Consider the following 57,671-nt stretch of genomic DNA (forward strand, 5'->3'; position numbering starts at 1 on the left):
GGGGATGACCTCGTAAGGGGCGCGGCCTTGGGTGAGTCCGGTGTGACGCGCCACCGCGTGGCTCACCGCGATGAAGCGGTCCACTACACGCCGAGCGGCGAAGCTCGACGCCCAGTTGCCCATGGTGGTCGCGGCTGCCTTCACGGCGCCGTAATGCCCTGTGGCGCAGGGCAGGCACTTGGCCGGCGTTGGGCCACTGCAGAGATGGGCGCCCAAGTGCATGAAGTTTTTCTTGGCGCAGACAAGGCCGTAATCGTGGAGCGTGACCACGAGGCGTGCCCCGCTCAGACTTTTGAGCGGCAGGAAGGACGCGTAGATCCAGTTATGGGCGTGGACGATGTCCGGCCTCTCCTGGGCGACCAGCCGCTTCAGGGCTAGCACCAGTTCGGGATCCGGGAAAGGTGGTGCGTGGCGGCGCTCGGGATCGGTGTGGAGGCCTGACAGACGCTGGAGCGTGCCGCGCAGGCGGTGCACGCGGACCGCGCCGTCCAGCTCGGTTTCGGGCGATCCGGGATGCGTCAAGGTCCCGACGCTGACATGATGGCCCCGCTGCGCCAACGCCGCGCCGAGGTTGCGGACGTGTCGCTCCTCTCCCCCGATCACCGGAGGATAGAACTGCGACAGTAGCAGGATGCGCATAGTCGAGCCTCGTTTTCAGATGCGCGGCACCAGCGTCGAAACGCTGCGATAGAGTCGGTTGTCTTCCGGCCGATAGAGCCGGGCCTCCGCCTTCTGCGGGGTAGCCAAAATGGACACCGGGATCTCCCGCGCCCACGTCTCGCCCGGCGCGATGGTGAGCAATCGGAAGACGGCGAACGGTTGCCCGTCGAGGGTGATTTCCAGGTCGAATCGCTGAGCTTGGGTCTCAGCGCTCCTGATGCCGACGGTGATCCGGCCGGACTCGCCACTGGCCGATGGCAACAACCAGAGCTCGGTGTATTTGAATTCCCGGTAGGTCGCTTCGTCCCGGACGGCCAACGCATAGGCTCCGGTCGCCACAAGCACCGCTAGGATGAGCGCGGCGCCCTGCCAGAGCCGCACCCGCACCGGAGCCGGCCAGGCTGGCAGATCGGGAGTGTCGCGGCGGCCGGCGGCCACCAACGCCGCGGTGGCCGTCACGGCCCAGAACCACAGCGCCCAGCCGAGCGGCGTAAGGAAGCCTGCGGCGTTCAGGGCAAAGCCCCCGGCAATGCCGGCGGCGAGGCTTGCTCCGACAGCGTAGACGAGGTGTTGCAACGCGGAGGTGGTCCTGATGCCAATGGCCCGCAGCACCGTGTGGCCCGAGACGAGGAACACCATGGGCGCGCCCAGGGCAGTACGGAGGAGCACGCTGTCGCTGACCGCAACGGCCGCCACCGCAGCCCCCGCCCACAGGCACGCGGCCAGAAGGTCCCGCTTGCTACAAATTCTCATGCAATCCCCTCACGTCATAGATGACAATCCAGCCGTTGTCGTAGATGCGGGCGACGCCCTTGACGTCATTGAACTTGAGCAGCGCTGCGCCCGAGAGCGGCGTTCCCTGCTGCCCTTGCCACGGCTGAAAGTAAAAGCCGAGCACCGGCGGAGCCGTGGTCAGGCGCAGGTCAATCAGCAGGAAATCGATGTCGCTTCCCGCCAGGGCCCAAAACTCGTCGGGCCCCAATGTCTCGGACTCGAATATGCGCGCGGGATCGATCCCTTCGACGATAGTGACCCTGACGTCCTGCCGGCCATAGCCCGCGAGCAAAAGGCGGTTGATGCGGTCGGTGGTGAAGCGGTTGCCCGCACCAAGCCATTCCTTGGCCCAGCGTGCCGTTTCGATCCCCATCGGCTCGATCGATTCCTGATCTGCGGAGACCCTGTAGCGCCCATGGATCGGACTAATTGAAGAGCTCGTGACGCCGCCCAGGACGATGACCGCCAGAGCAACGGCCGGTGCGATGCGGCGCCACCCGCGTGGCGTGCGGCCCTGCCAGAAGTTGACGATGCTCACCGCGACGACCAGCCCGACGGCGATGAACACGAACGTTCCCATGCGGTTGCCGATTTCCCATCCAGCGATGGTCAGTCGGAAGGCGACCGAGACTGGGAGCCCGAAGGCCAGCAAGCTGAGGAGCACGAGGCGGCTGTCGCGCCAGCGGCGTTTAAGAATGTCCTGGATCGGACGCCAACCGGAGCGCGGACCACTCGGCGCTGCCATGGCCAGCGACCGAAAGAATCCCGTTGCCAGTCCGAGTGCCACCAGCAGGAGCGCCAGCAAGGTGGTCAGCCGCATGTAGAGGGCCTTGTCCGGCGCTCCGAGGTGCTCCGACCGCGGGGTGGGCGCGCCCAGGATCTTCCCGAGCAATGTGTCGAAACCGGACTCGATCACCGGGCCGAGATAGCCTGTGAGAGGGATGCCACGGGCCTGCACCCACAGGGACGGCAGGGCTATGGCGAGGATCGCCGCGAGGCCGACGGCAATGCTGGTCTTGATCCGCAGGGGGTCGTGCCGGCGCAAGGCCTCGAGGGCCGCCAGCGCTCCGAAATAGATGGCGGCGAAGGCGGCCGAGAGGTGATGTGTGACCGCCAGGCTTGCCAACAGCAAGGCTATCAGCCCGAGCGACTTCAGCCTCGGTCGCCCGACGAGATCCTTGGACGCTGCTTCGACCGCGAAGGTCAGCACGCACAGCACGATGCCAAGGCTCTCGTAGGAGAACATCGAATCGAACAGGAAGAAGGTTGAGCAGCCCATATAGGCCAGACAGGCGATGGCCGAGATACGCGGCGATCCGGCGATGCTCTCGAGGAATAGAAACAGGGCACCGATGAACGTCCCCTTGAGGATGACCAACAAGAGCGTCCCCGACACAAACAAGGGAAGTCCCGTCAGATCGACGATCGCCGTTGTCAGGATTTCCAGGGCGGGATACGTTGGCCCGATCGGGAAAAGCGGGTTGGAAAGGAACAGCCGGCGGGCCGTGACGAGATCCTCGGCCGAGATCCAGTGCAAGACCTCGTCATAACCGCTGAAGCTCGTCGGGGAATAGACTATCTTGCAGTAGAACAGGGCTTCGGCAAGCAGGAAGAGCAGGAACAGGCGCTCACCACGGGCTGTCGTCGGCCAGGCGATGCGAAGGCAGGTCGGAGCGACCAGGAGGACGACACCGGACCAGAAGAGCGGCGGCGCCACGTCATAGCCCCGGCGTCCGGCCGCGTGCCCGGCCACGACCAGGAGCACAGCCGTGGCGACCGTCAGGCACAGAACCGCGATCCATCCGGAATTGGCGCGTTGCGGCGGGTCACCGGCGCTGCCGCCGCGAAGGTCGGGACCGATAACGGCCGAGACGAATCGTATCCCGGCCTGGAGCGGGTTGATCCTGGTTCCTGCGGTGAAATAAGCCGGCGTCATCAGCGTCATGCCCTCCGCACAGGAGGCCACGACGTCGCGCCGCCGGGGGGCAAGCGGACCGTGGATCGGCTGCCCAGGACATCACAATAAACGTTGCTCAGCGCTTGCGCGCAGGCATCCCAGTCCGGCAGCGCCAAATCCGGGACCTGCCGATGGGCCTTCAGTTCTTCGGCCATGGCGGCGGCCAGCTCTCCAGGACCGGCGTTGCGCGGAATCGCCCGGCACAGGCCATTGGCGGCCAGCTCCCCCAGACCGGACGTGTTGCTGACGAGGACCGGACGGCGCAGCGACAGGGCTTCCATCACGGCGATCGGATGGGCTTCGTATTCGCTGAACAGCACGAATAGCGCGGCGCTCGCCAGGAGGTCAGCCATTTTCTGCCGGTCGGATCCGGGGATGCTCGCGATAGTGACCCGCTTCTCGAGGCCGAGTGTCGCGACGAGGCGCCGCAATTCTCCCTCATACGGGCCTGTTCCGACGACATGCAGTCGCGCGTCTGGCACCCGGCGGATCAGTTCGGGCAAGGCCGCAATCGCCCGGTGGTGGCCCTTGTAGCGCTCCAGCCTGCCGCCCGAGACGATCAGGTGCGGATCGATCTTAACGCTGGGGCTCGCAGCGGGCATTGCGGCACCGTTCGGGATGACGACAAACCGCTCCCGCGGCAGGCGCATCCTAGCGCTGAAGAAGTTGGCCTCGAATTCGGAGACGCCGATCAGCCGCGCGGCCCGGGCCACCAGCGGCCGAAGCAGCGCGTGCTGGGTGCCGCGCACGGCGTTGCGCAGCCGGGAGGAATGTCCGCCGCTGTGGAAGGTCAGAATGAACGGCACCTCCCCGCGGACCGCCGCGAGCAGCCCGATCGGCACCACGAAGGTGCTGTAACCTTGGAAATGGATCATATCCCAAGCCCCGCGCCGGATCGCGGTATAGATGCCAGGTGCCACATAGAGGTCCAGCTCCCTCGGCCAGGCCGGCACGCGCTGCAGGTGCATGCCGCTCACCTCCTCCTCCACCGGCAATTCCCCCGAGGGATCGGTGGTGAGCACATCGACCGTGTGGCCACGCGCCGCCAAGCGAGGACCGACCTCCTGGATGTGAGTTTCGATACCGCCCATGAACGGATAGCAGCGAGCGGCAACCATCAGGATTCGCATTCGGGGCTTATCCACCGGCATCATAGGCTTTCGCATTTCGCCTGTGCTGTTCGTGCAGCCTCTCGCGCAGGATGGTCTTGAGAACGCGCCAGCCGTCCGGGATGGCGCGCAGATGGCTCACACCGCTAATGCGCGAAGCCTCGAAACTCGCCACCTCGACGATGATAAGGTGGTTCTTCAAAGCCCGCACGTTGATGAGGGTCTCGATCTCGAACCCATCGCAGTCACAGTTCAGCGTGGCGACGTGCTTGGTCCAGAAGGCTATATATCCGTAGCATAGATCGGAGAACAAACCGCCATAGAGCAGCCGCACCATCAGGGTCAGCCCCCAGTTGCCGAGCATTCGGAACAGCGACATGTCGTTGGTGCCGGCGCCTTGGAGGAAGCGTGAGCCCTTGACCAGATCCGCACCGGCCATCAGCGCACTGACAAAAACGATCGCCTCCTCCGGGACCATGGAGCCATCGGCGTCCAGCATGACGATGATGTCGCCTGTGGCGGCCAGGAATCCCGCTTGCAATGCGGCGCCCTTGCCCCGCCGGGGCTCCATGACAACCTTCACGTCCTCGCGCAGGCGGCGCGCGACCGCGACTGTGTCGTCCGTCGAACGACCGTCCACGATGATGATCTCGTGCGCCCAGTTGGGGATGCGCGGTAGAAGCCAAGGTAGGTTCTCGGCTTCGTTGAGCGTCGGGACGATAAAGCTGACTCGGGGCAGAGTCAGCGACCGCCGCAGCGCGACGCTGATTGGGTCAGGCGCCGACACGGCAGCGCCGCGGGCGACGATGCTGGAGACAGGGGCATTCATGGCAGCACGGTGCGGTCGAGCCGTCGGACCAGCGGCGAAGGTTGGAAGCGAGCCAGGACTGCCGACAAGTCTCGGGCGAGAGGACGGGTCCCGGACCGGAACCGGCACGTGGGACCGAAGCCGTTCGCGGCGGAGGGACCGATGAAATCCAAAATCCGGTGCTCCACACTGCGCGCACGCAAATGCGCCGCCAGCGACAAGCCGTAGGTGCCAGCTTCGATGGCAGCGACATCCCCGGATGTGCTTATTCTAAGCATATGCGGACTCCACGACATGATGAAACAAAGATGAGATGAAATAAAAATGAGCGATGGAAAGAGACTTCCCCTCTCTGGAAAGAGACTTCCCCTCTCTTCGTCTGAGCAATGCGAACATTACTAAGAACATTACTAATGAGGCTCCGCAATGGAAAGCACAATAGATGGTTAGAAAGCACAATAGGTGATTAGCTCTTTGTGGTTATCCCTTCAGGGTAGTTCCGGCCCAAACGCCAGCGCAGATGATACGGCAGCGGCACCGATCACCTTCAGCAGCTACGCTGGCAGGGCTGCCAAACCCGTAGGTCCGACCTCTGGAGCCGACAACATCGCAATGCCTTTAACGCCAGCGATGACAATCATCGACCCGCCGCCGGATCTCGAGCGACAGTCTCTACCAAGCGAGCGGTGCAGCATGCAGCGAAGGTCGCCGGCGCGATGAACCTCGCGCGCAACGCCGACATTGCCACTGGCCAGAAGCTGCGACGTGCAGGTTGGCTCGCTCCTTCACTCGGCCGTGATTTCCGAGCTACCACTTGTTCTGTGTCCGAGAAGGGTTGAGCGCGCCCGGCCCTTCGCAGGGGGTACCTTTCGCTAGGCCAGCTGGCTACGGGTAGCTAAACCGGACGCGAGACCGGCCAGGAGAGGTGCTGCCCGTGCGGTCCCGAGACCGGCGGATCGGATACAAGCAACCGATACGAGGTCGTGACCTCTCGTAGACCCCCGATATGACCGAACAAGTCGATCACCTCCAGGCCGGACCGCCGGTTGTAGGTGTGGCACCCGAACGCTCCGGACCGAATGCGACCGACCGGTGTCTGGGCAAATTCCGACTCGCCGAGCGCATCGATCCGGCAGAACGTCACCGCGCCGCCATAGCCGCGCGCGCAGTCTTGGACCGGGCGTAGCGTCCGTCCGCCGTGTCGGATGACGGCGCCTGCAGGGCGGCTGAGCGTGGCATCGAGCAGGACGGGGTTTGCGGCATGGGGCGTCCAGGACCCGGTCAGGCTCTCGGCACGGTAGAGGCTGAGGACATCCCAGGACGTGGACCTCCACAGCCTTGGGCTGACGAAAAACCAGAAGCCACCCTCGTGGCAGAGCGGCGTGGTGTCGTAGCCCTCGATGCCCTCGATGAGGCAGGCCTCCCGCGTCCACCGGTAAGGGAATTCCACGGCCCTGTAGAGGCTGATATTCTTGGCCGCCCCCGATTCGGGGATCATCCAGATCTGCCCATCCTGCTCGAACACGAACGGGTACGAGAGGTGATGCGGTTCCTCCAGGACGATCTGGGGTGCGCCGGCGGTCCCGTTCCGGTTCGCTGTCACGACTGCAATGCACCCCCGTTTCTTCGAGTAGAGGTACTGTTCGACAAAGATGAAATCCTGCCCCTGGTGCCGGAACGGGAACGGGTCGGCAAGGTAGCTGTCGGTGTCCCCGGTAAGCACCCGGAATGCTGCGTCGCCTTTGTCGAGCAAGCTCGCCGATTCGTCGAAGCGCCAGCCAATCCCCCACCTCCTGCCGCCTCTCGCCAGGATGTCCAAGAACCTGATTGCCTTCGATGTCACTGTGCGTGTCGCTCTTGCAAGGGCCGGAAGCGCGCCGAGCGAAGGCACGGCCGTGCGTGGGCCGGAGACACCGGACGCGGCTGAACCGGTTTCCTCGCGCAAGGCTTTTAGGATCAGCGCCACAGCGCAGGAGAGGACGCTATCGAGGCTGGCTGCGAACACTTCACGATCTACACGGGCCGGACGCGCCATCCACGGCTGCGACGGCCGCGCCGTGTCGTGCAGGTCGACGAGAGGGTCCTGATCATTCGCCAAGGCCGCCATGACTCCGATCTCGCCGGGTACGCCGTTGAAGAGCGGCGTCAGCACGCGCCGCCCCGACGGGAGGGGCTCCTCTCCGCTCAAATCGATCACCACGTCCACTTGGTCGGCCGGAGGCGGCGGCAGGGATCGCAGCGCCGCCTCGACGGGGTCGGTGGCGCCGTTGACACGTAAGCCATAGACTAGTCGTTCGAGTTCGAGCAGCAGGCGGAAGATCAACGGCAGCGGGCGGCAGCCGGTCGCGAAAGCGCAGGAGATATCGTTGCCGGGCACTTCAGCAAGCGCCTCTGCCAGCCACAGATGCCAGCGCAGCGGCCGCGACGGATCGAGACTCAAGCAAATGCGCATTGTGTTCTCACGGCGGCTTCAACAAGACGACAGCTTTGACGAGAACCACCTCGAGCGAGGCGCCTTGCCAGCTGTCGGCGGGCCCGCGAGCCAGGGAGGGAGATAAAAAGCCACAGCGCTCGCCACAGCGCGAGAATACTTCCCACCTGCTACTACCGCGGGGACTCGCCAATACGAGGAGCCGAACTCTTGGTTGGGAGCGATGTCTGACAGCACGGGTCCATACTCGAGCGACCGGAATCGGCTAAGCACCACTATGCCCGAACGACGACGGGCCGTGCGAGGTCAGAGGAGGTAATCCTTCGGGGCGGTTGCACTCGGCGCCCGGCGAGAGCCACATGCCGGGATGATTGTCGACTGGCAACGAGTGAAAAGTGAGCTGCGCAACGCCGGACTGCGCGTGCTGGTGTTCGCGTTGCTATCTGTTCCGGCAGCCGTGAGCGCCGCGGACAGCTTGTCGGCAACGTCCTTCATCAAGACCTCGGGCACGGAGTTTACCGTCGACGGCAGGCCGTTCTTCGTGACCGGCGTGAACAACCACTATTTGACCTACGGGTCGCAGGATGAGGTCACCCGCGTTCTCGAGGACGCGGTGGCGATGGGCGCCAATGTGGTTCGCATCTTCCTCCAGCCGGTGATCGGGTCGCCAGACGGAAGCATCGCGACGATCTGGAACTGGCGGCTCGAGGCCGAGGCTGGCGATCTCGCGAGCGCTGGCTGGACGAGTTGCTGATGCCCTACGCCGATCCGCGCGTGCTTGGTGCCGGGCGGCCGCCTCGAGGCTCTGTGGCGCAAACCTCGGCCCTGGTGGTCTTAATGCTGAAAACAGGTTTCCGGGTGGGCCGAATCCAGCGCGTGGAAGCCTGGCTTGTCAAAACCAAGACCATCGCACCGTTTATCGAAGAGTTTGGGCCGACATTGGCAGCTCAAGTCGGGAGAATTCGTGGATGCGTATCTTGATGCGTGCGCAATCCTATCTGCCGATTGGCGGTGGCCAAGAGGGCCACGTCCGGAAGCTAAGTATCGATGGCGCCCGCCGCGATCATGACGTTGCCGTTGCCACAACCGATCAGCCTGGATCGAAAACCGGGCAGACCGAGGATCACGTCTGCAGCGAACACCGGCAGGTCCCGCCCTCCCCCACGATCTCAGTGATCATTTGTGCCTACACCGTGGACAGATGGGAGCTGATGCTTCAGTCGGTGGCGTCGGTTCAGGAGCAGACCTTGCAACCCTGCGAGATCATCGTATGCATCGACCATAATGAGACCCTTTTCCACCATTGTGCCGCGTACTGGGCTGACTTCGCCGCATCCACCCCTCCGATACGGGTGATCCAGAACAAGTACGACGGGCACCTGGGGTCGGCCCGAAACACGGCAGCCGAGACAGCTGCCGGAGACATCGTGGCGTTCTTGGATGACGATGCAGCGGCCGACAAGGACTGGCTCGCGATTCTCACCGCCCCGTACCAGGATGAGCGCATCGGCGCCGTCGGCGGGCGTCCGATGCCGGTTTTCAAGGCTGGCCGCCCGGCCTGGTTCCCCGTGCAGTTCGACTGGGTGTTCGGATGCGCTTATGACGGCCTCCCGACGAGCCGAGGCCCTTTGGCTCATCTCATAGGAGCCAACATGTCGGTCCGGCGGACCCTCCTCGAGCAGGTGGGAGGGTTCCACTCCGACAATCACGACGACATGGACATGTGCCACCGCGTGGCGCACATCAAGGGCAGTGCGGCGGTCATTTACGAACCGGCGGCGACCGTCCGCCACTTCGTACCCGCCTCACGGGCGACTTGGAAGTACTTTTGGCGCCGCTGCTTCTTCGTCAACAAGGGGAAGGTCGAGGCCTTCGCCCAGATGGGCGACGCCGCCACACTGAGTGCAGAGGCCCGCTTCGTCTGGTACGCACTGACCAAGGGCGTACCGCGGGGGATTTCGCAAGCGGCCAAGGGTGATGCCCACGGGCTGGCCCGGTCCGCGGTGATAATCGCTGGCGTGGGGCTGGCCACGGCAGGCCACGTCGCCGGCCGGATCGAACTGGCGCGGCGAATGCGCCGGCAGCGCCAACAGGCAACCAAGCAGATGCTGGACACAGCCGCGCAAGCCGGTGGGCGAGGGAAATAAATGCCGTCTTCGATAATCATTGGTTCGGGTCCAGCTGCAGCCGCCGCCGTGTTGGCGCTGTCCGAGAAGCCGGATGAGAAGATAACCGTGTTCGATCCGGGCACAGTGCTGGACGCGGAGACGCAGGAGGTAATCTCCAGGCTGTCCAAGCTGCGTGTCGGCGACTGGGATGAGGAGGACGTCCGCCGGGTCAGCCTGCAACCCAAGCAGGTCCGGTCCGATTCGCTGCCGGAAAAGAGAAGCTATGGATCCGATTTCCCGTTTGTCAACAAGGGCCAGCTCGACGGCGTCCACTGCGAGGGTAGAGTCAACTCAGCTGTCATCTCAAGCGCCTACGGGGGGTTCAGCAATGTCTGGGGGGCCCAGATTATGCCCTTCAGCGCCGCCACGTTCAAAAGATGGCCGTTCGGCTTCTCGGATATGCAAGAGCACTATCGGACCATCCTGGGTCACATTCCTTTCGCTGGAGAGTCCGACGATCTCGAGGAGTGGTTCCCGCTCATCGGATCCCCGGACCCCCTTCCGCCCCTGGCACCGCGGACGCAGATGGTCCTGGCCAACTACGAACGGCACCGCGATCGTGTGCGCTCCACAGGAATAGCGATAGGCCGCGCCCGGCTCGCCTTCTCAGCGCCCGAATGCCAGCCCTGCGGCCTGTGCATGACCGGGTGCCCGCGGTCGCTAGTCTTTTCGGCCTCGCACAGCTTCGACCGCTTTAGGCGCAGCGGGAGGATCGACTACCACAGCGGGCTGCTCGCGGTGCGAGTCGACCAGGAGGCCGACACAGCCATCGTGGAGGCCCGGGATCTGTCCAGCGGCCGGATCCAGCGATTCACAGCCGACCGGATCTTTGTGGGCTGCGGAGCAATTGGGACCACTCGGCTGATCTTGGGCTCGCTCGGATCGGACCAGCCGGTACATCTTTCGGAATCGGCTCAGTTCATTCTTCCAATGATATCCGTGAAGCCGACCCCCGACCCACGTATAAGGCCCGAGTTCACGCTCAACCAGTTCAACATGGTCATCGCCCGGGACGATGAGGGCTTCGATGTCTCACAGATTCACTTCTATCCGTTCAACCAGGCGTACTACGATGCGCTACCCGGCTTCCTCCAACACCGCGCCGCCGCCTTCGCGACGCATCGGCTCCTGAGCCGGTTGACGGTAGGCCTGGGCTACTTGCCGTCCTGGGCATCACCCAAGATCCGGGTCACCGCCCGGGTGCCCGCAGCTCCTGACGAGCTTCCCCAGATCACGCTCACTTCGGAGGGCTTCAGCGGGGCCAAGGCCAGGGGCAAAGACGTGCCTCTGATGCTCTCTGACGTAATAAAGCGGATTTGGAGGGCGGCACCTTACCTTGACTTGTGGCCAATCACGCGGAAGATGCTGTGGTCGGGCGGGGCCAAGAGCTACCACTTTGGCGGCAGCTTTCCCCACGCCAGTGAGCCGGATACTGGAAATGCTACGACAGACCGCCTCGGGCGGCTGGCGCGCTGGGACCGGATCCATCTTATCGACGGGTCCGTTTTCCCAAATGTTCCAGCTACTACCTTTACCCTGACGGTGATGGCCAATTCTCATCGCATCGCCTGCGAAGCGATGGAACTGAAGGGTTGAGCGTTCAATGCGGATCGGCATCACGGGAGCTAACGGGTATGTCGGGACCATCCTGCGTGCCGCCTTCGCTGAAGAAGGGCATGAGGTCATCGCGTTCGCCCGTCCGAACCGGGTGACCTCCGAATCTGCCGCCGCAACGGTCGGCGTCGGCGAGTGGCGCCCATACGAGATCGAGCGCCCGCCGTCGGCGGCCGCATTCAGCGACCTAGATGTGCTCATCCACGGTGCATGGGACCTGACTCTCGTCAGCGCCGGCGATGTGTGGGGTGTCAATGTGTCCGGGTCGCAGCACCTCCTCCGCAATGCCGCCGACGCAGGGGTTCGCCGGGTCATTTTTATCTCCTCGATGTCCGCTTATAAGGGAACTCGACAGTTGTACGGTCAGGCCAAGCTAGCTTGCGAGCGCACCGCTAGCAGTCTGGGAGGTGTCTCCACCCGCCTCGGATTGGTGTACGGCCCCGGTTGGGGCGGGATGATAGGCGCGCTGCGCAAGCTCACCAACCTGCCGGTCACACCTCTCATCGGGGCACGCTCCCATCAGTTCACCGTGCATGAGGCGGACATGGCAGCTGCCATGGTGCGTATTGTCGAGTCGGACATGCCCCTGCCGGAACCGGTAGGGCTGGCCAACCCCGAACCGGTACCGTTCCGACGGCTCATGAAAGAAATCGCCGCGTCACAAGGCAGAACACTGCGCGCCGTCCCCGTGCCCTGGCAGCTTGTCAGTGGCGTCCTCAAGGCAGCTGAGGCCCTGCATCTCCCCCTACCCTTCCGATCCGATTCAATCCTTGGGCTCGTGCACCCGACGGCAGAGGTTCCCGGCGTAGAGCGGCTCAAGGAGCTCGGAATTGAGTTTCGGTGCTTCTCGCTGGACGGCGATCGACCTTAATCTAGGACATCGCTTGATAATCTAGGACGTTGCATCAACACTCCTGGTCGAAAACCGGCTCGATGCGCCAGAGATATTACCCGCACAGCGAAATGTGCCGTCGGCGCGATCGCAAGAAGAAAGCGGTTGCGCATGCCGTTTGCTGCGATCGCGTCACGCACAATCCCGGTCCAGCCCCCTTATGAAGGGCTTATGAAGGGGCGGGCGAGATACCGCTCCTGATCGTAAAGAGGGAAATGCCCCTTTTCCTTCGCGAGAGCAGCGCTCGCCTCACAGGCCGCCGGGGCAACCCGTGCCATCCCGGCAAGGCTGCGGCGTGCTTCTGTCCCATAATGCTTCCCGCAGAGCATGAGCGCATCGCACCCCGGAGCCAGAGGAGGTAATCCTTCGGGGCCGTTGCACTCGGCGCCCGGTGAGAGCCACATGCCGGGATGATTGTCGACTGGCAACGAGTGAAAAGTGAGCTGCGCAACGCCGGACTGCGCGTGCTGGTGTTCGCGTTGCTATCTGTTCCGGCAGCCGTGAGCGCCCCGGACAGCTTGTCGGCAACGTCCTTCATCAAGACCTCGGGCACGGAGTTTACCGTCGACGGCAGGCCGTTCTTCGTGACCGGCGTGAACAACCACTATTTGACCTACGGGTCGCAGGATGAGGTCACCCGCGTTCTCGAGGACGCGGTGGCGATGGGCGCCAATGTGGTTCGCATCTTCCTCCAGCCGGTGATCGGGTCGCCAGACGGAAGCATCGCGACGATCTGGAACTGGCGGCTCGAGGCCGATGCCAGCAATCTCGCGGTAAGAGGCACGTACCTGCTCTCCTGGGACCCTCGCACGAACGGGATGGCGATCAATGACGGCGCCAAGGGCATGCAGAAGGTTGATTTCCTCATCGCCGAGGCCGGCAAGCGACGCCTGAGGCTCATCATCGGCTTCCTGGATTTCTGGAACTACACGGGTGGCGCCCAGCAGATGCGGGCTTGGTATGGGAGCCGGGACGAGTCCACGTTTTTCTTCGAAGATCCGCGCACGAAGCGCGACTACAAGAGTTGGGTCAGCCACGTCGTGCAGAGGGTCAACCCGCTCACCGGGCTCGCCTACCGGGATGATCCAACCATCATGGCCTGGGAGCTGATGAACGAAGGCAATGCGCAGCCAGAGGCCTTGCGATTGGCCTGGACTGCCGAAATGTCGGCCTACGTGAAGTCCCTCGATTCCAATCACCTTGTCAGCTCAGGGAACGCCAACATTCTCAAAAAGCTCTCCGATTTGACGATCCCGTCCCTCGATTTCGGGACCTGGCACGGCTACCCGCTTTACTACGACCTCACGGTCCAGCAATTCAACGACATGATTACCGAGTTCTGCCAGCTGGCGGCCCGCGCCAAGAAGCCGGTCCTTCTGGAGGAATTCGGCTATGCCCGCTCCAATCGGGACTTCGCCGAGGCTTACGCCATGTGGCTCGACACGCTGACGCGCAATCGCAACTGCGCCGGCTGGATCGTGTGGCGGCTGGTCTCGCGGCAGGACAGCGGACACTTTCCCGTCGACGAATACGACCAGTTCGATGTCCACAATGACGGAAGCGCGCTCTGGAACATCCTCAAAGCCGCCACGGCTCGGGCGACGCAGACCCGCGAAACCAGCCGGGCCTTAGAACTCAGCCCGCAAGTCCCATGACTGAAGCCCTCCGTCATCATTTGTGCGCACACGCTCGACCGCTGGCACGAGTTGAACTGCGCGGTCGCGTCCGTCCGCACGCAACGGGCGCTCCGCGCGTGAAAGCGAGGCTGACTGTCAGAACGTTGTCGCCGGTCAGGACAAGCGATGCCGCATTCGTGTCTACGTTCTGGACGAACACGGCCAGCTTATGGGGGGTCAACCTTGCTTGCACAGACGACGATGCGGCGAAAGAGCACGCCAGGCGGTTAGCAGACGGCCACAAGGTGGAGCTTTGGCGACTGGTTGCGCGGTTCAAATTTGACAATCCGCGGGCCGTCCCGCGGCGACGAAGCGTCCGCGCGCCCTAGGGCCACGTTCCGCCATTTCGACAGGCCGCATCTCCTGTATTAGAAGGTGTTAATAAGTTTTCGCCCAGCCTCATTCTCGCCGCAAATGGCAGTAAAAGTCGCTTGGCTTGCGTACATTGTCCTTAATAATCACTTCACGTGTGGTACAAGACGGTGCGATGTAAGTCATGAAGCGAAAATGCCTGCGTTTTACTTAGGGCGCAGGTGGAATAAAAAATAAAAAGCGAAATGAACTAAGGATCTACTGTTGCTTCTACTAAACGGCAAGCGGGGCGGTGCGTCCGCCGGAAGTGCTGCGCTCGACTTCAACTCGGCTGCGGCTCGAACCGTTGAACACTTTGCGTGCGTCGGCAGCGCCACCGATTCAAGGGAGGGCCTGATGGGCATTCCCGCCGCCAAACCTCACTTTCGATGGCGAGTTCAACGTTAAGCTCGCTCGACAACAATGTCTGAGCGAGGACTTCCAAAGCTCTGCTACTTTGAAATCCGTTCGCGGTGCCTAGCTGCGAGCATGCGGCATGTCGCGCCTTCGGGGTGCGCGGTCGTCGAAATTCCCTGTTTTCAACCCCAAATAAGGATCACGGAATGGCTCTTTCCGCCCCCATAGGCTTTGCGTCTAGCGACTTGGTCTTCGAGGAAGACTTCTCCGGCACGGCGCTCGACAGCGATTGGCATACCTATACCACCAGCAATGCCGCCAACGGCTGGCCATGGAACAGCAATGGATCAGGAGGCAGCGGCGTCGGCGCGACGTATTATGCCGACTACGACATGCCGAGCCAAGTGTCCGTGAGCAACGGGCAGTTGAATCTCACGGCGATCAAACAGCCCGTCAGCGGCATAAACAATGGGACGGCACAGACATTCCCGGTCACGTCCGGCGCAGTCAGCAGCTACGGCAACTTCGAATTCAACGGCGGCTACCTTCAGGTCAGCATGAAGGCGCCGAGCGGCGACGGCGCGTGGCCAGCCCTCTGGCTGTTGCCCGGCCAAGGCGCCGGCAGCAGCGGCGACAATTTCGAGATCGATATGCACGAAGGCGGGTTTACCGAAAGCTCCGGCCCGGTTGACAATAACTTCAGTTGGCACCTTCACGGCCCATCTGGATGGGTCGGCGCGAGCATCGACAGCGGCGTCGACCTCACGGCCGGCTTCCACACCTACGGCATCAACTGGGATCCCGGTAAATCGATCACCTGGTATCTCGACGGGAAGCAGATGGCGCAGGTCACCAGCGCACAGGCGACGATCCCGAATGAGCCGATGGAATTGATCATGAACAATGGAGTCGCGAATTCGAACACGGCCGGATGGCACACGGCTCTCGACAGCTCGACCCCTTCGTCGATGCAGATGCAGGTCGATGAGATTCAGCTCTATCAAAAGGCCGGCAGCGGCGACACCGTCACGGGCGCGAACGTCGCTCCCCCAATCACTGGGACGACCGGGACCGAGACTGGGTCTATCCCAACTTCCGGCAGCACCAGCGATGGCACCTTGTACGGCACCAGCGGCGCGGATGTATTGCATGGAAACAGCGGCCACACGATGATCGGCTATGGCGGCAACGACACTTATTATGTCGATAATGCCAACGAGAAGGTGGTTGAGGCAGTGGGCGGCGGCAACGACAGTGTGATCGCCTCGGTGAGCTATGCGCTTTCGGCTGGCTCGGAGATCGAACATCTCGCCACCAGCAACCCGTCCGGCACGAAGGCGATATCCTTCACCGGCAACGAGTTCGCCCAGACCATCCAGGGCAATGCCGGCAACAATGTCATCAATGGCGGGCTCGGCCCCGACGTCTTGACCGGTTACGGAGGCCACGATGCCTTCTCGTTCAATACTGCTCTTGGAGCCGGCAATGTCGATAAGATCACCGACTTCAAGCGCTCCCAGGATACGTTCCATCTGAGCGATACCGTTTTTGCCGGGCTTCAGTCGGGAGGACTTCCATCCAAAGCTTTCTTTGTTGGTGCAGCCGCGCATGACAGTTCCGATCATATCATCTACAACAGTGAAACTGGGGCGCTCTCTTTCGACAGTGACGGGGCCGGCGGCGCATCTCAAATACAGTTCGCCACCCTTTCCCCACATCTCTCGCTCGGCGCAGCCTCATTCTATGTGACCTGAAGAAACGCGGGGCTGCCGTGGCCAAATAAGGACTGGATAAACAGCACCTCAGAGCCATGATCCCGAACCGAAGTCAGCGTAGCAAAAGGCGGGAGCCCCGTTTTCGGAGAAGATCTGCTCAAAAAAGAGATGGGGTTCCATCCCGATGCCATCGGGATGGAACAGGCTCTAGTTGTGAGCTTTCTGTAGGTTGTCCATTCGGACCGAACCGAGGAGACTGGGGTTACAAAGCTTCAGCACTCACCGGAGGATCCGAAATGAACATCCACAAGAATACCTGTCTGACGCCGTGGCGGCGAGAGGAACTGGTCTTTCGGTCATCGAGAGACATCTCTCCCAAGGCCTTGCGGCGCTGCCTATCGTGTGTCGGCCAAGATCATGGCGCGCGTTGGATGGAGCGGTCCGAGGGGCTCGCGAGACAGGCCTCGCGCTCCACATTGGATCCTATCCGCGGGGCAGATGTGGAGCAACATCGAACAACCCTGGTCTGCCACATCACGCAACCCTGGCGTGAACGGCCCCTTGTCGAACGCATAGGCGTGGTCGAGCTGATCGCAGTCACCGGCCTGAAGCTGGAAGCGCAGTCGATGCCGCGACCGACGAAAGGTATCAAGTGAGCGATGCCGAGATGGAGGCGTTCGACGATCTGAAGGCGACCCATTCCATCCGGAATGGAACTACACCATCCGTCCGAGATCAGTCGCAAGTCGGAGCGGTTGACGGTGTCGTAACCCGAGCTCCCTCCCGTGCGCAATCACACCAATGCTTGCAGGTGACGCCGATTTGGGAAACTATTCAGCCGCGAGGCCTCCAACAGGTTGATTTGGTCGGGCTGCCGCAGCTGAATTCGTGGCGATCTCTAAAACCGACCTCGTTGTGCTGGAAAATACAAATGCTAACGTCGCGGCGCTCATTCCTGAAGCTCTTTGGCGCCGTGTCGCTCGCGACATTCGGTCTGGCGAGTTATGCCCTCGCGATTGAACCTCGGTTTCGACTGCGTGTCACTCGCTACAAGGTCCTACCGCCGCGCTGGCCGACCACTGCCAAGCCCCTGCGCATCGTCGTGATCGCTGACATCCACGCCTGCGAGCCTTGGATGCCGGTTTCCAGGATCGACGAGATCGTCGCTGTTTCGAATAGCCTGCAGCCCGATATCATCCTTCTCCTTGGCGACTATGTGATGGGCGTACTGCCGCGCTATGCCACCGGGATCGTGCCCGACACTGTTTGGGGCAATTCCCTTTCGAAACTTTCCGCGCCACTCGGCTGCCACGCCATTCTCGGCAACCACGACTGGTGGCACGGTGTCGATAGCGTCCGCGCAGCCCTCGTCGACAATGGCATTCCGGTCCTCGAGAACACCGCCACGCTTATCCGGCAGCAGGATGGCCCATCATTCTGGCTCGCGGGTCTTGGCGACCAGTGGGCCATGCAGTTTTCTCGCGGCGTGTACAAGGGCGTCGACGATCTGCCTGGAACAATGGCCGCAATACCGGACGACGGCAATCCGATATTGCTCCTTGCGCATGAACCGGACATCTTCACTACTGTCCCTGACCGTGTCAGCCTGACGTTATGCGGCCATACACATGGCGGACAGGTGCGCTTGCCATTCATCGGACCCCCCATCATCAATTCAGCCTACGGACAGCGCTTCGCCTACGGGCATGTCGTCGAGGGTGGGCGGCACATGGTCGTATCCGGGGGTTTGGGCGTATCGTGGCTGCCGGTGCGCTTCGGCGTCTCGCCGGAGATCATGGTCGTCGATATCGGCCCGCCGAAAACGGGCTCTCGTCCTATCGAAGAATGACGTCTGCTGTTCCAGAGAGACCTGCCGTCCGCGGACCGTTCCGCGTGAGGTATTGATGGTCGTGTACATGCGGTCGGGGTTTCGCCGTGTTCCCATCGCGTCCAAGACGAACGCGGCGCAGTCCATCATCCTTTCTCCGGACAAACGGAGTTCCGCTGATCCCTCTCGATTTCCACTTGAATGCCCTTGAGAAGGCGAGCCAGGCGTCCGAAACGCCTTTCGTCGACATTCTCGCGCAACGGGAACTTGAATGCGGTCAGCGGCATCTAGCAGCCCACCCTTGTCGTCAGCGCCTGAGCAGGAAGCACCTCCAGAATACAAAACCCCACGCTTGGGCGAGAGATCCTTTCGGCCATCGGAAGGCCGACCTCTACCGCGATCTGCCGCTGACCTTCGGCACGCCGACCATGTCGCCCCACTGCGCCGACGAGCTCAAATACGACGTGGTCGCGAAAGTTGTCGGGGAATTCACCAAAATGAAGGCGGACGGGATCGAGTTCGCTGGCCAGCCGCTGGCCAATCTCGTCACCATGAATGGGGTGCGTGTCTTTGCCCAAGACGGCACGTGGGGTCTGGTCAGGGCCTCGTCGAACAAGGCGGAAATTGTTGTCGTCGTGGAAAGCCCTGTCTCGCCGGAACGACGTCGCGAGATGTTCGAGGCTGTCGATGCCGTGCTGCGCCGCAATCCAGAGGTCGGAGCCTACAACCAGACATTTTGAGAGGACTGGGCCATGCCGGAGCGGATCGTAAGTTTTGTCATGAGCGGGGGCGTCGGGTCACGGCTGTGGCCGCTCTCGCGCGAAGACAATCTCAAGCAATTCCACGACCTTTCGGGCGACGGCTCCATGCTCGCGAAGACTGTCCGACGCCCCAAGGCGCGGTCGGACGGCGAGACGCCGATCTATCTGATAGCCTCCGAACGGCATGCCGACCGCGTTATCTCGGACATCGGTCCGCTCGACCTGAACGGCGGCATCGCCAGAGACGGCCGCACCGATCGCGGTGGCTGGGTGCGCACCCTTAATTCCGACGGCAGCGTGGCTGACCCGACGGAGGACGCCTACGACCATTCCTGCCTGCTCCTGGCGCTTGCCCATGCTCACCGATGCGGCCATCAGGATGCCCTGCAGCTGGCACAAGAGACGTTCCATTTCATCGACACCCATCTCGAGGATGTCAGCCTGAACGGCTTCCTCGGGACCCCCGGCTGGAAGGGGGTGCGGTACTCGAACCCGCACATGCACATGCTGGAATCCTTCCTTGCCTGGCATGACGTCACCGGCGAGCGTGCATATCTCCGTCGGGCGGCACGTGTCGTCGATCTCTTCCGGTGCCATTTTTTCGACCAGGAGAGCTGGACGCTTGGGGAACATTTCGACGTCAATTGGCTACCGTTGCCGGGAGACGAGGGACAGTGGACCGAACCAGGGCTCGATTTCGAATGGGCTTCGCTCCTCGTCGAGTTCGCGCGGGCAAGCGGGCAGAAAGACTTGGCAGCCTACGCCAGGAAGCTCTATTCGTCGGCGATCGCCAGCGGATTGAAACCGGGCCACGGGCCTGGCTTATGCAGCTGTGTCGCGGCAGGGAATTCCCTTCGACCGGCTCTCCCGCAGCTGGCCGCAATGCGAAGCCGTCAAGGCGGCCGTCGCCCTGGACGGCATCGGCGGGCCTGATCTGAAAACCGAGATCGAAGCTCGTGTCGCCCGCCTCTTCAAATGGCATATCGTTCCCGCACCGCTTGGCTTGTGGATCGACAGGATTGACGAGCGCGGAAGGTCACTGGCAACGGAGGTCCCCGAGCATTTTCTACCACCTCGTGACGGCCTTAATGCAGTATTTGGACAAGACCGGAGGGCAGGTCGAACCTTTCCCGCTGCCAGCTTTGGATACGAGCAAGAGCGTTGCGATGCAGGGTTACGGCTGACCCAACCGTCCGCGTAGCTCCGTGTTGGTCAAACGATCAATAACGAAACTAGTACAAGATAGGGAGGAATACCCATGAAAGTGACAATCCTGGGAAACTATCCGCCCCATGCTTATAAGGGATTGATACAAGGCTCAGACCGAGAAGCTGCAATCAAGGCGATTTTGGAAAGCGTTGGTGGCAAGGTGTCCGGTATGATGTTTACTCGCGGCGCCTATGATATTGTCGTCAATGCTGAGGTTCCGGACCAGGCCGATGGGATGGACCTAGCACTGGCGGTGCGGGCAAGCGGCTGGGTAAACGACCTCGTTGTCCTCGAAGAACCCGACATGAAGGCGGTGCTCGCAGCTGCCAAAAGGCTGCCGGAGTTTACAAGCTCGCCGGCTGATGGGACTGGCTGTACATTGAAGGCAGCACGGTTCCGATTGAACGCGCCGTGCTGCCAAGTCTCAAGGAAAGACAAGGCGGGGTTTCGGAAAGCCGAAGCAGGCGCGGCATTGGTTCTGCTTCAATACCGCGCCGACAGCGAACGCGCCCGGCTCAGGCGGTCAGAAACGGAGGTCATGCCGAGTTAATTTTGGAATGTACACCCTAGAAGGTGCGCCCGACGGATCGGCTAGGTCCGGTTTTGTAGGGTTTCTTGTCGGAGCGCTTCTTTATCTAATCGGAGCGCGACAAGGCAACCGAGATCACATTGTCAGTATCTGTTTCAGGTAGCTCGAACAGCATTGGCAAAAATTGGCCGCTCGGGCGGCGTTCTCATGATCACCGTTCCTAAGCGAGCTCGGACTTTACGACTTTCCAGGATACCTATGGTCCTGACGCAGCGGGTGGAGCTAGCCGTCACTTCCCTACACCCTGTGCGCCGCCACCAATCTCGCGTAGAAGGGCCCTGGCCGAACCCGGCCCTGGGACGCGAGAACTCCATGCGAATAGTGTTGCCTGTCCTGTTGCTCGGCGCCGCCCTCGCCAGCCTGTCGCCCGCCCGGGCAGCGGCCGGCGATTGCGGCGATGCCGCCGCCCTGGTGCAGCAGGCCTATCCCAAGGCCCGAAAGAGCGCCGACGGCGCCTCGTTCACGCTTGTACCCCATACGAGCATCGCCTCAACGCTCCCGGAGAGCGATGCGCCATTCGGCCTGGCCTGCAAGATCTGGCCGGCTCATGACGACCTGCTTTTGGTCGCGGTACCGCTGATCGACAGCGCTAACAGCGACCACCTGCATGTTGGCGACATCGAGCTACTGGTCGTCGATAGAAAGAGCCTGCGGGTGCGCCAGCGCCTGCTTCAGCCTGGACTGATGACCGATGATGCCATCGCGATCCGTAAGGTGGAATTCGACACCGGCCGCTATGCACTGGCCCCTGACGCCACCGCCTTCGGCCTGCGCATCGAAGTGGCAAACCATTCGCAGGCTACTCCCTTCACTGAAACCGACCTGCGGCTCTATGCCGTCGCCACCGATGCGCTGCGCTTGGTGCTCGACGGCCTCGTGGTCGCCGGCCATGGCGGCGAAGGCGATGCCAGTTGCGCCGGATCGTTTCATTCCAGCCAGGTCAGCCTGGCGATGAGCCCGGCGAGCCATCACGGCTATCGTGACATCATTGCGGTCGAGCGGACGGATACCGACAATCCCTCCCCCGACAAAGATGGCGAATGCAAGTCCCATCCCGCCAAGTCTGTGAAGCGGACCTACCGGCTGCGCTATGACGGCAGCCGCTATTCGGTTCCCGCGGCACTCAGGGTGATGGGATTGTGACGCCGCCGCACACGTCCCTGCCTTGGTTCGTCAATGTGATCAATTCCAGTTGAATGGGTATCGACCATTAATTCTCTCGTGGTAGGAGGCGCTCAAGGGGGCTCTTCCCAAAGGAGCTGATGATTTGTGGTGGTCAAGATTGTTTTGCCGGAACGTGGGACGACAGACTGGACGGGCTATTCTCCGCAAAGGTCGACTACGCCGGGAAATCCATTCTCGATGTTGGCTGCAATATGGGTGTTGTCGCCTATGAGATATCCAAGCTGAAACCCAGCTCGATCCACGGGATCGACATTGCCAAGCCGCACATCCAGACTGCAAAAATGTTATTGAGCTGCTCCCCGGTGCATGCCCGGTTCGATCGCCTGAATCTTGGCAGCCGGCGCCTCGGCAATATCCTTCTACCGAAATACGATATCGTCCTGCTGCTGGCCGTCTATCAGCACATGCAGCGCAACATCGGCCCAGGCAAGGCGCGAAGGGTGCTTTCCAATATTGTGAGGCGCACCTCAAACGTTGTTGCCCGCGTTCATCGAAACGCTGTCCGACGAGGGATTCCAAGTTAAGAGCACTCACATATCCCCTCTTGGTAGTCATGTGCTCGTTCTTGAGAAACCTGCCTTCGGAAATCCGCAGCCATGATGACACATTCCTTGTGGTAGTCTGCCCACCAACATCCATGTGCCAGCAGCGGGCGCAGACCAGCTGCCTGCCTGCAGCTCGGCCCGGGGGGCGCTGATTCGCCGGCAGAAACCATCTTGCGGATGACTTCGCGCCAATACCGATGACATTGAGGGTTGCGGCTACGGTGTTTTCTGCTAGTGCCTTGACGGCCAGGATGCGCCCGTTGGCATAAGTGGCGAAAGAAGAATTTGGCCGCCACGGCGAGAGCATTGGCCGTCCCGCCTGCGGTCAGCGCGCCGCCACTATCGAAATTCAGCCAGGTGCGTCATCATCTCGCGGCGCCCTCCCAGCGCTCATGGCTCATGGCGCCGAACGGGTGAACAGGGTTCGGAATAGCTCCTGCGCACGCCGCAGTCCTTCATCTGTCAGAACCACTGACTTCGCCTTGTTTGCTGGATTCGCGATCAGCCCCTTCTGGTGCAAGCGATCCAGAGCGCTCCAATCGAATCCCTTCCAGACGCGCCTCTCTTCATGCAGCGTCAGCCAAAGCAGGCCCAGAACGGCTTCGTCGATCTTGTCGGTGTCGATCTCCATGCAAGCAGTCTAACACGCGAAAGGGCCTCTGCCACGATCCACACCGGATAGTTACTCCCTGCCACGCGCGTTCGGCTGAAAACAAGTGCCTCACTCAGGCGTCGCGTGCGCGACGGCGTCGCTCGCGCGGGCGACGAGCCGGGGAACGGGGTTCACCGTCGTGCTAAGCGGCCGTGGCAGCCTTGCCGCTGGCAATGAAATGCGGATTGGCGAAATCCTCGTCGTCGCTCTGGTTGCGCTTATCGCAGGCGAGCGGCGCGCTATCCAGCGTGCGCGTCATGCCGCCGGCAGCGCGCAGCACCGCGTCACCCGCCGCGGTGTCCCATTCCATAGTGCGGCCGAAACGCGGATACGTTTGGCGGGACACTTTCTTTTCCGACGCGCTCTCCGGCCGCAGAAGTCTCAACCTTGCCAGAGGTGAATTTTTGACCCCTGAGCGGTTATCGCGGAGCGCATTCCGGGCCACAACCGACTTTGCGACATCCCCTCACTGATTCACTGCCCGTCTAGGGCCAGAATGCGAAATCTGCTGTGAGGGTCGGGCTTAGGAACAACCGCTCAAGCTCGGTCCGACGTTGCAGGGCTGACGTGTTCTCATCGAGCCAAGACTGACTCTAGTACCGTGCCGGGAATGAGCTATAGTTCAGATACTGTGACGGCCGGGGGCTTGCACAATGGCTGGACTGGGTGAACAGATTGCGCGTCAGCAGCGCACCATGGGACCGCTCCTGGTGACGGCAGTGGTCATCGGCCTTGTCGGTCTGCCCGTCGCAGCCTGGCTCGACCTCCGAGACCTATCGGAACGGATGCTGCGCAGGCAAGCCAGCGAAATCAGCCGGATCATCGACGAAATGCGCGGATTCTACGGCAGCGAGGTCGTGGGACGCGTGCTGCAAGCTAACGGCGCCGTGACCGCGACGCACAACTATCGGGAGGTGCCAGGTGCGATCCCTATTCCAGCAACCCTCTCGATCGAACTCGGCAAGCGCATCAGCGCTCATGACGGGTCGGTCAAATATCGGTTCGTCTCGGATCTGCCTTTCAAAGGTCGCGCGCCCCACCAGCTCGATGTTTTCGAGCGGAATGCAATCTTGGCTTTGCGCGCCAACCCGAAGGAGCCGATCATCGGGGTCTCGGGCTCACTGTTTGACCGGCAGGTCCGCGCCGTGGCCCCTGTTGTAATGGGACAAGTGTGCGTGACCTGCCATAACTCACACCCGGACAGCCCCAAGACGGACTGGAAGGTAGGGATGTCCGAGGGATTCAGGAGATATCAGTCAATCAGCCTATTGCTGCGAACGTGCTGACTTTCAAGTATCTGCTCCTATATTTCGGTTTCGCGGCGGCGGCGGGCCTGACGTTCATTCTCCTGCAGCGTCGGCAGTCCGCGTTGATTCAGGGCATCAACAAGGAGCTTTCGGAGGCAAACGACTTCCTGGCCGCGATTTCATTGAAGATCGCCAAATATCTTTCGCCTCAAATTTACAAAAGCATCTTCAGCGGCCAGAAGGACGTCACCATCGCGACCGAGCGCAAGAAGCTCACGATCTTTTTCTCCGACGTCAAGGATTTCACCGCGATCGTGGAACGGCTCCAGCCCGAGGACCTGACGCTTCTCCTCAACGAGTACTTCACTGAGATGTCGACGATCGCGCTCAAACACGGCGGCACCGTCGACAAGTTCATCGGCGACGCGCTTCTTGTGTTCTTCGGAGACCCCGAGACGCAGGGCGTCGAGGAAGACGCGAGAGCCTGCTTGCGCATGGCTGTCGACATGCAGCGTCGGCTGGAGCAGTTGAACAGGGTGTGGCATGACCGCGGAGTTGAACGGCCCTTCCGAGCTCGCATGGGCATCAACACGGGCTATTGCAATGTTGGGAACTTCGGTTCCGATGATCGGATGGACTACACGATCATTGGAGCCGAGGCGAACTTGGCGGCCCGGCTGCAGTCGATTGCCGAGCCCGGCGGCATCTGCCTCAGCTATGAGACTTACGCGCTCGTGCGCGACCTTGTCCGGGCGCGTCCATTAGCACCGATTGCCATGAAGGGGATCAGCCGGGAGGTTGTCCCCTACGAAGTCGAGGGCCTCCTGGGTGAACTCGCCCAGCGCCCTCAGGTCATCAGCGAGCATACGACTGGTCTCGACTTGTTCCTCGATGTTGAGGCAATCGACGAGAACGGGGTGGAGCGGGCGAAGAAACGACTTTCGGAGGCGCTCCTGGCCTTAACCATCCGAAGCAAGCCCGCCGCATTTTAGGTTCTTGAACGTGATCCAATCTGGACCGTGGCCAGCCAAGTAAAGTCCGGTTCAACACCGTTCAGCCGCGCCGGGTCCCGGCCAGGAGTTCGCGCGCATCATCCTCGTTGGTCATCAGCGCCGTCAGGGCCGAGGCGTCGATGAATATCAGTCATTCTCGTACAGGCTGTCGCGAAACGCCTTGTCGGCGGGCCTGCCGTGATCAGGCTTGCCCCGGGCTCGCAGATCACGGCAGAACCTGACGCCGATCTCCACGAGGGACGGTCTAGCCTGTTCGCGCTCAAGCTCATGTTTGAGCGCGGCATGGACGGCCTCTGTCAGACCAGTCCTCTTAAGTGCGGCGACCCGGCGGGCCAGTGCGTCGGTCTCGTGATTTTTGATGTGGAACGCCATCACTCGCTCGTATAGCCGTTCAAGTGTATCGGTATACAGCAATTTGGATACACCGTGTGAAGGCCCCGCAGCATCGGCCGGACACGAAGAGAATCGCCACGCCGACCCTACTGTAGGCTGGATGGGGATCGTACCGTTGTGGTTACAGATCTCGAGCAGTATCTGAGGTCGCTTCCGTAAGTCACTTGCAACACCCGCACTTTCGTACGGGTCTGGAACTGCGCAATCATCGCCTAGCCAGATCTAGCAGCCTTGCCGCTGGCGATGAAATGCGGATTGGCGAAATCCTCGTCATCGCTCTGGTTGCGCTTGCCGTAGGCGAGCGGCGCACCATCCAGCGTTCGCGTCATGCCGCCGGCAGCGCGTAGCACCGCGTCACCCGCGGCAGTGTCCCATTCCATGGTGCGGCCGAAGCGCGGATAGACGTCCGCCTCGGCGCCGGCGACGAGACAGAATTTCAGCGACGAGCCGACCGAAACGATCTCGGCAGCGCCAAGCGCGCGGATATACGCCTCGGTCTCCGGCGTGTTGTGGGAGCGGCTGGCAACGACGGTCAGCGGCACCATACCGGCCCTTGCCGAAATCGGCTGGCGATCGACGATCTCGTAGTCGTCATTGATCTCGATCGTTTCCGCTTTGCCCGGCCGGCCGGAAAAGAAGCGGCCGGTGCAAGGCGCGAAAACCACGCCGATCTCCGGCAATCCGTGGCGAACCAGCGCGATGTTGACGGTGAAATCGGTCCGCCGATTGACGAATTCCTTGGTGCCGTCGAGCGGATCGATCAGGAAAAAGGCGTCGCCGAGATCCGGCGCCATGATGCCGGCAGAGGCTTCCTCCTCTGCCACGCATGGAATCTCTGGAAAAGCGGCGCGCAGCCCGGCAAGGATGATCTTCTCGCTCTCGCGATCGGCTTCGGTCACCGGCGAATTGTCCGACTTGCTGTCGACCGCACAGCCGGCCTGAAACACGCGCATCACCTCGCGCCCCGCCGCCAAGGCAAGGCGCTCGAAGACGGCGAGCATCGCTTCGTCGTCAGATACCGCCGCCGCTATCATATTGGTCTTCGGTAATGTCACGCTCGATCAGCCAGTGTTCTAGGGCCTCTACCATCTCCTCGGCAGATCTGCCGAGTGTTTCGAGATGGATTTCAGGTTTTTCCGGCACCTCATACGGTGAATCGACGCCGGTGAAATTCTTGATCTCGCCATTCAACGCCCGCGCATAAAGGCCCTTCGGATCGCGCCTGGCGCATTCTTCGAACGGTGTGTCGACAAACACCTCGACGAATTCGCCCTCGGCCATCAGTTCGCGCGCCATGCGCCGCTCGGCGCTGAACGGCGAAATGAACGACACGATGACGATCAGCCCGGCGTCGGCCATCAGGCGCGCGACTTCGGCGACGCGGCGAATGTTTTCGACACGATCGGCGTCGGTGAAGCCGAGATCGCGGTTGAGGCCGTGACGGACGTTGTCGCCGTCCAGAATGTAGGTATGGCGCCCCGTGGCGAAGAGCTTCTTTTCGAACAGATTGGCGATGGTCGACTTGCCTGACCCCGAAAGCCCGGTGAACCAGAACACCGCCGGCCGCTGGTTCTTCATATCGGCGCGGGCGCGTTTGCCGACATCGAGCGACTGCCAGTGGATATTTTCGGCGCGCCGCAGCGAATGCAGGATCATGCCGGCGCCGACCGTGGCATTGGTGATGCGGTCGATCAGGATGAAGGCGCCGGTGGTGCGGTTTTCGGCAAACGGATCGAAGGCGATCGGCGACCGCGTCGAGATGTTGCAGATGCCGACTTCATTCATTTCAAGCGACTTGGCCGCCTCATGGGCAAAGTCGTTGACGTTGACCCGGTATTTCAGGTCGGTGACGGTGGCACTGGTCTGGTCGGTCTCGGTGCGCAGGATGTAGGAGCGGCCGGGCAGCAATGCATGTTCGTCGAACCAGACGACGTTGGCGGCGAACTGGTCGGCAACCTGCGGCCGCGCTGCCGGCGACACCAGCATATTGCCGCGGGAGACCTCGACCTCGTCGTCAAGGACAAGGGTGATGGCCTGGCCGGCCACTGCTTGGCTCAGGTCGCCGCCATGCGAGACGATGCGCCTGACATGGGATGACTTGCCGGATTTGGCGACGACCACCTCGTCGCCCGGCGCAACCGAGCCGGAGGCGATGGTGCCGGCGAAACCGCGAAAATCGAGATTGGGACGGTTCACATATTGGACGGGAAACCGGAACGGCAATTCGACCGCGGCCTCGTCAACCGAGACGGTTTCGAGATGTTCGATCAGCGTCGGCCCGGAAAACCAGTCTGTCCTATCGGAACGGCCAGTAACGTTGTCGCCGTAGCGGGCCGACATCGGAATGGGCACGATCGTTTGGAAGCCGAGCTCGCGTGAGAACTGCCCGTAATCCGCGACGATCCGTGTAAAAACCGCCTCGTCGAAACCGACAAGATCGATCTTGTTGACGGCGAGCACGATGTGGCGAATGCCCAGTAGCGAGGCAATGATCGAATGCCGCCTTGTCTGGCGCAGCACGCCCTGGCGGGCATCGATCAGCACGATGGCAAGATCGGCGGTCGATGCACCCGTCGCCATGTTGCGCGTGTACTGTTCGTGGCCGGGCGTGTCGGCGACGATGAACTTGCGCTTCGGCGTGGCGAAGAAGCGATAAGCGACGTCGATAGTAATGCCTTGCTCGCGCTCGGCCTCGAGGCCGTCGACCAGCAGCGCGAAGTCGACGTCGTCGCCGGTGGTGCCGTGCTTGCGCGAATCGCGCTCGAGCGCCGCCAGCTGGTCCTCGAAAATCTGCTTGGTATCGGAAAGCAGGCGCCCGATCAGCGTCGACTTGCCGTCGTCGACCGAACCGCAGGTCAGGAAGCGCAGCAGCGACTTTCGTTCCTGCGCCGCCAGATAGTCGCGGACGCCATCGGTCGGGGCGAGGCTCTTGGCCATGATGTGGCGCATTTTCAGAAGTACCCCTCGCGCTTCTTCTTTTCCATCGAGCCTGCTTCGTCGCGATCGATCAGGCGACCTTGCCGCTCGGAGGTGCGCGCCGTGAGCATCTCGCCGACTATTGCCTCCAGAGTGTCGGCTTCCGATTCGATCGCGCCGGTCAGCGGATAGCAGCCGAGCGTGCGGAACCGCACCAGCCGGTTCTCCACCGTCTCACCGGGCCGCAGCTGCATGCGCTCGTCATCCTTCAGGATGAGCATGCCGTCACGCTCGACGACCGGCCGCTCCTTGGCCAAATACAGCGGCACGATCGGGATGTCTTCCTGGAGAATGTATTGCCAGATGTCGAGCTCGGTCCAGTTCGACAGCGGAAACACCCTGATCGATTCGCCGGCAGCGATGCGGGTGTTGAAAATCTTCCACATCTCCGGCCGCTGGTTCTTCGGATCCCAGACGTGCTGGGCGTTGCGGAACGAGAAGATCCGCTCCTTGGCGCGCGACTTCTCCTCGTCACGTCGGGCGCCGCCGAAGGCTGCGTCAAAACTGTATTTGTCGAGTGCCTGCCGCAGGGCAACCGTTTTCATCACATGCGTGTGGGTGTTGGAGCCGTGGTCGAACGGATTGATGTTGTCGCGCACGCCGTCTTCATTGACATGGACCAGGAGATCGAAGCCGAGCTTTTGCTGCATCTGGTCGCGAAAGGCGATCATTTCGCGGAATTTCCAGGTCGTGTCGACATGGAGAAAGGGAAAGGGCGGCTTGGCCGGATAAAACGCCTTCATCGCCAGATGCATGAGCACGGACGAATCCTTGCCGACCGAATAGAGCATCACCGGCTTGGCGAAAGCCGCGGCCACCTCGCGAAAAATATGGATGGATTCAGCCTCAAGCCGCTGAAGGTGCGTAAGCGCGATGTTCATGGACTGTGAGCGTTCTTTCGTGCCATCCACAGAAGGGCCTGTCTCATCAACGGGCGCGCTCTTCAGCCGCCCGGTTCAAGTTGCACTTCTGGACAATCTATTCTCGTGCGGGCGTTCTAGCAGATCGTTCCTGCCCAGAACAATGCAAGACAAGCCTGCGGTCGAATGGTTCGGGAATGATTTTTCCATGCAGCCGGCGAAATCGGGAAATTTCTGCCCAGCGACCAGTTGCGCTTGGGAGGGGCAGGAAAATATTGCCTGGGCTTGGGAGAACCAGAGCTGGCGGTTTTAGGGCGTTCGCCGCGGAACCTGTGAGCCGGCAAGCGGTAACTGGTCCCACCTCATTCAGGCGATGCCAGTCGTGGCGACCGGATCGCTAAGACGAAGTTCCTATGAGAACAGACAGCTTGTCACCGTTGTGGTCGACCTCGATCATCTCGCTCTTGCGGCTCAAGCGTTCCGCAAATCCTTTGTGGAAGATAATGGCGTTCATATAGGCAAAGGTCATTGCTAGCGCCTCGGTTCGCAGCGGATAGTCGACTAGCGAATGAATGAGAAGAAAAGATACCGAGAGGAATGCCGCTTTCTGAAGCGGGTCACGGCGGACCCTGGCCAATGCAGCGAAAAGCAGTGCGAAATAGCCTGCCATCAGCAGGATAGCCGGAATTCCACCTTCGAATGCTATTTCAAGGTATTCATTGTGGGCATGATTGACGTATTGCCTGAAAATCATGCCCCCCCTTTCGTATATTTGATAGGCTTTTTGAAAATTTCCAAATCCGACGCCCGTCGCCCAATTGTCCTTGATCCCCTCGATCGTCGTTCGGGCGAATTCTCCTCGCCCGAACGCCGGATCTAACGCGTCCGCATCGATCTTCGTCCATGCGCCTATCGTGTAGGCCGTAAGCCCTGTGAAAATCAGCAGGATGGTAAGTCCACTCGCCCTGGAACGGGCCGAAAGAAAGACGACGGACAATATGGTTATCGCCAACCCGATCAAGACACCGGCGCGTGAACCGGCAGCCAAAAGCAGCAGCAAAAGCGCGATCAATCCAACCGATCCCGACAAAAGGTGTCCGCGGAACAGGCCATAGTAGACGACGAAGGGGATAGACACAAAAAGCAACGCAGAGAAATGATTCACGTTGGCGAACAGGCCGGCATTGATCGTAAAAGGCAATAGGCCCACGATAGCGATGTTGTCAGAGAGCGAATATTGAATTGCTCCCGCTAAACCGTTGCAGATAACACCCATAAAAAAGAAGGGAAGAAGCGCACTGACCTGCTCCGCACGCAAACGCAAAACGGCCAAAAAAAACCCCGCTGCGGCCAACAGATAAAGCAGACATTCAATCGTGCGGCCGACCCCAACGCTGATGAAGCGAAATTGAGTCTCGTCCGCCCAGGGCTCTCCGAGCAGCAGTTCCGGCCGCAATCCATTGAATATGGCAGCCGGGAGTGGCACAATCTGAAGAACAATCAACGCCACCGCGAAGATAAGCAGCCATAGAACGGAACGCGAGATCCTTTGGCCGGAGGTCTGAGAAAAGACCACTGCCGCCGAGATAATCACCACGACCTGGATTAGAGTATCGGTGTAAAGGCCGCTTGCAGTACCGCCGCCAATGAGCAGGGATATGAACAAAACCGACCCAAGGAGATATTTATCCCATTCGGATGGCCGATCGCTCAAGACGGATTTCTCTCGATGCTCAATTTGTGCATTACCAGCGTACCGACATAGCGAAATCGCCAGCTCTCAGCAATGGCCGAAGTCTCCAGCCTCAACAATTGCATTCGACATGTGTCCGGACCGATTGAAAAATCCCCGCTCATGGTCTGCCGATTGAATGTACCCTCGGGAATATTGAGGCGCGCGATTTCACCGGCCGGACATCTAAGAGACCAGAACAGTTCCTTCGGAAGCTTGAGGTTTCTGGCAGACGCAATTAGAGAAACCTTATAGGATCCAGGAGGCAGCTCAATGTACTGTTGAAGAGCCGAATTCTTCACCGGCGTGTTCAAGAACCGGACCATCGCGCCGCCCTCGCCCTCTACCGCGTTCTGGGATGTTGCAAACGTCACCTCCAGGCCCGACTGGTCGCGAACCTGCCAATCAAACGGCCTGTCTCTGGATATCGGTTCGAACGTGCTGTTGAAAATATATCCGCCTAACTTACGCTCCTGTTCAGACAGGGTGAAAAGAAACAGCCGATACGCTTGTTCATATTCCCTCTGGCGGATGTAACCATTGATCACGATGGATAGTTCGCCCGGTTTCGGCGGCGCGCCTGACTCATTCAAATCGAGCAGCAGCCGGTTTGCGTAATCCAGGCCCTTGGGATCATTGGCAAGGGCCACGAAGAGGCTAGGCCTCCAGGGCGTCTCCGCCGTGATTGCTGCCAGCATGGCGTTGTATCCGTCGGGATTCGCAAGAATCGCCGGCAGGCCACCGACGATCGCCGGAAATTGGTCCGGCCACCGGCGCAGCAATATGTCTATCTCGCCAACGGCCTTTGACAAATCACCTATCTCGGTCGAGTGGCCAATAGACCTCTGGAGGGCATGGATTTCTGTTTTGGATAACTTACGAGCCTGGTCGAACAGCTCGTAGGCCTCGTCTTTTTCGCCTTGCCGGTATTTGATCTCACCGACCAAGCTATAGAGGCGTGCGTCGGCGAGGTTGAAATGGAGCGCGTCCCTAGCCTCGGCAAGCAAGGCATCGAGGTCCGGAGGATTATTCGCATCGTTCAGATCACCGGCAATTACGCCTATCAGAGCATCGGCGTTTAATGGATCCAGTGCAAGCGAGATGGTTGGCGTTTCGGTCTCAAGAAATCGACTTAGCCCGATCGAGGAAGCCACCAACACCAGAACGGATGCGACGAACCAAACGCTTATACGCCGCAGATTTTGCATAAGCGGGCTGGCCTGCTCCATCATCGACTTTGCCCTCAATCCTCGAAGTACTCGTGTCCGTGCCGTAGTTGTAGTACTGATAGTTCATGTATTTATAGGCGTAGTTATAGTCGAATTTGTTCACAACAAACTTTGACATCGCGGCTCCCACTACATTTGCGCCGGCAGATCGCAAGCGCTTCAGCGCAGTCTTGGCCGACTTGCGCGTCACCTGATTGGTCGAGATGACCATCAATGTGCCCTCGGCGAGCCGGCTGAGAATAGGAGCATCCGAAAGACCAACGATCGGTGGCGCATCGATAATGACAAGATCGAAGCGCTTGCCGAGATTGGTTATGATCAGAGCCATCTTCGGAGAGGAGAGCAGATCCGCAGGATTTGGTGGGATCGTTCCAGAGGTCAAAACGGTCACATTAGGGTATTTCGTCGCCCTGAAGATATTCGTCAGATCTTCCTTGCGAACGGTATTTGTCAGAAGATTGCTGAGCCCAATCGTGTTGTCGAGACCAAACAGGCGATGAAGGTTCGGCTTCCGCAGATCGCCGTCGACAATGAGAACTCTTGCGCCAAGCGCTGCAAAATCCTGCCCAAGCTTGAACGAGGTGGTCGACTTGCCTTCCGAAGGTTCCGAACTCGTGACAACCAGCGATCGTGGCGCGCCTTCCGCACCTGAAAATTGCAGCGACGTTCGAAGCGAACGATAGGCCTCCGACAGCCCTGACTTCTGATCGGCAATGCTGGCTGTGAGTTCCCGGTCGTCTACGAGTGGCAAGATGCCGAGCATCGCCAATCCAAGCTCTTTTTCAACCTGCTCGGGATTGGTGAAGGTGTTGTTCAGCAGTTCGATAACATAAATGACAGACGCGCTCAAAGTCATGAAAAGAGCCAGCGCAATCACAAGATTGACACTCAAGCGCGGCGAATATGCGCGATCGGGCACTGCCGCGAAATCGACGATTGCGGCACTCTGCGTCTTCAGCTCAGAGCTAACGCCGACCTCGTTTAGTTTGGCAATAAGGTTGTCATATTGTGACCGGTTAGAATCAACCTCACGTTTCAAGATCGTGTATTTGATGTTCTTATCGTTGAACACGACCTGCAGCTTTTCCATTTCAGCAAGTTTGCTCCTGAGATCAGCTTCTTTGTTCTGCGCCTCCTGATATTTCAGCCGTAGCGAGTCAGTTATGGCCAGCACGCCGTTGTTATAGAGACGCTGCAACTCCTTGATTTGCGACTGAAGCTGCTGCATTTCGGGAAAGCCGGGCTTGAGAATGCCCAGCTTCTGTTGGTATTGACTAGTCAAATCCGCCAGTTTCTCACTGAGATTTTGTAGGCCTTCGCTTTCCAGAACGGGGGCCAGGCTCGATCCGCGACCTTTGTCAATCTGGTCCACGACACGTCCGGCATCGAGACGATCCTGGATCGCTGTCGCAAGCGCCGTATTCAGCGCCTCTATGTTCGATCCTATAAGCGATTTGTCATCGCCGGTTATCGTGATGCCGGCATCCTTCGCATACGCGACCAGCTCCTCTTCGGATTTCTGAAGCTTTTGCTTTACCTGCAAAACCTGTTCCTGGATGAATTGCCTTGCCAGGTCCGAGGTCTCGCTAGTTTGGTCGAGGCGTTGATCAATAAAGCTCTGCGCAACCTGATTGGCTATATCACTCGCATATTTCGGATTCTGATCAACAAAGGTGATCGAGAGCAAGCTCGTGTTGGTGACCAGATTGACCGTGAGGTCGTCTAGAATACGCTTTATCGCAATTTCCTCACGTTCTTCCGGCGTCTTCTGTTCAATGGAAGGTGACTTGGAGATTCCGAAGGCACGATAGAAGATATTGGACAGCGAGAAGTTTGGCGTAGGGAAAAGGAAGTCCGGTTTTTCGCTCAGACCCAATTGGAACACGACGCGCTGTGCCAAAGCGCGGCTTTTGAGCTTTTCACGTGCGGTGAGAAAGGCCCGTACATCTGCATTTTCAGAAACGACCTCGATGTCCTGGAAGACCTTGGCGGAAGGGACCAGCACTTCCAATTGCGTTGTTGCCTGGTATCTTGGCGTCTGCATCATCGTAACAATGAGGCCCGCGACAAGCCCGGCTGCCACCATCATGACGAACAGCCACCGATACTGGACGACGTAAAAGAACAGCTTGAGCGGATTGAAACCCTGTTCCTGCTCCGAATAATCGCGACCGTAGGGGCTGTAGTTTTGCCCGCCGTCATAATAAAGGTCGGCGGACAAGGCTTGGCCATGTCCTGGACCTGCAATTTGATGCTGCCTGTTGCGATCGAGCATGGTGCGAGGTGTTCCTAGATTCGACTACATTCTGACCGGCTACGACCTTATAGTCCCGGGACCACGGCAATTCGGGCGGCATTGGAGGCTATGCCGAGCGCGTCCTTGAGATTGTTCACCGCAATCTTCGTTTTTGAGGCAAAGACGACAACCTTGTCACCACCGTAGATCCGCGGGTTACGGGCCTTGCCGGCGCGAATTTCCTCCACGTTGTAATTTGCGACCAAGGTATTCTGGCCGATATTGCGATAGACGAAGACCTTGCTTGCATCCCCAACCGGGCTGAAATTTCCTGCCAGAGCAATCGCGTCAAGAAGCGAGGAATTACTCGTTACTGGAAAGATACCGGCTCTGTTGACTTCGCCATCGACGGTTATGCGCTGCCCAATCGACTCCTTGACGAAAATCGTCACATCAGGCGACTGCAGGTAGTTGGCGCCGTAAGCCGTCTCGATCTCTTGCTCCAGCTGACGGACGGTTTTTCCTGCCGCGGTAATGGTTCCGATAAGCGGAAGCGATATCTGGCCGCCGGAGTCGACTTGAACCGTTCTGCTCAAATTGTCGACCTGGAATACATTCACTTCGAGCACATCGTTCGGAGACAAAGGCTGCTCGCTGCCGTTCTGCGTGTTTTGCGGTGCAGGCAGATCCTTCACTACCTTCAGCGCGCCGCCGCCCGAAAGTGGCGTCGATGACGACGTCAATTGCAGCGCATCGACCGAACTCGAGGAAGCAGATGTCGTCGACGAGGTGCTCGTGCATGCCGACATTGCAAGCGAAGCCAGCAAGACGAGTGTTGTGCCTATGTGGCTTTTTGCGAAATGAAAAATGCCCATCACGCTGTCCCGCCCTTGAATAGGCGGCCTAATCCTCCAAAGCGGCCGGCGTTGCCGGCGGTGGGGTTTTTCGGACGTGCTTTTCCGACCGGCTCGATGGGACGGTTCGCCAATATTTCGCCTGGACGTTTCAATACCATGTTGCGGGCCTCGTCTTCCCCACATCGCTTGGCAGCAGCAGCAACCGCCTGTGAAAGCCCAGGGCGCCGGCGCGTGGCGCTATGAGTGTCCGACGCGATGATATCCACCCTGCCCTCGTCAATCAGCTTTTCCGAATAATAAAGCGCCGTGCGTCCAAAAGCACCAACAATCGAGTCTGCGGTAAGCTGGATAAGGCAGCCGACCGCATTCAACCTCTCGATAACGTCGTAATTCGTTTTGATCCAGGTCAAACGCTCTGGATGAGTAAGAACCGGGATAAAACCGGCGTTTATGAGGCGTAGAGCAAGATCCTCCATTCGTGGAGGCAAGACATGATGCGGCGGTTCGAACAGAAAATAGCGGGACCTGTTCAAGGTCGGCACGCTGCCCGCCGCCAATTGGTCTGGAAGATCCGGCGCTATGTGAACATCGGCGCCGACGTAGAGAGCAAGTGGTATGGCAGCGCTACGCAGCGCCTGGTGCAACTCTTGAACCGCTCGGACAATGTTCGATGTTCCGTTCTCGTAAACGCCCGGCGTCACGTGCGGCGTGCACGCCATGTGGGTCGTTCCGTCGGCCACCGCCAGCCGAGCCATTTCCAGCGATTCGGCGAGGCTGGGCGAGCCGTCGTCGAGACCGGGCAAGATATGGGAATGCAGATCGATCATGGGCGTTTGTGACTGCAGCGAAGCAACGCAGCGACGTCATCCCCCAAAACGATAAATGCGTCATTCGCAAGACAGCGAGTGACGCATTCGTCAAGTTCATGCGATGCGATGGATGCCAGGTCCCGGCTACCGGCGGACAGAGTTGTCGTCATCATGCAGGCCGATGATCAGCGCCAGATCGGCGGCAAAAGCTGCGCCTGATGTATCGAACGCTACACACATGCCGCCCTCCTCAGGATTGACTTTGATCGTCGCATTTGCCGCCTGACCGTCGTATCCGAGACTTGCACGCAGCATCAAAAGATTGCAATTCAACCACTTTGCCTGGATAAACCGGCACTTCGCCCTTCATCCCGGCATGTTCGCCAGCCGTCCGCATGTCGCCTTTACTTAAGCGATCCGAGCGATACCTGGTCACGACACCAGCATAAATGCCAAGGGCACTCCATCGAACAACAGACACGCAGCCGAAGCGCCATGCGCCTCTGCTGCTGTTGCCTATCTACGGTCAGCTTAGTCGCTAACGGGTTGGCCGTGGTCATCATCCTGCGATAGACCCAGGCCAAGAGCGCCGAGGGCTACACCGCCAAACACAATGGCCGGCGTGTAGTTGGTGCTGCTACCGCCGCCCGTTTGGGCGGTGTGCTCAGAACCGAGGACATTGAGGCAAATCTTGTTGTCGACGCGGGAGATGTCGAGGGTCGAATTGGCCGGCACGCTCAAATTGCAGCTCCCAACTTTAACCGAAGCAGACCCCTTACCGCCAACCACGACGCGGCTGCCGAAATCAAGAGCGCCCCCCGCCTGTGCCGGACCATAGCCAGCCACCTGCGAGATCATCACATCGCCATTGACATTCCCGATCGACCCAATCGGATTTACGCCCGTATAGGCAGTTGCACAGGTGCACGATCCATCCTGCGCGAAAGACGACACCGGGGCGAAGCCGGCCAACACAACAACTCCGGCCAACGCACTTTTCAACACTAGGTTCATCCGCATCAATCCTTCTGTCCCACGTTACCTGAGGCCCGCCCAACCGCCAAGCTACTCATCAGCGCGTAACAGCTTTCTGCGCCAATTCCAACCCATTTCGCATTTGCGAGATAATTTTTGGTTTCAGTGTGGTTGATTGAACACACCATTAGAGCATCCAAATATATAATCTTTGCTGCCGGCCGAAATAGAGCTGGTTGCCAGCGAGCCAACGTGGCTGCCCCACCAGCGCTTCCGCGCTTACACAGGTCCGCAGTCGACTACGTCCTGATATTGCCCTCCCGATTTTCGTGCAGCAACCAGCCTGGCGCGCAAGATCTATGGATTAAACCCGCTTGAGGGGGCTGTCCGCACGGAATGCCGGCCTTGATTCCGTGCTCCCGCCACAACGGGGCGCAGATCCATTCAGCAATCAACACGTGACAATTTTGGCCGCCGCGCGACCCGATCCGGATGGCAGACGAGGCCTTCCTGTAGGGCGCACGATCGGACGGGATCTGGCGTCAATGCCGTAAGCGCTTACGCGCTCCCCAATACGTTAGGCTTGACGTCTGCGGAAGCGCCAGGGCATGAGGTCTTCAATGCGGCCTTGCTGATGCCGGTTGAGGATCGCCTCGAGCGATTTCAACGATGTAGGCGACCGGGTTGACGTCGTTGAGCTTGCACATGGCGACGATGGGAGCAGCAGCGCCCAACTTTCAGCCCCGACCTCATGCCTGGCGCGCGGCCTCGATGCGCCTTGATCAAGATCAACGACGAAGCGCACAACGGCGGTCTTGCCGCCCGAAGCCGAATAGAATGTTTCGCGGTCGGGAGCGCATCCTAGACATCTGCAGGCTGAAACCGAGATCTCTGAGCCGCCAAGCCCTGCATGGAATATTCAGGAAATGACCAGCTGTGGAGATAGGTTGTCGAACCACTGAGCGACTTCAAAATAGTGCTTGGCGACGAAATCGGCAAAAGTGGTCAGCCAAGGCCGGTGCCGGTGACCTGGTCGCAACCGAGGCCCTCCGGGACGCCGGACGGATCAGAGATCAAGTTAGCATGGTCGCCCCGCCGAGACTGTCCTGAAACGACAGGCGACACGTCCCCTAAGACTTTGCAAAATTATGCCCGGTAATGTGCCTATGGGACGCAGAGGCGCCGGCATCGTCATTATAAACCGCGGAGAGCGCCGCATTGGCCGGCAAGACGACTGGATTTGATGTCAGTCATTTTTTATCGCGCATTGATGCGGCATAATCCGCGACCCGAACCTTGTTGGAGAGAAAGAGATCATGCAAAGCATCTCCCGCCGTCTGTTTGCAAGGTGGGTGGCGTTAGCCCCGTGGGGTGTAAGTTGGAGCGCTGCAGTGTCGGACGCTTCAGCCGCGGCCCCGCTGTCTGGCGATCGGGAGCCTGCCCGGATCGCAACCCCCGAGAATATCAACCTAATGCTTCAACAAGTGATGGATGCAGCCGATGCTGCAATCTCGGCCAGCGGTGTTGCAGATTTTGCCAGCAAGGCCGTGGCGGAAGCCACCAGTATCCCATTGGCCAAACAGTTTCTGCGGCTGGCAGGGTACGCGCGATCCGGCGATGGCGGCGGCGCGCTCTATAGAAAGGCGGATACTGAACCAAGACATCACGGCAAATTTCAAAGCGCCGATGGCGCCTGGTGGGAATTAGCGGAGGAGACCATCACTCCGAACATGGTGGGCGGCGAGTTAGCTTCAGTCATCGCGATCGGCCCGAACGGGTTTGTTCCAGCAGGTACCGTTCTCGTCGACAAAACGATCGCATATCCTAAGTCGGCACCCTATGGAGGCGGGGCACTGCGTGGGCAGGGAATGGAAACATCGAATGCTTTTTCACCCAGAGCGGCGAGTTCCAAATCGACCATAGTATGGAACGGCACCGGCGGCGGTACACTGATGGAATTGGATGGGCAACTCGGGCTGCTGTTCGAACAACTTTCTTTCGTCGGCAAGCCGTCACTGGAGGCTGCTAGTCGCGCCGCGATATGTCATCACTGGCTCCAGACGACCAAGGCGTTCGGGTCTGGCGAAAGTCTCTATGTCGAATGCTCGTTTCAGCACTTCGACACCGCAATTAAGTTTGCCAATAATCGGGGCGATGCCACGTGCGCCGGTATGCATTTTCTAAAGTGCGTCGTTCAGAATCTCGACACCTTCATTCATGTCATGAATGATCAGGGTCTCAACTACGTTCTGGACCACGTCTCTTGCAATTTTATTGATCGGGTCGCCCTTTTTGAACGCGGCGGGAATCTCGATGTGAGAAACGGCAATCTCGCGGGCTGTGGAACTATCAACTGGTGCTTTGAACTGGCTGCGATCGGTAACAATCTCTATGTAAACAGCTTCCGCAATGTCCGTATTGAACAAGGCACCAAGCGACTTCTCAAAATGACCGGATCGGGGAGCGTTGTTTTTGACGGCCTCACCGAAGCACAGCCAAATCAAAATGTTACGATGTTTGAACAGACAGGGGGAATTCTGACGGTCCGCAATGCACATCTGACCACTAACGGCGCCGCCAATCCAACGTTCATTGTCCGCAACCAGGACGGCGGTTCCCCCGGGATTCTCTTTTTAGAGAACGTTCACTTCGCGGAGAACACGTTTGTACTAACAGACTGGATCAGCCGACCGAACACGAGCGCAAGCTCTGTCGTGGTGATGAAGAATTGCACCTATGGGACCAATTTCCAGCCAATCCCGAATTTCTCAACCAATCTTGCATATGGCAATCCCCGCACTTGTACCCAGACCACGACCAATTCGAGCAAGCCGCTGACAATCGAGGATGAAGCACGAGGGCTTCATACGGTTGTACAACTACCTACCGATACTCTAACCACGATCAACATTGTGATTGAAGGCGTGGACAGCGCCCGCAAGATTGTCTTCTCCGGGGTGCGCAGGGCAGTGTGCCTAAATGACAGCTTTGTCTGCACTCTGGTCAGTCTACAGATGATTGGAACTGACTATGACCCTTTTGCACTGGAGGCTCCTCCCCAAGTGTCGGTTTCGCAACACCTCAATGCCATCGAGGTTACTGTCACCGGCTTGCGAGAAACTTTGATCAATTGGACAGCTATCTTTGATGGTCAGCCACGACCAATCTAGATGTGAACGCACCTCTGCAGGGCTTGCATCATTGGCTTGGGCAAGCCACATAGCCAGCCCATGACTGCGAAGGCAACTGGCACAGGAGCCCTTTCTCCGAAAACTCCTTTGCAAGATCGGCGCCTGAAGACGTAAAGCACTGAACGACCAAGGCTCTGCCAAACTTGAGACCGACTTTACCGTCGCACGGCGTGCCGCTCCCGACAGGACGGCAGGTCACGACGCTCTGCTCGTAACTTTTTCGAGCAGTCTCGGTTATTAAGCCCACCGGCCCCAAGCGAGGCTCAGACGAAACGCCACACAAAACCACATTGTAACCGCCCACTCTGATGTCTCTTATTGAAACTATGGACAGTCTTCCAGTAAACGGAGCGGTCGGGACATCTGCTTTTGGGACACGGGCGATCCGCTTATTAATTTCGGAAATAGAAATCATCCCAAAAACCAAAGCGAAGAGAAGCGCAACAATGAATATTACGATCCAGGCTCTTGCCGTCAACGTGAACTCCTCGGAGCGGAATGCGATTCAAGAGCTGAATGCGAGGAGATATTGGGCTTGCGGGCGATCGCTATCATACTCTTTGCCAATGGCGGAACTCTTCCCACTCGATCGAAACGGACAATATCCAATCCCACTTCTTCAAGTAGCATCCTCAGTGTCTTCATCGACCAAAATTTAATATGGCCGCCGTCCCAGAGAGCCCAGAAATGGTTGTCCATCTTTCCCGTAACCGCGAGCACTAAATTTTTCACGTATCCATGATAAGGGGTTGAGATGATCGCTGTTCCGCCGGGTTCGAGCAGATTAAATATGTTTCGGGCAAAGGCTCTTGGATCGTAAAGATGTTCCACGACCTCGAGACTGAGAACGGTGTCGAACGTACCATATTTAGCGGACAGGTCATCATACGCCGACCCAATCTCGATTTTGAGGTTTGGGTACGCGCGATTAGCCATTGCGACGGCGGAGGAAGAGGCATCGATGCCAACAACGGAATATTTTTCGCTCAGTTCACTCGCAACGCTGCCATTGCCGCAGCCCAGATCAAAAATGCGCTTCGAGTTCGCCTCAGCTAGGATGCGCTTAACCGCCGGCAATAATATGCGGTGAGAGCTATTTTTCTCTGCGGTATCATATTCATATTCAATGTTTCGTTCATCAGGCATGGTCGTGCTACTCCGTCTTGATAATAAGGCACCTTCGCCTTCAAACACCCGAACGCAAATCGATTCCGGTTCTATCCTTGATAGCATCTTCAAGTGACATATTTGTCTTTTTGGCGAGGTCGACAATTTCGTCCACCTTAGCGTCAACCAGAGTTCTGTAAAGAAAACCCTGCAAAAGGTGAAAATATAACCCTGGTTTTCCATCTAAAAATCCAAGCAAGATCGCGTACCTATATAGGAAATAAACAGACGACCTCAATGCTGTTGGCATTTTCAGGTATATTTTCTCCTTCATAAAACGCTTAAACGCTGCTTGTCCACTCAGTTTCATGTCTTTTTTTGCTTTTTGCTCAAATTCTTTAATCTTTTTGCTGAGAATATCTGCAGCCTCACGCGACGCATAGGAATTGTGCTTCGACATCCACCAAGTCATCGATTTCAAATTACGATCTGACAGACTTAATCTGGATTTCTGGACACGACGCTCAACAATTATGTGTTCATCCATCCAGCGCTGTTCACATTTGCCGCGTCCATTACGCCAAAGGCGAAGCTGCCAACTTGGCTCGATGCCGCCAAACCGAATCCTACGCCCTAGAAAATAGATGCGCCGCTTGATAAGTATTCCATCACAGTCAGCGGCCGCTTTTAAGACAGTATCAGCCAGACTATTAAGCTGTTTTGCGTCAAGGACTTCGTCAGCATCGATGCGAAGCAGCCACCCCCCCTTGTCGGACAACAACTCGATGCCAAAATTCATTTGTGTCGCGTAATTCACCCATTGATTCTCAACTACCACCGCGCCCAACGACACCGCTATCTCGCGAGTGTTGTCGCTGGATCCGCTATCAATGACCGTTATACTTGAGACTCGACCAAGAAGACTCTCGATGCACCGCCCAATGTGAATCTCTTCATCCTTCGTGAGAATGAGCGCATGGATGTCAGGCGACTTATTTATTTCCCGCGTCTGATCAGTCGAGGGTTCGGCTTCAGCTGGGGCTCTCATGATCACCGTGACCCGACCTGTCGAGCCGGATTGCCAGCCACCACCACTCCAGGCTCCAAATCCTTAACAACAACAGCACGTGCGCCTACAATTGCACCTTTCCCAATTTTCACTCCCGGCCCGACGAATGCGCCGGCCGCGACCCATGCTCCATCCTCTATTGAGATATTGCCGACGACGAGAGGAAATTTGGGATCGCGATAGTCATGGGTCGCAGAACACAAATATGCCCCCTGACTGATGGTGACGTAATCGCCGATGGCAATTTCTGCCACCGAGTAGCAAGTCGCTTCTGGACCCAGACTACTGGTTCTTCCCATACGCAGGTTCCACGGTGCCCAAACGCGCGCGGACGGATAGGGATGAGCGCCAACTTCAATTTTCGCGCCAAAGCTCCGCAGTAAAAAGCACCTCCATCGATGAAACGGCGTTGGAGACCATCCGTAAGCCGTTTTCTCAACTAATCGCCAAAGGGCACGTCTCAGCTTGTCACTTCCGCTCGGCGCCGGCACCGCTGCTAATTTGAACGACCGTTTATCTGACATCGAACTTAGTCCACTATCACGCTCTTCGGTCGGTCAGCTCGCCCATCGCACCACCGGTAAACATTCTCCATCTCAGCGCCAACACCATCCCATGAGTAATCCCTTTCCATCCAAGTGCGCCCCCGCGCGCCCATCGCTAATCGAACCTTCCTAGGCATCGACATTGCATCATTAAGTGCTCTTACCAAGGGCTCTGTGCCGTGGTCGATCCACCACCCGCAGCCCTCAATGTCCAATCCTGCCCAAGGAGCCCCTTTGGTTGAAATAACCGGCACCCCGTGCGCCAGCGCTTCAGCGACCACCATCCCAAAGTTTTCATCGAGCGTCGGCAACACGAAGAGACTCGCCGACCGATAAGCCATGGCTTTTTTCTCGCCGTAAAGAGCGTCGTCAAATGATGCTCGTTCCAAACCCAGCCTTGCTGACATCGCCTTCAGTTCGGCTGGATAGCTGCCTTCTAGTGGCCCAACTACCCTAAGCCGCCAATGCGGGTTCTGACGCTCGACTTGGGCCCAAGCAGCCAAAAGGCGGTCAATTCCCTTCTTGGCGTGAATTCTGCCAAGATAAAGGACCGTGTCCATTTGCTCCTGAGATCTTGGCCGATCGGCAATGATGCTCTGGTTCAGAGCCGGCACGTCGATTCCGTTGGGCACTACTGCAACTGGCGCCTTGAATCCGAGCCTCCGAATATCGTCGTACTCTTGGACGCTAGTTGCGTGAAAGCAACTCACGACTTCGACCGCAGAGCGCTGTGCGATACGCCAGAACATCATTTTCTTGCGACGCGAAAATTCGAGAGCCGGAGAGCCAAGCATGCCCCTGGGAGAAAGAAGTAACGGCCGGCTGTGCAGACCGGCACTCCAACTCGGATATACGTTCGGCATCAGCCATAGACCGTGCGTGTGCAATATCCCGCCGCCAACTGCGAACCTATCAATAGCAGCCCGCAGGTCCCTGGACGCATACAGGTTGGAAAAGACAGGAACAGAACCAAAATCGCGTTTGAACACACGACACTCAACGCCATCTCGCAAAGCCATGGATGGGTTTCCAACGCTAAACAGTCCCGATTGCAGCCCTCTAGCGGCTAAAGTCGATGCAAGCCGTGTGACCGAATAACTTGGGCCTGCGGCTTCAGATTCAACAGAAGCCACAATTTGAAGAATGCTGAAGCTCAATGCTTCATTAGCTGCGCGTAGGTTCAATTCACCATTCCTGCTCTACATACCGGAGTTTATTTTTTTACCTTGCCCAGTATGTTCACGCGTAGCGATTCGAGCGCAGTAGTACTATTGACGATACGCTCATATGCGGAGCCAAACAAAAAAAGCGGAAGAGACCGCCTCATGTAAGACGGCTCTGGCTCGATCATTTGGAGTTCAATCCCGGAGAAACCCGCAGCCAATGTTGCCTTTTCAAGAGATTTGCGTCGGTTCATTCTGTAAAAAGTAGGCCAGGGTTCATGCGCATCCATATTCATTCCACGCGCCGCGTTGGCAACACGCAAGTGGACCCAGTGAGGGGTCACCGCGGAGATCAACGTTACATAGTGAAATAAGTTCGGAGTTCGAAAGAAAAACGAGGATCCAGGCTTCAGCACTCGGTGCACCTCTTTCAGAAACATCGCGGGGTTCTCCACGTGCTCTAAAACGAAGTCCGCAAAAACCAGGTCAAAGTAGTCGTCTCCCTCTGGAATTTGGCCATTTACTATTGTCCCTGCCCTGTCCAGCTCATCGTTAAGCAAGACGGCTGGATCAACATCAACCCCCACGATCTCCTTGACCTCACCCCTCAATACCCTTCGATTGTCCCGTGTCGACGGACCTGCCCCTATGTTCAATACCTTGCAATTCGGATTTAGCTCCGCACGGATCCAGTTGTAGAACGCAGTAGTTCCATTCAACGATTGATCTCGATATAGCCGCCTATACAGTCGTTCTACTAACGGAAGACTACTGGTGGACGTGTCATTGCCTGGCATTTACGCTCCTTAATTGGTTGAAATTCGAACTTTTGTCTTCTCACGGGCTACCTGGACTTCGGGACCGTCCCAACAATCCGCGCAGGCACGCCAGCCATAATCGCGCGCTCGGGAACATCCCTAGTAACAACGGCTCCAGCGCCAATGACTGAATGGGCACCTACCTTCTGGCAACCCGCTAGAACGATCACCCGAGCCCCTACCCAAGCCCCCCTTCCAATGCTCTTGTTCATCGCAATAGGATCTGATCTCGGGTCAAGCCCGTGATTATGAGTATACAAAACCACACCTTCAGAAATGAAAACGTCGTCTTCGATTGACATTCCCCCCGTGTAGTCGATTTTCACCGCAGCGTTTATTACTACATCGTCGCCAACGACAAGCTGGCTGCCAGGCGACTCGCTGGAGGCGCCCACGCCACGTGAGATTGTGCACCGCGTGCCGAGTGTGACAGACCCCGGCCGATCAATGCGCGCGAAGCGTGCTATCGTCGTTCCTCTGCCACACTGCCTTAGCACGCTTCTGTAGGTCATCGTCCAAACAAAATCAAGTATTCTTCTCCAAAGGTACGCCGTCAGCCGAGGAGCAAGCAATATAAACGGGATCTCACGCACAGACTTTTCTCTTCATTTCATTTTTAAAAAAAGATATGCGAGGGAGAATAACAGCCTGGCGAAAACACTTCCCGCGAAACTGATCGCCACAGCCATACCGATGTTAGGTAATCCAACGCCAAAGAGGTATTCTGGTGCAAGAAGCACGACGAATACCAGAATGCCTACTATCGGAGCAGTGGTATAAGCTCTTGTTGCGCCGCGAGCGACGACCGACAACCCAATAAAACCCGATGAGTGAACGAGGATCATTGCGACAGCTGTCAAATATAGTCCTGTTCGCATCTCGACGCTGGCGTTCCCAAACACTAGGGTGAGCGCTCGATCGCTTATCAATACAGAGGCCATGAAAAACGCCAAGCCTATGGCCAGCCCAACGGATATACCTTTGAATATGTTTATAGTGTACGCAGCTTTACTCCCGCTTCGGTGAACCCTTATCGCCTCTGGTAGAAATATGAAGCCGACCGCAGTCGCAAGCATTTGGAATGGGACGAACAACGTCTGGGCTGCGCCGACAAAGCCCATTATCTGTGCGGAACTTGTGAGAAAAATGCCGAACCGGAAACAGTTCGTATGCACGCTGTCCAACGCCGGAAACATCCCTACCCAAAGGTTGTCCATAACTAGACGGCGTATTCTCTTAAAACTTGTTCGCCCAATCACATGCCTTGCGGGGCCATGTTGCATCGACATGTAGACGTCCAACAGAACAGAAGTTGCAATCACACATGCCGACGAGAGAACTGCGGCTTCGATGAAACTTCCTCTGAGATAAGTGACCCCGAGAAAGGGCACCATACCTGCGATGCCCCTGCCGGCAAAGGAGATTGCGATGCGCTCCTGGTTATTATCGCGTTGGTATATCCCTATTATAAGGTCGCTTACTTGGTCCCCAACCCGTCCTGCTATCAAAGCGAGCGCAATCCATTTTTCAGATGATCCCGGATCTTTCAAAGAGAAAATAACCAATGCCGTCACCGTATACGAAAAAAGCACACCAGCGACTCGCAATATCAGTGCGTCGTTCACAACCGAACCGTCGACGCTTTCGAACGACATAACGACTCGTAGATTAAGGCCGAAAAGCAGGCACAACGGCGCAAATATCGAAAGCCCCAGCGTGTATACCCCAATCGTCGAGGCCATGTTGTGGTGAGAGAGCACGAGAATGCAAATGGCTTGGGATGCTGCCCAAACTGCCTGCCCCATTAGATTGACGATTGTTTTCTTCAAGACTCGTTCCGTTCGGCGACCACAGCGAGCGCTGCGCGCCACGGTGGCGATCGCCACGGCTAAATAAAGGGCAACACTCGCCTGGCGGCTTTGTACAGGAGCAATACGAGAATTGCTCCAATGACTGAAGAGATCAGGTTCACAATGCGAAGATTTGACATCTCAAAGTTGAGGAACAAATTGCATACAATCACAATTCCGACTATCGAGTCCGGGTTCTTCATGGAATAGGCATAGCCCTTGGCTAGCAGATACCCGACGAACCAGCCTGAGATCAGTACGCCTGCCAGTCCGGCGTTCATGTATCCGGTACCAAGTGTCTCCCCCGGCCACGAATTGTGAACGATGTCAGCGGCTGGTGTACCCGGCTCCAGCAGATACCCCAAAGTGGCTGCTCGTATGTATAGTCCGTCGTCAACAGGTGGCTTAAATTCATATAGCGAACTCGGCAAAAACGCAGTCGTAAGGTCGATAAAAGTTCTTCCAAGATAAAAATTGTCCCATTTAAAAAAATTTGTCGCAAATAGGTAAGTATCTATGTAGCTTAGCGAAATTATTAATGAACTATACGAATCTAGCGTCATCGATACCAAATTTTGGAAATTTTCTGTCAGACCATCCAACGAGTTTGCGTTTCTATAGATAAGAACTGCAAAATAATACAATATAACTGACGCATATAGGACCGACAGTACTAGGATATTCTTGATGTTAAATCGCATAAATTTCGGATTCGACAGAGACGCAACCATGATTATCGTTAGCAGCAGCTGGAGAGTGTCCTTTCTTCCTCCAAAAAGGCTTGACGTTGCAGCTCCCGTTATAAAGGCGGAAAAAAGGAGGAGACCACTGATCACGTCCCCCTTGGTGGCAACTCTCCGAGTGGCAGCAACGTTAGCCAACAAATAGGAACTTGAGATTATGAAGTTCAGGGGGCCCAGACCTGATTGCAATTCTACGCGCCGGGAGACGTTGCTCATAAGGAACTCGAGTCCGCCCGAAGCCTTGATCTTGGCATAGAAAGCTAAAGTGCCGACTGCTAGAAGAAATATGACAGAACCGATGCTCTCGAACTCGGTAAGATGCACCCTCGAACGCCTAAGGCTTTCCAGTGAATTGAAGCCTCCCACGCTTGAATAATAAGCCGTGTAGATTGTCAAATTCATCAGGGCGTAGCAAAATATGGTCCAAGTTAAGCTTGCTCGAAAATCTGAAGCCACGACAGAGAATACGCTTGGCTGAATGTATTCAGGATAATTTGAAACTATTATCATAGCAGGAACCATAATAAGTACCTGAACACACGCGTACAATTTAATCGGCTGGAATATTTGCTTGCTGCGCTCAACGACAAATGGGACCGCGTTGCACAGAGTAAACATAAAAATTGCAAGATAAGTTGCTATCATCTAACTAGAGATACTCATGCGATACATCGTCGACGGTGGTTTCAATTCGTCAATTTCCTCTCCTTATCGATACCAGCTGCTTCAGCTTGCGCGCAGGCTTTGCGACAAGCGCATAGTCAACTGGACCCGATCCGAGCCAGCGGCGGCGTGCCCGCAGCGCTTCCAGATTGTGGCCTATGTGCGAGGCAAGACTTCGCGTGCTGGCTCCGCCAACCATCATGTCCACCAGCACGTGGCCGGTCGCAGCGGTCTGGAATCCGTGAAGCTCAACAGCTCTCAACATCCAGTCATAATCCGATGCCACTTTGAGGCTGAGATCGAATGCACCGACCACGTCCGCCACCTTGCGCTTTACATAGAACGTTGGATGGGCCGGCATCCATCCGGTCCGAAAACCCTTGGGGGGTCGGGCCACGGCACGCCAACGGCGCACGATCCGCTTGCTCATATGGTCTTCGACAAAATCGAGGTCGCCATGCACGATGTCGGCATGTTCGAGTCCTGCGGAGATCCGTCCCAGAGCCGAACGATCGTGAAAGCAATCGTCTGAATTCAGCACGCCTACCGCGTCTCCGGTATATAGGCGCAGCCCCTTGTTCAGGGCGTCATACATTCCGCTATCTGGCTCGCTGATCACCCGGATCTGCTCCTGTGGGTAAGATCGGACAATTGCCAGCGTGTCGTCCGACGAATTGCCGTCGATGACCACCAGTTCCTTGTCATCATGACCCTGGGCCAGAAAGCTGTCGATCGTATGCCTGATCGTCGCCGCAGAGTTCCAACAGACGGTCAAGACGGAAATTTTCATGCCGACCCCAGCCTAGTGCTGCTCACTGCGCCGCAACACGAATGCGATCCTCGTCCAGGCGCCGATGTTCGGATTCCCGCCTTACCGCTTCGAGGTCGGACTGGACCATTTCCTGGACCATTGTCGCCAGCGACGTTGTTGCCTTCCACCCGAGAACGCGCTCCGCTTTCGAAGCGTCACCGATCAGAAGCTCAACTTCGGTCGGTCTGAAATAGCGCGGATCCACCTTGACCAGAACGGCGCCGGATTTCGCGTCGATGCCTTTTTCATCGATGCCGGAACCAACCCATTGGATCTCGGTTCCGACCTCATTGAATGCAAGCTCGACAAAGCGGCGGACCGAGTTCTTCACCCCGGTTGCAAGGACATAGTCGTCTGGCACGTCATGCTGGAGAATTCTCCACATGCCTTCGACATAGTCCCGGGCATGGCCCCAATCGCGTTCAGCCGACAGATTGCCGAGATAGAGCTTGTCCTGAAGGCCGAGGCTTATCGCGGCCGCCGCGCGCGTGATCTTGCGGGTGACGAACGTCTCGCCGCGCATAGGGCTCTCGTGATTGAATAGGATGCCATTGGAAGCATGGATGTCGTAGGCTTCGCGGTAGTTCACGGTGATCCAGTAGGCATAGATCTTAGCAGCCGCATAAGGCGAGCGGGGATAAAAGGGCGTCGTCTCCCTCTGTGGGATCTCCTGCACCTTGCCATAGAGCTCGGACGTCGATGCCTGATAAAAACGCGTCTTTTTTGTCAGGCCAAGCAGCCGGATGGCTTCAAGGAGGCGCAATGTGCCGATCGCGTCGGCATTCGCCGTATATTCCGCGGTCTCGAAGCTCACCTGAACATGCGACTGCGCGGCAAGATTGTAAATCTCATCGGGCTGCACTTCCTGGACGATGCGGATGAGGTTGGTTGCGTCGGTCATGTCTCCATAGTGCAGCGACAGCCTTACGTTCTTTTCATGCGGATCCTGGTAGAGATTATCGATACGGCCCGTGTTGAAGGACGACGACCGGCGCTTGATGCCATGGACATCATAGCCCTTTGCCAAGAGAAGTTCCGCCAGATAGGCGCCGTCCTGGCCGGTGATGCCGGTAATGAGCGCGGTCTTCCTAGTCATTGTGCTTTCTCCGAGATCGATACGACGCGATCTTCAAACGCCGATCAGCGTAGCTTTTGAACAGATGCCCATTTTCCAAGAGTGGTGCTTATCCCACCCGCGAAACTCGTGAGCGGCGGCATGGCTGCGTGGACTAGATCTTTGTCACCCTTGTCAACGTGCGCCAAACCCTGTCAGCATGGTTCGGATGGTTCGAAATACAATCAGCACATCGAGCCAAGGAGAAAAGTTCTTGATGTAGTAGAAGTCGTAGTGAAGCTTTTCCAGGACGTCGTCAACAGCCGCAACGTGGCCCTGGTTGACTTGCGCCCATCCGGTAATCCCAGGTCGAACAATGTGCCGGTACCGGTAGAATGGCAGTTCGGCCTCGTACCACTTCGAAAGTACGAGTGCTTCCGGCCGCGGACCGATCCAGCTCATCTCGCCGCGCACGATGTTGAAGGCCTGCGGCAATTCGTCGATCCGGGATTTTCTGAGGAACTGCCCCAAACGGGTGATGCGTGTGTCGCCGGCCTTCGTGATGGCCGCTTCCTTCTCGTCGACAGCCGTGTCGCTGAGCTTCATCGTGCGAAACTTGTAGACCTCGTAGGGATGCCCTCCGTAGCCCATCCGCTTCTGTCTAAATAGTGCGGGTCCAGGCGAATCGATCTTTACGGCAATCGCCACAAACAACAGCAATGGCGAGAAAACAACAAGCACAAATAACGCAGATGCCCAGTCTACCGACTGTTTTATTTTCAGGTAAGCCTGGTTTGGATTCAAGGAGCCTAGAGTGTTTTCAGAAAGATGCTCGATCTCCACTCTGCCTGTGAGCGATTCGCTGATTTGCTTGACGTGATAGACTGGTGTTCCCGACAGCGCGCGGTCCGCAATATACCGCTCCCATTCATCTGAAAGATCGGCCCTAAGATCGGCCACGACGCCGCTCGCGTATTCGACAACCGTATCGGGCGAATGGATCCTGTGCCAGCTCACACCCGGTATTGTCTCCAGCCTGTCGACATCTCCGCCAGGAATTATCGCCAGGCGATATGCATCGAGCCGTCGCGTGGCCAGGCTCAGGCCAAAGTACCACAATGTTGACTGGATGAAGCTCGCGGCGGCCTGGAATCGGCTGTAATCAAATCTGAAGAAGAAGATAGTGACGAACACAAGGCCATAGGTCAGCGCGAAAGTTGGCAGGATGTAGCCAGCCGCCGCGACGCCTGGGAAATTGCCGATGCGCTTGTAGAGGAAGTAGCCTGTCGTGTGAGCGATGATTGCCGCGACGATCGTAACCTGCAAGTTTGAGTACAGGATAACCTGTTGATCAAACGACATGCGGATCAGCGCAGGCAGCAGGATAGCGAATGTCAATCCGCCGAGCAGCTGAAAGCGCATCCGGAGCAGCAGATGCCTTCGATTGGGCAATTGGACAGTGGTGGTGCTCAAATTGAATCCCGCAACCCGGGTCCCATGGAAACCTGGACGTTCACCTTACAAGGTGCCGCTCTCGACCAACGCTCGAATAGGCGATGCCTTCCTTCACGACGTCCTCGCCGCGGTAGACGTTTCGAAGGTCGACCATTACCGGTGTCGCCATAATTGCACGGAGCCGCTTCAGATCCAGCGACCGAAAGGCGTTCCATTCCGTGACGATGACGATCGCATGCGAGCCGTCGGCCACCGCGTAGGCGCTTTCCCCGAATTCAATGCCCTCTATCATCTTGCGTGCCTGCTCCATGCCGACCGGATCATACGCCTTGATCGAAGCGCCTGCGTCCTGGAGTGCCTGAATGATGGCCAATGAGGGGGCGTCGCGCATGTCGTCGGTGTTGGGCTTGAACGTAAGGCCGAGGATACCGACAGTCTTGCCGCGCACAGAGCCGCCGCAGGCCACGACCACTTTGCGCGCCATCGCCCGCTTGCGCTGGTCATTTATCGAGACCGTCGTCTCAATAAGCCGCACGGGGCTTGCCGCGTCCTGCGCGGTCTTGACCAGCGCCAGCGTATCTTTCGGGAAACAGGAGCCACCGTAGCCCGGCCCGGCATGAAGAAACTTTGCGCCGATGCGATTGTCCATGCCGATGCCGCGCGCGACGTCCTGAACATCGGCTCCCAACCGCTCGCAGAGATCGGCAATTTCGTTGATGAAGGTGATCTTCATGGCCAGAAACGCGTTGCCGGCATATTTGGTAAGCTCCGCCGTACGTCGGCTCGTATAGAATATCGGCGCGACATTCAGCGAGAGCGGTCGGTAGATTTCGCCCATCACCGCTTTGGCCCGTTCGGCATCGGTCCCGACAATGATGCGGTCGGGCCGCTTGAAGTCCTCGATCGCCGATCCTTCGCGAAGAAATTCGGGATTGGAGACCACCGCAAAATCGGCGGCGGGATTTTGCTCGCGGATGATTCGTTCGACCTCATCGCCGGTACCGACAGGGACGGTCGATTTCGTCACCACGACCGTAAATCGTTTGAGCGCGCGGCCGACTTCGGCGGCCGCATCGTAGACGAAGGACAGATCGGCATGACCATCGCCACGCCGTGACGGCGTGCCCACGGCGATGAAGACGACATCCGATTGCGAAACCGCATCGGCCAGATTGTCATCGAAACGCAAGCGACCTTGCGCGGTGTTCGTGGTGACGAGGTCGTCGAGCCCTGGCTCGTAGATCGGTATCTTGCCGAGTTTGAGCATGGCAAGCTTTTCCGCATCACGATCGACGCAGCAGACCTGATGGCCAAAGTCGGCGAAGCAGGCGCCCGAGACGAGCCCTACATAGCCGGCACCAATCATTGTTATCCGCATATCGCGTACTCTCATCAGCGCCGACGAGACGATCTCGTCAGACAGCGCCTAGTCCCACCGAAGAACGGCTACCGCACTCCCGGGTGAAAACCCGAGAGCCGATCCTACAACAATTTGCATCGCCTCGCCGCACCTCAATGCTTACGACTATGCGATGGCGACGAGATCCCTGGTATCAAGGTCGACAGGTATCTCGCCATTCATGATCGCAACCAGAACCCGAGCCCTTCCGGCTGGATCGAGCCGGTCAAGGCGACCGATCATTTCCGCGAAAGGGCCGGAAAGGATCCGAACCGAAGCACCGGCTGCGAGGCCGCCACTGAAGTCGAGCAGGCCGTGCCTGCCGGTCAACGCAATGAAGCGCTCTACCAGACCGGAGGGGACAGGCAAAGGCCGGTCGCCTTGCATGACGAGGGAACGCACACCGAACGTTCCGTTGATCGAGCGCCAACGTTGCAGCGCGACGTCAAGGGCGATAAACATATAACCCGGGAAATAAGCTGCAGACCGTGTTTCGAGCCGCCGGGCATGACGCACGGTTTTCTCGCAGCGAGGCACAAAGGGCCCGAATCCTTGGATCCGGAGATGCCGCTCGGCGACATGCTCCTTCCCGGGAAAGACGCTGGCCGCATACCAGCGCGTTGCCGGCGCGGCGGTCGGCTCAGGCGACAGGGCTGTTGCCTTGCTCGTTGTTTTTTCCGCGCTACTCACGTGTCTTCCTTCGGCGGTCGGCGCATGATCTCAGGTCAACGGTTACGACAGTGTGTGGATACCAGCAAGCAACCAAGCCACTAGAGTCAAGGCGGTTGGGTTAAGAATTTCCTACACATTGTCCAGAAATTTAGCTGTGCCTAAATAATCATCGAGCCGCTTTCTTTTTCAGCTGGCTGAGATGCTATGTCGAGCAATTTATTTCCATACGTAGGTGCTTGGTCACGCTGGTCGTCACGAATCGCTCGTTGGTTCTGGTACTTAGTCCGTCGACTTGAAGCTAATGTGACGGATGGCGTCGCGCACAAGCCTGCCGCCAGCGACAAAGATCCTGCCTGCCGCCAGCGACAAAGATCCTGCACGGCCACACCAACTACGGCGAAAAATCACTGTCGCGCAGAACAGGTTATCACCGCTCGACCGGCTTCACGACCGCTTCAGCAGCGACCAGACAGCCGGCACCAGGCTCGCGGCCAGCGCAACCTTGATCAGATCACCGACGATAAAGGGCAACACCCCGAACTGCCAGGATTTTTCCGGGCCGATTAACAGCGCCAGCCAGGCAAAGCCCATTGCCATCATGACGATCTCGGCCACCAGCATGGCATTGAAGAGCTTGATAGGATGGCGATCCCAGCCACGGTCCGCAGCCCAGCCGACGATCGCCGCCATGACGACGAAGCCGGCTAGATAACCGCCGGTCGAACCGAGCATGTAAGCGATACCAATGCCCTTTTCGGGCGTGCTCTGGAAGACCGGAAGGCCCAATGCGCCCTCGACCATGTAGAGAAGTAGCGTGGCGACGCCGAGGCGCATGCCGAAGGAGGCAGCGATCAGGAAGACGGCGAGCGTCTGCATCGAGATATCGACCGGTCCGAGCATGACCTTGGTCTTGGCAGACAAGATCAGCAGCAGAGTTCCGGCGATCGCCAGCAAAAGCTGTCCTGCCAGCCGGGCCGCGCCTTTTTCAGGCAAAGCGAGAGAAATGAGCGGACGCATCGTCGTTGCAATAGCCATGGTCTTCCCCGTTCCGGATTGCCGCCGTACGCGGCCTTGCGTTTTCCTATATTGGCTTCCGTGCTATGCGGCAATCGGTTTTGCCCTCCCCCCAAAAAAGGTCGCGACGTTCGCATGGCGCTGAAATTCGACACACGCTTCGATCCTGCCTATGGCAAGGGCGTGACCGTTGCGCCCGACGTACTTCGGATCACCGCCAAGAACCCCAGCCCGTTCACCTTTCACGGAACCAACAGCTATATCGTCGGGTGCCAGACGCTGGCGGTGATCGACCCCGGTCCGGATGACGAGGCGCACCTTCGAACACTGCTCGAAGCGATCGGGACCCGGCCGGTCAGCCATATCTTCGTCAGCCACACGCATCGCGACCATTCGCCGCTGGCGGCGCGGCTGAAGCAGCATACCGGTGCGGCGGTTCTGGCCGAGGGCCGGCATCGCCCGGCGCGGCCATTGCGTACCGGCGAGGTCAATCCGCTCGATGCCAGCGCCGACACCGACTTTGTTCCTGATATCGCGCTGCCGGACGATATGGTGATCGACGGCGACGGCTGGGCGATCCGGACGGTGCTGACGCCCGGCCATACCGCCAATCACGCGGCCTTCGCGCTGGAGGGAACCGGCATCCTTTTCTCGGCCGATCACGTCATGGCGTGGGCAACCACGATCGTCGCGCCGCCGGATGGCGCGATGGCCGACTACATGACATCGCTCGATCGGCTGATCGAACGTGACGACCGGCTGCTGCTGCCCGGTCATGGTGGGCCGGTGACCGAGCCGCGCAGCTTCATGCGCGGATTGAAAACGCATCGCAAAATGCGCGAACGCGCAATTCTGGAGCGGATCAACAACGGCGACCGGACAATCAAGGACATGGTGGAGGCGATCTATCGAGACACCGACCCGCGCCTGCATAGCGCGGCCGGCCTGTCGGTGCTTGCCCACCTGGAAGACCTGGTGGCGCGCGGCCTGGTCCACACCGATGGCGCGCCGGCTATCGGCGGCATCTATTCGCCGGCAACGTAGCACACTTCGGATTTCATTCCGCCGGCGCCACGCCCACCTGGCCGGCGACTTTCTGGTCGAGTTCGGCAAGGAAATCGGTGATGCGCGCTGCATTGTCGCCAAGGTCGTAGCGGCCGTAACGCGAGGCCGAGCGCATATCGACGATGACCGCATCGCCGTCGTCGGTCACGCGGATGGCGACATCGGCGGGAAGACCAAGCAGCAAGCTCTTGGCCAGCGCATCGACCGTCACGTCGCTTTGCCCTGCTGCGTCGGGAAACGGCGCCGTGAGCTGCCAGCCGCGCCGATCGAGCACAGTTTTGACCGCCTCCAGAACGCGATCGAAAGGCAAGGTGTAGCTGCGTCCGGTAACAAGCGGATAAGCTTCGATTTGCAGGCGCTGCTCGCCGAGTGTCGGCGGCAAAAGCTCGTTCATATCCTTTGTCCGGGTAGAACTATCGAGCGCCGGCGGGTCGTCGAAATCCGTCGAGATGTCGCGCAGCGGCGGATAGGTCGCCGCCCAATAGGCCCCGACAGCGTAAGGGATGAGCACCAGAAGCGCCAGCAAGGCGCCGGCGGTCAGGTCTTGGCCGCCACGATCACCGAAGTTCCACAATCGCGCGAAGGCAAACCCGCCAAACAAAAGCGCGAACGCGGCCAGCAAGGCGACAATGCCAAGCACCCATAGGAAAGCTTGGGTCTCGACGAGGTCATAGCGATGGCCGATGAGAGCGGTCAGCAGCAGGACTGCCGAAAACGCGCCGGCACGCCGCGACCAACCGGCGGCCCTCGACGTTTGTCGCTCGGGAATTCCCGTCATTGTTTTCCGCGCTGCCCCAACCCGAACAAAGGCATAGTGCCTTTCAGCGGCGGCTTGAAGGCGCAAAGACGCCGCATCTCCGGTCAATCCGTCGGCAGGTGATAATCCCGGAACTGCTGGCGCAAGGTAATCTTCTGGATCTTGCCGGCAGCGGTGTGTGGGATTTCGCCGACAAAAGCGACGTCGTCCGGCATCCACCACTTCGCCACCTTGCCGTCCATGAAAGCGAGAATATCCGTCTTGGTCGGCTCCCTACCCGGCTTGCGGACGACCACGAGCAAAGGCCGCTCGCCCCATTTCGAATGCGGAATGCCGATGGCGGCGGCCTCCGCCACATCGGGATGGCCGACCGCGAGGTTCTCGAGCTCGATGGTCGAGATCCATTCGCCGCCCGACTTGATGACGTCCTTGGCGCGGTCGGTGATCTGCATATAGCCTCCGGGGTCGATATGCGCGACGTCACCGGTATCGAACCAGCCGTCTTGATCGAACTGTTCGGATCCGATGCCGCCATAATAGGCGCGCGCGACGGCCGGCCCGCGGACCTTGAGCCGACCGAAGGTCTTGCCGTCCCATGGCAGTTCGTTGCCGGCGTCGTCCGTCACCTTCATTTCGATGCCGAACGGCGTAAAGCCCTGCTTCTGCTGGACGGCGAGGCGGGCGTCA

The 57,671-nt window shown here is 58.6% G+C and carries 47 protein-coding genes and 4 pseudogenes (2 of these 51 cut by a window edge); 17 read left to right on the top strand and 34 right to left on the bottom strand.

Going from position 1 to position 57,671, the window contains the following annotated elements; translation table 11 throughout:
* From NKI50_RS23290 to NKI50_RS23315, 6 genes are all read right to left on the bottom strand, one after another.
* Positions 1 to 639 carry the start of a glycosyltransferase gene (locus NKI50_RS23290; RefSeq protein WP_352717684.1) on the bottom strand. The gene continues 1,968 nt to the left of window position 1, outside the view, so 639 of the gene's 2,607 nt are visible here — the first part of the coding sequence; its start codon is at positions 637 to 639; its stop codon lies off the left edge, out of view.
* A 15-nt stretch (positions 640 to 654) separates the two neighbouring features.
* Positions 655 to 1,356, bottom strand: a complete 702-nt coding sequence (locus tag NKI50_RS23295) for a hypothetical protein (protein ID WP_352717685.1) — start codon at positions 1,354 to 1,356, stop codon at positions 655 to 657.
* Between the two features lie 43 nt (positions 1,357 to 1,399).
* Complete coding sequence (locus NKI50_RS23300; protein WP_352717686.1) at positions 1,400 to 3,379, bottom strand: putative glycosyltransferase family protein; 1,980 nt, start codon at positions 3,377 to 3,379, stop codon at positions 1,400 to 1,402.
* A complete protein-coding gene (locus tag NKI50_RS23305) occupies positions 3,376 to 4,521 on the bottom strand; it encodes a glycosyltransferase family 4 protein (protein ID WP_352549099.1) in 1,146 nt (381 codons plus the stop codon). The genes NKI50_RS23300 and NKI50_RS23305 overlap by 4 nt, the downstream gene beginning before the upstream one ends.
* A 7-nt stretch (positions 4,522 to 4,528) precedes the next feature.
* Positions 4,529 to 5,287 carry a glycosyltransferase family 2 protein gene (locus NKI50_RS23310; RefSeq protein WP_352717688.1) on the bottom strand — a complete coding sequence of 253 codons (759 nt, stop codon included), beginning with the start codon at positions 5,285 to 5,287 and terminating at the stop codon, positions 4,529 to 4,531.
* Between the two features lie 916 nt (positions 5,288 to 6,203).
* Positions 6,204 to 7,760, bottom strand: a complete 1,557-nt coding sequence (locus NKI50_RS23315) for a glucosamine inositolphosphorylceramide transferase family protein (RefSeq protein WP_352717690.1) — start codon at positions 7,758 to 7,760, stop codon at positions 6,204 to 6,206.
* Between the two features lie 346 nt (positions 7,761 to 8,106).
* Between NKI50_RS23315 and NKI50_RS23320 the strand changes: the two genes are divergently transcribed.
* From NKI50_RS23320 to NKI50_RS23385, 14 genes and pseudogenes are all read left to right on the top strand, one after another.
* On the top strand, positions 8,107 to 8,493 hold the full coding sequence (locus NKI50_RS23320) for a hypothetical protein (RefSeq protein WP_352549093.1): 387 nt from the start codon (positions 8,107 to 8,109) through the stop codon (positions 8,491 to 8,493).
* Complete coding sequence (locus NKI50_RS23325) at positions 8,493 to 8,720, top strand: hypothetical protein (protein ID WP_352549092.1); 228 nt, start codon at positions 8,493 to 8,495, stop codon at positions 8,718 to 8,720. The genes NKI50_RS23320 and NKI50_RS23325 overlap by 1 nt, the downstream gene beginning before the upstream one ends.
* Complete coding sequence (locus NKI50_RS23330) at positions 8,708 to 9,886, top strand: glycosyltransferase family 2 protein (RefSeq protein WP_352717692.1); 1,179 nt, start codon at positions 8,708 to 8,710, stop codon at positions 9,884 to 9,886. Before NKI50_RS23325 ends, NKI50_RS23330 begins: the two co-directional genes overlap by 13 nt.
* Positions 9,887 to 11,503 carry a Rossmann-fold NAD(P)-binding domain-containing protein gene (locus NKI50_RS23335; RefSeq protein ID WP_352717694.1) on the top strand — a complete coding sequence of 539 codons (1,617 nt, stop codon included), beginning with the start codon at positions 9,887 to 9,889 and terminating at the stop codon, positions 11,501 to 11,503.
* A gap of 7 nt (positions 11,504 to 11,510) precedes the next feature.
* On the top strand, positions 11,511 to 12,392 hold the full coding sequence (locus tag NKI50_RS23340; RefSeq protein WP_352549088.1) for an NAD-dependent epimerase/dehydratase family protein: 882 nt from the start codon (positions 11,511 to 11,513) through the stop codon (positions 12,390 to 12,392).
* Between the two features lie 431 nt (positions 12,393 to 12,823).
* Positions 12,824 to 14,068, top strand: coding sequence for a glycoside hydrolase 5 family protein (locus NKI50_RS23345; protein WP_352717697.1), 1,245 nt, complete (start codon positions 12,824 to 12,826; stop codon positions 14,066 to 14,068).
* A gap of 935 nt (positions 14,069 to 15,003) precedes the next feature.
* On the top strand, positions 15,004 to 16,551 hold the full coding sequence (locus tag NKI50_RS23350; RefSeq protein WP_352717699.1) for a family 16 glycosylhydrolase: 1,548 nt from the start codon (positions 15,004 to 15,006) through the stop codon (positions 16,549 to 16,551).
* 257 nt (positions 16,552 to 16,808) lie between these two features.
* On the top strand, positions 16,809 to 17,168 hold the full coding sequence (locus NKI50_RS23355) for a hypothetical protein (protein ID WP_352717701.1): 360 nt from the start codon (positions 16,809 to 16,811) through the stop codon (positions 17,166 to 17,168).
* Positions 17,165 to 18,361 (top strand): metallophosphoesterase, encoded by a 1,197-nt coding sequence (locus tag NKI50_RS23360; protein ID WP_352717703.1) that lies wholly within the window; start codon positions 17,165 to 17,167, stop codon positions 18,359 to 18,361. Before NKI50_RS23355 ends, NKI50_RS23360 begins: the two co-directional genes overlap by 4 nt.
* Before the next feature lie 362 nt (positions 18,362 to 18,723).
* A pseudogene (locus tag NKI50_RS23365) lies at positions 18,724 to 19,080 on the top strand (phosphomannomutase/phosphoglucomutase); the annotation flags it as partial.
* A gap of 63 nt (positions 19,081 to 19,143) precedes the next feature.
* Positions 19,144 to 20,285: pseudogene (locus NKI50_RS23370) on the top strand (AGE family epimerase/isomerase); the annotation flags it as partial.
* A 74-nt stretch (positions 20,286 to 20,359) separates the two neighbouring features.
* Positions 20,360 to 20,860: a GYD domain-containing protein gene (locus NKI50_RS23375; RefSeq protein WP_352717705.1), complete on the top strand. Its 501-nt coding sequence runs from the start codon at positions 20,360 to 20,362 to the stop codon at positions 20,858 to 20,860.
* A gap of 237 nt (positions 20,861 to 21,097) precedes the next feature.
* Positions 21,098 to 22,042 carry a PA3715 family protein gene (locus tag NKI50_RS23380; protein WP_352717707.1) on the top strand — a complete coding sequence of 315 codons (945 nt, stop codon included), beginning with the start codon at positions 21,098 to 21,100 and terminating at the stop codon, positions 22,040 to 22,042.
* Between the two features lie 119 nt (positions 22,043 to 22,161).
* Positions 22,162 to 22,608 carry a class I SAM-dependent methyltransferase gene (locus tag NKI50_RS23385; RefSeq protein WP_352717709.1) on the top strand — a complete coding sequence of 149 codons (447 nt, stop codon included), beginning with the start codon at positions 22,162 to 22,164 and terminating at the stop codon, positions 22,606 to 22,608.
* A gap of 418 nt (positions 22,609 to 23,026) precedes the next feature.
* On the opposite strand, the gene NKI50_RS23390 is transcribed toward NKI50_RS23385, so the two are convergent.
* Together NKI50_RS23390 and NKI50_RS23395 are read right to left on the bottom strand one after the other, a co-directional pair.
* The gene (locus NKI50_RS23390) at positions 23,027 to 23,260 is read right to left on the bottom strand and encodes a DUF6429 family protein (protein ID WP_352717711.1); all 234 of its coding nucleotides are present in this window, start codon (positions 23,258 to 23,260) and stop codon (positions 23,027 to 23,029) included.
* A gap of 163 nt (positions 23,261 to 23,423) precedes the next feature.
* Positions 23,424 to 23,612, bottom strand: a pseudogene (locus NKI50_RS23395) (inositol monophosphatase family protein); the annotation flags it as partial.
* A gap of 322 nt (positions 23,613 to 23,934) precedes the next feature.
* Here NKI50_RS23395 and NKI50_RS23400 point away from each other — a divergent pair.
* Positions 23,935 to 25,520, top strand: a pseudogene (locus tag NKI50_RS23400) (adenylate/guanylate cyclase domain-containing protein).
* Between the two features lie 147 nt (positions 25,521 to 25,667).
* On the opposite strand, the gene NKI50_RS23405 reads toward NKI50_RS23400, so the two are convergent.
* From NKI50_RS23405 to NKI50_RS23455, 11 genes are all read right to left on the bottom strand, one after another.
* Positions 25,668 to 25,913 carry a type II toxin-antitoxin system VapB family antitoxin gene (locus NKI50_RS23405; protein WP_352717713.1) on the bottom strand — a complete coding sequence of 82 codons (246 nt, stop codon included), beginning with the start codon at positions 25,911 to 25,913 and terminating at the stop codon, positions 25,668 to 25,670.
* Positions 25,914 to 26,146: 233 nt separating this feature from the next.
* Positions 26,147 to 26,935 carry a 3'(2'),5'-bisphosphate nucleotidase CysQ gene (gene cysQ / locus NKI50_RS23410; protein WP_352717770.1) on the bottom strand — a complete coding sequence of 263 codons (789 nt, stop codon included), beginning with the start codon at positions 26,933 to 26,935 and terminating at the stop codon, positions 26,147 to 26,149.
* Between the two features lie 10 nt (positions 26,936 to 26,945).
* On the bottom strand, positions 26,946 to 28,883 hold the full coding sequence (gene cysN, locus NKI50_RS23415) for a sulfate adenylyltransferase subunit CysN (protein ID WP_352717715.1): 1,938 nt from the start codon (positions 28,881 to 28,883) through the stop codon (positions 26,946 to 26,948).
* Positions 28,884 to 28,885: 2 nt separating this feature from the next.
* Complete coding sequence (gene cysD / locus NKI50_RS23420) at positions 28,886 to 29,791, bottom strand: sulfate adenylyltransferase subunit CysD (RefSeq protein WP_352717717.1); 906 nt, start codon at positions 29,789 to 29,791, stop codon at positions 28,886 to 28,888.
* 376 nt (positions 29,792 to 30,167) lie between these two features.
* Positions 30,168 to 31,484, bottom strand: coding sequence for an O-antigen ligase family protein (locus NKI50_RS23425; protein WP_352717719.1), 1,317 nt, complete (start codon positions 31,482 to 31,484; stop codon positions 30,168 to 30,170).
* The gene (locus tag NKI50_RS23430) at positions 31,481 to 32,734 is read right to left on the bottom strand and encodes a tetratricopeptide repeat protein (RefSeq protein ID WP_352717721.1); all 1,254 of its coding nucleotides are present in this window, start codon (positions 32,732 to 32,734) and stop codon (positions 31,481 to 31,483) included. The genes NKI50_RS23425 and NKI50_RS23430 overlap by 4 nt, the downstream gene beginning before the upstream one ends.
* Positions 32,622 to 35,006: a GumC family protein gene (locus NKI50_RS23435; protein ID WP_352717723.1), complete on the bottom strand. Its 2,385-nt coding sequence runs from the start codon at positions 35,004 to 35,006 to the stop codon at positions 32,622 to 32,624. The genes NKI50_RS23430 and NKI50_RS23435 overlap by 113 nt, the downstream gene beginning before the upstream one ends.
* A 47-nt stretch (positions 35,007 to 35,053) precedes the next feature.
* The gene (locus tag NKI50_RS23440) at positions 35,054 to 35,842 is read right to left on the bottom strand and encodes a polysaccharide biosynthesis/export family protein (RefSeq protein WP_352549063.1); all 789 of its coding nucleotides are present in this window, start codon (positions 35,840 to 35,842) and stop codon (positions 35,054 to 35,056) included.
* Positions 35,842 to 36,651 (bottom strand): tyrosine-protein phosphatase, encoded by an 810-nt coding sequence (locus NKI50_RS23445; RefSeq protein WP_352717726.1) that lies wholly within the window; start codon positions 36,649 to 36,651, stop codon positions 35,842 to 35,844. The genes NKI50_RS23440 and NKI50_RS23445 overlap by 1 nt, the downstream gene beginning before the upstream one ends.
* 126 nt (positions 36,652 to 36,777) lie before the next feature.
* Positions 36,778 to 36,966, bottom strand: coding sequence for a hypothetical protein (locus NKI50_RS23450; RefSeq protein WP_352717728.1), 189 nt, complete (start codon positions 36,964 to 36,966; stop codon positions 36,778 to 36,780).
* A gap of 198 nt (positions 36,967 to 37,164) precedes the next feature.
* A complete protein-coding gene (locus NKI50_RS23455) occupies positions 37,165 to 37,647 on the bottom strand; it encodes a hypothetical protein (protein WP_352549059.1) in 483 nt (160 codons plus the stop codon).
* Positions 37,648 to 38,924: 1,277 nt separating this feature from the next.
* On the opposite strand from NKI50_RS23455, the gene NKI50_RS23460 reads away from it, so the two are divergent.
* Complete coding sequence (locus NKI50_RS23460; protein ID WP_352717730.1) at positions 38,925 to 40,778, top strand: hypothetical protein; 1,854 nt, start codon at positions 38,925 to 38,927, stop codon at positions 40,776 to 40,778.
* A 495-nt stretch (positions 40,779 to 41,273) separates the two neighbouring features.
* Here the strand turns inward: NKI50_RS23460 and NKI50_RS23465 are convergent, their stop codons facing one another.
* The 13 genes from NKI50_RS23465 to NKI50_RS23525 form a co-directional block, all read right to left on the bottom strand.
* Positions 41,274 to 41,945, bottom strand: coding sequence for a class I SAM-dependent methyltransferase (locus NKI50_RS23465; protein WP_352549055.1), 672 nt, complete (start codon positions 41,943 to 41,945; stop codon positions 41,274 to 41,276).
* A gap of 40 nt (positions 41,946 to 41,985) precedes the next feature.
* Positions 41,986 to 42,954: a glycosyltransferase family 2 protein gene (locus NKI50_RS23470; protein WP_352717772.1), complete on the bottom strand. Its 969-nt coding sequence runs from the start codon at positions 42,952 to 42,954 to the stop codon at positions 41,986 to 41,988.
* 2 nt (positions 42,955 to 42,956) lie between these two features.
* The gene (locus NKI50_RS23475) at positions 42,957 to 43,274 is read right to left on the bottom strand and encodes a putative colanic acid biosynthesis acetyltransferase (protein WP_352717732.1); all 318 of its coding nucleotides are present in this window, start codon (positions 43,272 to 43,274) and stop codon (positions 42,957 to 42,959) included.
* Positions 43,275 to 43,504: 230 nt separating this feature from the next.
* Positions 43,505 to 44,704 (bottom strand): glycosyltransferase, encoded by a 1,200-nt coding sequence (locus tag NKI50_RS23480; RefSeq protein ID WP_352549052.1) that lies wholly within the window; start codon positions 44,702 to 44,704, stop codon positions 43,505 to 43,507.
* A 29-nt stretch (positions 44,705 to 44,733) separates the two neighbouring features.
* Positions 44,734 to 45,480, bottom strand: coding sequence for a class I SAM-dependent methyltransferase (locus NKI50_RS23485; protein WP_352717734.1), 747 nt, complete (start codon positions 45,478 to 45,480; stop codon positions 44,734 to 44,736).
* Between the two features lie 626 nt (positions 45,481 to 46,106).
* Complete coding sequence (locus NKI50_RS23490; RefSeq protein WP_352549048.1) at positions 46,107 to 47,330, bottom strand: MATE family efflux transporter; 1,224 nt, start codon at positions 47,328 to 47,330, stop codon at positions 46,107 to 46,109.
* A gap of 59 nt (positions 47,331 to 47,389) precedes the next feature.
* Positions 47,390 to 48,739: a hypothetical protein gene (locus tag NKI50_RS23495; RefSeq protein ID WP_352717737.1), complete on the bottom strand. Its 1,350-nt coding sequence runs from the start codon at positions 48,737 to 48,739 to the stop codon at positions 47,390 to 47,392.
* A 49-nt stretch (positions 48,740 to 48,788) separates the two neighbouring features.
* Positions 48,789 to 49,547 carry a glycosyltransferase family 2 protein gene (locus NKI50_RS23500; protein WP_352549044.1) on the bottom strand — a complete coding sequence of 253 codons (759 nt, stop codon included), beginning with the start codon at positions 49,545 to 49,547 and terminating at the stop codon, positions 48,789 to 48,791.
* 22 nt (positions 49,548 to 49,569) lie between these two features.
* Positions 49,570 to 50,664 carry a GDP-mannose 4,6-dehydratase gene (gene gmd / locus NKI50_RS23505; protein WP_352549042.1) on the bottom strand — a complete coding sequence of 365 codons (1,095 nt, stop codon included), beginning with the start codon at positions 50,662 to 50,664 and terminating at the stop codon, positions 49,570 to 49,572.
* A gap of 153 nt (positions 50,665 to 50,817) precedes the next feature.
* A complete protein-coding gene (locus NKI50_RS23510) occupies positions 50,818 to 52,095 on the bottom strand; it encodes a sugar transferase (RefSeq protein WP_352549040.1) in 1,278 nt (425 codons plus the stop codon).
* A gap of 40 nt (positions 52,096 to 52,135) precedes the next feature.
* A complete protein-coding gene (locus NKI50_RS23515) occupies positions 52,136 to 53,455 on the bottom strand; it encodes a UDP-glucose dehydrogenase family protein (protein ID WP_352549039.1) in 1,320 nt (439 codons plus the stop codon).
* 147 nt (positions 53,456 to 53,602) lie between these two features.
* Positions 53,603 to 54,166: a transcription termination/antitermination protein NusG gene (gene nusG / locus NKI50_RS23520; protein ID WP_352717740.1), complete on the bottom strand. Its 564-nt coding sequence runs from the start codon at positions 54,164 to 54,166 to the stop codon at positions 53,603 to 53,605.
* A gap of 426 nt (positions 54,167 to 54,592) precedes the next feature.
* Positions 54,593 to 55,183 carry a biotin transporter BioY gene (locus NKI50_RS23525; protein WP_352549035.1) on the bottom strand — a complete coding sequence of 197 codons (591 nt, stop codon included), beginning with the start codon at positions 55,181 to 55,183 and terminating at the stop codon, positions 54,593 to 54,595.
* A gap of 114 nt (positions 55,184 to 55,297) precedes the next feature.
* On the opposite strand from NKI50_RS23525, the gene NKI50_RS23530 reads away from it, so the two are divergent.
* Complete coding sequence (locus tag NKI50_RS23530; protein ID WP_352717742.1) at positions 55,298 to 56,206, top strand: MBL fold metallo-hydrolase; 909 nt, start codon at positions 55,298 to 55,300, stop codon at positions 56,204 to 56,206.
* Between the two features lie 13 nt (positions 56,207 to 56,219).
* Here NKI50_RS23530 and NKI50_RS23535 read toward each other — a convergent pair whose 3' ends face one another.
* Together NKI50_RS23535 and NKI50_RS23540 are read right to left on the bottom strand one after the other, a co-directional pair.
* Positions 56,220 to 57,005, bottom strand: a complete 786-nt coding sequence (locus NKI50_RS23535; protein WP_352717744.1) for a DUF1499 domain-containing protein — start codon at positions 57,003 to 57,005, stop codon at positions 56,220 to 56,222.
* An 83-nt stretch (positions 57,006 to 57,088) separates the two neighbouring features.
* Positions 57,089 to 57,671: the 3' end of a fatty-acid--CoA ligase gene (locus tag NKI50_RS23540; protein WP_352717746.1), read on the bottom strand. Its footprint extends 1,046 nt past the window's final position; the window shows 583 of its 1,629 coding nt (coding positions 1,047-1,629); the start codon falls outside the window, past its right edge; its stop codon occupies positions 57,089 to 57,091.

The organism is Mesorhizobium sp. M0563 (assembly GCF_040321065.1).
In the GTDB taxonomy this organism is placed as follows: Bacteria; Pseudomonadota; Alphaproteobacteria; order Rhizobiales; family Rhizobiaceae; genus Mesorhizobium.

What these genes read in the sequence shown, in the direction of transcription:
- NKI50_RS23500 (WP_352549044.1), bottom strand. Translation starts at nt 49,547, where the DNA reads ATGAAAATTTCCGTCTTGACCGTCTGTTGGAACTCTGCGGCGACGATC.
- gmd (WP_352549042.1), bottom strand. Translation starts at nt 50,664, where the DNA reads ATGACTAGGAAGACCGCGCTCATTACCGGCATCACCGGCCAGGACGGC.
- NKI50_RS23340 (WP_352549088.1), top strand. Translation starts at nt 11,511, where the DNA reads ATGCGGATCGGCATCACGGGAGCTAACGGGTATGTCGGGACCATCCTG.
- NKI50_RS23475 (WP_352717732.1), bottom strand. Translation starts at nt 43,274, where the DNA reads ATGGGAAGAACCAGTAGTCTGGGTCCAGAAGCGACTTGCTACTCGGTG.
- NKI50_RS23485 (WP_352717734.1), bottom strand. Translation starts at nt 45,480, where the DNA reads ATGCCAGGCAATGACACGTCCACCAGTAGTCTTCCGTTAGTAGAACGA.
- NKI50_RS23495 (WP_352717737.1), bottom strand. Translation starts at nt 48,739, where the DNA reads ATGATAGCAACTTATCTTGCAATTTTTATGTTTACTCTGTGCAACGCG.
- NKI50_RS23300 (WP_352717686.1), bottom strand. Translation starts at nt 3,379, where the DNA reads ATGACGCTGATGACGCCGGCTTATTTCACCGCAGGAACCAGGATCAAC.
- NKI50_RS23335 (WP_352717694.1), top strand. Translation starts at nt 9,887, where the DNA reads ATGCCGTCTTCGATAATCATTGGTTCGGGTCCAGCTGCAGCCGCCGCC.
- NKI50_RS23385 (WP_352717709.1), top strand. Translation starts at nt 22,162, where the DNA reads ATGATTTGTGGTGGTCAAGATTGTTTTGCCGGAACGTGGGACGACAGA.
- NKI50_RS23305 (WP_352549099.1), bottom strand. Translation starts at nt 4,521, where the DNA reads ATGCGAATCCTGATGGTTGCCGCTCGCTGCTATCCGTTCATGGGCGGT.
- NKI50_RS23430 (WP_352717721.1), bottom strand. Translation starts at nt 32,734, where the DNA reads ATGATGGAGCAGGCCAGCCCGCTTATGCAAAATCTGCGGCGTATAAGC.
- NKI50_RS23530 (WP_352717742.1), top strand. Translation starts at nt 55,298, where the DNA reads ATGGCGCTGAAATTCGACACACGCTTCGATCCTGCCTATGGCAAGGGC.
- NKI50_RS23435 (WP_352717723.1), bottom strand. Translation starts at nt 35,006, where the DNA reads ATGCTCGATCGCAACAGGCAGCATCAAATTGCAGGTCCAGGACATGGC.
- NKI50_RS23345 (WP_352717697.1), top strand. Translation starts at nt 12,824, where the DNA reads ATGATTGTCGACTGGCAACGAGTGAAAAGTGAGCTGCGCAACGCCGGA.
- NKI50_RS23390 (WP_352717711.1), bottom strand. Translation starts at nt 23,260, where the DNA reads ATGGAGATCGACACCGACAAGATCGACGAAGCCGTTCTGGGCCTGCTT.
- NKI50_RS23315 (WP_352717690.1), bottom strand. Translation starts at nt 7,760, where the DNA reads ATGCGCATTTGCTTGAGTCTCGATCCGTCGCGGCCGCTGCGCTGGCAT.
- NKI50_RS23355 (WP_352717701.1), top strand. Translation starts at nt 16,809, where the DNA reads ATGAACATCCACAAGAATACCTGTCTGACGCCGTGGCGGCGAGAGGAA.
- NKI50_RS23375 (WP_352717705.1), top strand. Translation starts at nt 20,360, where the DNA reads ATGAAAGTGACAATCCTGGGAAACTATCCGCCCCATGCTTATAAGGGA.
- NKI50_RS23460 (WP_352717730.1), top strand. Translation starts at nt 38,925, where the DNA reads ATGCAAAGCATCTCCCGCCGTCTGTTTGCAAGGTGGGTGGCGTTAGCC.
- NKI50_RS23405 (WP_352717713.1), bottom strand. Translation starts at nt 25,913, where the DNA reads ATGGCGTTCCACATCAAAAATCACGAGACCGACGCACTGGCCCGCCGG.
- cysN (WP_352717715.1), bottom strand. Translation starts at nt 28,883, where the DNA reads ATGCGCCACATCATGGCCAAGAGCCTCGCCCCGACCGATGGCGTCCGC.
- NKI50_RS23465 (WP_352549055.1), bottom strand. Translation starts at nt 41,945, where the DNA reads ATGCCTGATGAACGAAACATTGAATATGAATATGATACCGCAGAGAAA.
- NKI50_RS23525 (WP_352549035.1), bottom strand. Translation starts at nt 55,183, where the DNA reads ATGGCTATTGCAACGACGATGCGTCCGCTCATTTCTCTCGCTTTGCCT.
- NKI50_RS23535 (WP_352717744.1), bottom strand. Translation starts at nt 57,005, where the DNA reads ATGACGGGAATTCCCGAGCGACAAACGTCGAGGGCCGCCGGTTGGTCG.
- NKI50_RS23330 (WP_352717692.1), top strand. Translation starts at nt 8,708, where the DNA reads ATGCGTATCTTGATGCGTGCGCAATCCTATCTGCCGATTGGCGGTGGC.
- NKI50_RS23320 (WP_352549093.1), top strand. Translation starts at nt 8,107, where the DNA reads ATGATTGTCGACTGGCAACGAGTGAAAAGTGAGCTGCGCAACGCCGGA.
- NKI50_RS23350 (WP_352717699.1), top strand. Translation starts at nt 15,004, where the DNA reads ATGGCTCTTTCCGCCCCCATAGGCTTTGCGTCTAGCGACTTGGTCTTC.
- NKI50_RS23325 (WP_352549092.1), top strand. Translation starts at nt 8,493, where the DNA reads ATGCCCTACGCCGATCCGCGCGTGCTTGGTGCCGGGCGGCCGCCTCGA.
- cysD (WP_352717717.1), bottom strand. Translation starts at nt 29,791, where the DNA reads ATGAACATCGCGCTTACGCACCTTCAGCGGCTTGAGGCTGAATCCATC.
- NKI50_RS23440 (WP_352549063.1), bottom strand. Translation starts at nt 35,842, where the DNA reads ATGGGCATTTTTCATTTCGCAAAAAGCCACATAGGCACAACACTCGTC.
- NKI50_RS23470 (WP_352717772.1), bottom strand. Translation starts at nt 42,954, where the DNA reads ATGAGAGCCCCAGCTGAAGCCGAACCCTCGACTGATCAGACGCGGGAA.
- NKI50_RS23455 (WP_352549059.1), bottom strand. Translation starts at nt 37,647, where the DNA reads ATGAACCTAGTGTTGAAAAGTGCGTTGGCCGGAGTTGTTGTGTTGGCC.
- NKI50_RS23515 (WP_352549039.1), bottom strand. Translation starts at nt 53,455, where the DNA reads ATGCGGATAACAATGATTGGTGCCGGCTATGTAGGGCTCGTCTCGGGC.
- NKI50_RS23445 (WP_352717726.1), bottom strand. Translation starts at nt 36,651, where the DNA reads ATGATCGATCTGCATTCCCATATCTTGCCCGGTCTCGACGACGGCTCG.
- NKI50_RS23380 (WP_352717707.1), top strand. Translation starts at nt 21,098, where the DNA reads ATGGTCCTGACGCAGCGGGTGGAGCTAGCCGTCACTTCCCTACACCCT.
- cysQ (WP_352717770.1), bottom strand. Translation starts at nt 26,935, where the DNA reads ATGCTCGCCGTCTTCGAGCGCCTTGCCTTGGCGGCGGGGCGCGAGGTG.